The organism is Streptomyces sp. NPDC102451, from assembly GCF_044765485.1.
Taxonomy (GTDB): Bacteria; Actinomycetota; Actinomycetes; order Streptomycetales; family Streptomycetaceae; genus Streptomyces.
The window spans coordinates 1-55,140 of the sequence record NZ_JBIWKD010000023.1; the positions used below are offsets into that span (position 1 = coordinate 1).

The following is a 55,140-nucleotide window of genomic DNA, read 5'->3' on the forward strand; positions in this document are numbered from 1 at the left end:
TACTGCAGGGGGGACCCTGTGGGAGAGTAGGACGCCGCCGAACAATTATTCCGGGAAAGCCCCGTGCCCTTGTGGCACGGGGCTTTTCTGCGTTCTGAGCGTCTAGGGTCGAACCATGCGCTACGAACTGGTCATCTTCGACAACGACGGCGTGCTCGTCGACAGTGAGCCGATCTCCAACACCGTCCTGGCCGGCTACCTCACCGAGCTCGGTCACCCCACCTCGTACGAGGAGTCCCTCCGCGACTACATGGGGGCCGCCGTCCACCGGATCCACGACCTGGTGGACGAGCGGACCAGCCAGAAGCTCCCCGCGGACTTCGACGAGGAGCTGCACCGCCGCACCCTCGCCGCGTTCCAGGAGGAACAGCTGGCCGCGGTCGACGGGGTGGAGGAGCTGCTGGGCGAGCTCGTCGCCGACGGGGTGGCGTACTGCGTCGCCTCGTCCGGAAGCCACCCGAAGATCGCGGCCGGGCACCGGAAGACCGGGCTCGACCAGTGGTTCGAGGAGGAGTGGGTCTTCAGCTCGGAGGACGTGGGGAGAGGGAAGCCGGACCCGGACCTGTTCCTCCACGCCGCCGAACGGATGGGTATCGCCCCCGAGCGGTGTGTCGTGATCGAGGACAGCCCGCTCGGCGTCGAGGCGGCCCGTGCGGCCGGGATGGATGTGTACGGATTCACCTCGATGATGCCGGCGGACCGGCTCGCCGGGGTCACCGGGCACTTCTCCGACATGTCGCAGCTTCCCAAACTGCTCGCCTGATCGATCTACCCAGCGGTAGACCGGGGCTCTACGCTCGCGGCCATGACGGATGCGCGGTTGCGGTACGGCAGAGCCTCCCTGGCGCTCAGCTTCCTGGTGCAAGGGGTGACGTTCGCCCTGCTCGTGACGCGCATCCCCGCCATCCAGGACCGGTACGGGATATCCGACGGGCTGCTGCCCGCCTTCCTGGCCGCGGTGCCTGTCCTGGCGGGGGTCGCCAGCGTGGCCACGGAGAAGGTGGTCGCACGGGTGCGGCCCGGGGTCGTACTCAGGTGGGCGCAGCCCGTCGTGATGCTGGCGCTGCTCGGTGTGGGTGCGGGCAGCGAGGTCTGGCAGGCTGCGCTCGCGCTCGGGGTCTTCGGTCTGGCGGTCGGGGCCCTGGACGCGTCGATGAACATGATGGGCGTCAGCCTTCAGCGGGCGTACGGGCGCAGCATCATGCTCGGGTTCCACGCCGCGTACAGCCTGGGTGGCATCGCCGGGGCGTCGATGGCCTGGGCCGGGGCGCACTGGGACCTGTCGCTGCTGGTGTCCTACCTGCCGGCGGTGGTCGTCCTGCTGCCCGCGGCGCTGATCGGGAGCCGGTGGTACGCGGAGGGGAAGGCGGCCGGTGGTGAGCCGGTGGGGGCGGAGCCCGCGCGAGGTGCGTCCGTGCCGTTCAGGCTGCTGCTGCCGCTCTGCCTGGTGATGGCGTTCGCGTACATCGGGGACTCGACGGTCTCCAACTGGAGCGCGAAGTACCTGCAGGACGTGCTGGGCAGTTCGGAGCAGCTGGCGACGGTTCCGTACAACGTCTACATGGTGACGACGCTGCTGGGGCGGGCCGTCGGTGACCTCGGGGTGCGGCGGTTCGGGGCGGTGGCCGTGGTGCGGGGCGGCAGTGTGCTGGCGGCCGTCGGGTTCGCGGTGGTGGCGGTGGCGCCCGGTGCCTGGTGGGGGATGCTCGGCTTCACGCTGCTGGGCCTTGGGCTCTGTGTGATCGTGCCGCAGACGTTCGCCGCCGCGGGGCGGATGTTCCCCGGGGCGAGCGATGTGGCCGTGGCCCGGCTGAACGTCTTCAACTACGTGGGCTTCCTCGTCGGCTCGCCGCTCGTGGGGGCGCTGGGGGACGCGTGGAGCTACCGGGGGGCGATGCTCGTACCCATGGTGCTGGTCCTCGCGACGCTCGTGTACGCCCGGTCGTTCGGTGCCGAGCCCGCCCGATACGGTGGCGGGCATGAGCGGGCGCGCGCGGCTGATGTGGGATGAGGCAGTAACGGGATACGACTTCGGGTCCAGTCACCCCATGGACCCGGTGAGACTCGCCCTGACGATGGGGCTGGTGCGGGCGTTCGGTCTTGACGGTTCGGTGGATGTCCGGTCGGCCAAGTCCGCCGGGGACTCCACGCTGCGGCTGGTGCACCGTGAGGACTACGTGGCGGCGGTGCGTGCCGCGTCCGCGGCTCCGGGGGCCGCCGACCAGGCGTACGGGCTGGGGACCGTCGACGATCCGGCCTTCGAGGGGATGCACGAGGCGTCCGCGCTCATCGCCGGGCTCTCGGTGGGGGCCGCTGAGGCGGTGTGGCGCGGGGAGACCTCGCACGCCGTGAATTTCACCGGGGGGCTGCACCATGCGATGCCCGGGGCGGCCTCGGGCTTCTGTGTGTACAACGATCCGGCGCTCGCCATCGCCCGGCTGCTGGAGCTGGGTGCGGAGCGGGTGGCGTACGTCGATGTGGACGTCCACCACGGGGACGGGGTGCAGGCGGCGTTCTGGGAGGACCCCCGGGTGCTGACCGTGTCGCTGCACGAGCACCCGCGCACGCTGTTCCCGCAGACCGGCTGGCCGGAGGAGACCGGTGCGGCCGGGGCGGGTGAGGGCGGTGCGGTGAACGTGGCGCTGCCGGCGGGGACGGGCGACGCCGGGTGGCTGCGGGCGTTCCACGCGGTGGTGCCCGAGCTGCTGGAGGAGTTCCGGCCGCAGGTGCTGGTGACCCAGCACGGTGCGGATACGCACTTCGAGGACCCGCTGGCCCATCTCGCGGTGTCGCTGGACGCCCAGCGGGCCGTGATGGAGGCCTGCCACGACCTCGCCCACAGCTACGCGGAGGGCGGGCGCTGGGTGGCGTTGGGCGGGGGCGGTTACGCGGTGGTGGACGTGGTGCCGCGGTCCTGGACCCATCTCGTGGGGATCGCCGCTCATGCGCCGGTGGACCCGGAGTCGGTCGTCCCGTCGTCGTGGCGGGACGAGGTCTACGCCCGTACGCGGCAGTTGGGGCCGGCTCGGATGACGGACGGCCGTACGCCTTCATGGAAGCCGTGGGAGGACGGCTACGACCCGGCGGACCGGCTGGACCAGGCGGTGCTGGCGACGCGGCGGTCGGCGTTCCCGCTGCGGGGGCTGCTGGCCTGAGGGAGGGTTACGCCAACGGTGGGGCGGTATCCGGGTTCCGGCCCGGGGGCGGGTCCGGTGCGGCAGCATCGGGAGGGTGTTGAGCACCGGAGCGCTGCGCGCTCATCTGCTGGCGGCCCGGCTCGCCGGGCCCGTGGCCACGCCGCGGGAGACCAGTCTGCGGAGTTACCGGCTTTTCGCCGCGAGAGATCCCCGTGTGCTGCTCGGGCTGGATCCGGACCGGGCCTGGGGGGAGCGTGACCTGCTGCGGCTGATGGCGGACAAGTGCGGCGTGTCGAACGATCCTGATCATGTGTCAGGTCCGGATGTGATCGATCCGGAGCGGACCCTGGCCGCGCTGGACGCGTTCGCGGAGCGGCTGGCCGGGGCCGCGGAGAGGCGGGCTCCGGTGCTGTTCGGTACGGGGCATCCGCACCGGCTGCTGGGGTTCTACGCCGGGCTGGCAGACGCGATGTCGGCGGCGGGGTGCGCGGTGCTCACCCCCGCGCAGGGCCGCTGTGTCGACATAACGACCCGGTTCGGCGTACGCACGTACAACCTCGACTACGTACGAGGTGTCGCGCTGGTGCGCGAACCGGGCGTGCGGGCCCCCGGGAGTGCCACCGGCGCACACACCCACTCGCCGCTGCCGGTTCGGGCCGTGCTGGAGGAGGCGGTGAACGCCCGTGGGGTGCTGCCCGAGCTGGTGGTCGGGGACCACGGGTGGGTCTGCGGGGCAGGTCAGCTGGGCATCGAGGCCATCGGGCTGGCGGATACGGATGACCCCGCGCTGTTCGTGGGTGAGGCGGAGGGGCGGGTGTCCGTCGCCGTTCCGCTTGATGACGGGGTGAGGGCGGACTACTACCGGCCTCTTACTCGGTATGTACTCAATCGGGCGTGTCTGTCACAGTAGGCCGCCGATCGTCTCACCTCTTCCCCACTCGCATCACCCGCCCCTAATCTGGGGAGTGAGCGCACAACGACGAAGAGTCACCGGAGGGGAAGCCGGTGCGCGTCTCGTGCGGAAGGTACAGGTGGGTCATGGCTGCTGGCAGCGAGAGGCCTCTCAACGAGGTCAAGTTTCTGACCGTGGCGGAAGTCGCCTCGGTCATGAGGGTGTCGAAGATGACCGTGTACCGCTTGGTGCACAGCGGTCATCTGCCGGCGATCAGGGTGGGAAGGTCCTTCCGGGTCCCGGAGCAAGCGGTTCACGAGTATCTCCGAGAGTCCTTCGTGGGGGTGGAGTCGGCCTGACGTCGCCCTCGGATTACGCCCCTCACGCGGTGGCGGGTAGGCTAGGCCGACGTAGGTCGTGTGGGCCCAGACGCCCCGCACCAGTGAAGAAGAAGTGAGCGAGGGTAGTCGTGGGCTCTGTTATCAAGAAGCGGCGCAAGCGGATGGCCAAGAAGAAGCACCGCAAGCTGCTCAAGCGCACGCGCGTTCAGCGTCGCAACAAGAAGTAAGCGAACGCAGTTCGTGAGTCCGAGGCCCTTCCGCCGTCATGGCGGGAGGGCCTCGGTGCGTTCCGGGACTTCGTGCGTGCGGCGGATCCGGTGGTATTCCCGCCATCCCTTCGGCAAAGCCCGCCCGGGGTCATCACAGGGCAACATCCACCGACTACGGTGACGGCCAGGGGAAGACCCCGCTCGGTGAAGGATCGACGGAAGGCGCTGATCTTGGGGAAGATCGTGCTCGTCACAGGCGCGGCCCGGCAGCTGGGAGGCCGTTTCGTGCGGCGTATCCAGCGGGACCCCGGCGTGGACCGGGTGATCGCGGTGGACGCGGTCACGCCCGGCCATCAGCTGGGGGACGCCGAATTCGTCCTGGCGGACATCCGGCAGTCCGCAATCGCCAGGGTCCTCGCCGAGCATTCCGTCGACACGGTCGTCCATCTGGACGTGTCCGCGAAGGTGCTCGGCGCGGGCGGCCGGACGACGGTCAAGGAGACCAACGTCATCGGCACGATGCAGCTGCTCGGTGCCTGTCAGAAGTCCCCGACCGTCCAGCGGCTCGTGGTCAAGTCCAGTACGAACGTGTACGGCTCCGCCCCCCGGGACCCCGCGGTCTTCACCGAGACGACGCCCCCCAAGTCCCTGCCCAGCGGCGGCTTCGCCAAGGACGCGGTGGAGGTCGAGGGCTACGTCCGCGGCTTCGCGCGGCGCCGGCCGGACGTGGCCGTGTGCGTGCTGAGGTTCGCGAACATCCTGGGCCCGGAGCCGGACTCGCCGCTCGCCGACTATCTGGCGCTGCCGGTCCTGCCGACGGTCCTCGGGTACGACCCCCGGCTGCAGTTCGTCCACGAGGACGACGTCGTCGACGTACTGGAGATCGCCGCCCGTGAACCCCGGCGCGGCACGCTGAACAGCGGCACGTTCAACATCGCGGGCGACGGTGTGCTGCTGCTCTCGCAGTGTTCGCGCCGACTGGGGCGGCCGACCGTGCCGGTGCTGCTGCCGGCCGTCACCTGGGTGGGGTCGGCGCTCCGTACGATCGGCATGACGGACTTCTCGCCCGAGCAGATCCGGCTGCTCACCCACGGCCGGGTGGTCTCGACCGTGCAGATGCGCGAGACGCTGGGATTCCGGCCGAAGTTCACCACGGCCGAGACGTTCGCTGAGTTCGCGCGGAGCCGGGGACCGGGACTGCTGCCTCCCGAGCGGGTGGGCAGGGCGGTCGGGAGGCTGGCGGAGCTGCCGATCGGCGGCGGGGGACAGGCCGGCACGACACATTCGACGCACGGCGCCAGGTAGAGGAGCGCGACCGACGATGGCGGACGCCAAGGTCATTCCGTTCGACGACGACCGTTCGCGCTCCGGCGCGGGGCGGCGCAGAGGTGCGCTGCCGGGCGGCGGCCGGGAGCGGACGCCCGTGCAGGGCGGTCCCGCGCCCGTGAGCGCCCTGCCGGGCGGCCAGGTGCCGGAAGGGGCCACCGAGGCCGCCGGTGGGCCCTCCCAGGGCGGCGGGGAGGGTCCGGTGAGCGGCTGGGACCGGCGGATCGCGGGCGGGCTCGCGTTTCTGCGGCGCCGGCTCACGGGTGATTACGAGGTCGACGAGTTCGGCTACGACAAGGAGCTGACCGACCAGGTCCTCATGTCGATGCTGAGGCCGCTCGCGGACAAGTACTTCCGCGTCGAGGTGAAGGGCATCGAGAACATCCCGTCGGACGGCGGGGCGCTCATCGTGGCCAACCACTCCGGGACGCTGCCGCTGGACGGGCTGATGCTCCAGGTCGCCGTGCACGACAACCACCCGGCGGAGCGTCACCTGCGGCTGCTCGCGGCCGATCTCGTCTTCATGCTCCCGGTGGTCAACGAGCTCGCGCGGAAGGCCGGGCACACCCTCGCGTGCGCCGAGGACGCGGAGCGGCTGCTGCAGGGCGGCGAGGTCGTCGGGGTGATGCCGGAGGGCTTCAAGGGCATCGGGAAGCCGTTCGGCGAGCGGTACAAGCTGCAGCGCTTCGGGCGCGGCGGTTTCGTGTCGACGGCGCTGCGGGCCGGGGTGCCGATCGTGCCGTGCTCGATCGTGGGCGCGGAGGAGATCTACCCCATGATCGGCAACTCGAAGACACTGGCGCGGGTCCTCGGGGTCCCGTACTTCCCGATCACGCCGACCTTCCCGTGGCTGGGACCGCTGGGTGCGGTGCCGCTGCCGACGAAGTGGACGATCCAGTTCGGGGAGCCGATCCCCACGGACGGGTATCCGCCGGAGGCGGCCGAGGACCCGATGCTGATGTTCAACCTGACGGACCAGGTGCGGGAGCAGATCCAGCACACGCTGTACAAGCTGCTGGTGCAGCGCCGGTCGGTCTTCTTCTGACTCCTCTCCTGATCGACTCTCCTGACCGACGATCACGAAGAGCACCGGGAGCACGGGGAGAGGGGGCCGTCCGAACCGGACGGCCCCCTCTCCCCGTGCGGTTGCCCCTAGGGTTCGACGTCCTCGCCGTGGATGCCGAGGCCGGGCAGCAGGCCCGGGAGCAGCGGCGGCAGGGTGACGTCCGGCGCGGGGGACGCGCCGGATGTACCGCCCGGGGACGACGGGGTGGTGCCGTCCGTCGGGAGGTCGTCCAGCAGGCCGTCCGTGGAGCCGCCGAGGAGGCCGTCGGGGGGACTGCTGTCGGAGCCGGAGGGCTTCGGTGTGGTGCTGCTGGTGGACGCGCTGTCGTCCGGCGCCCCGGAGGAGGAAGGTGCCTCGTGGTCCGGGGCCGCGGAGCCCCGGTCCTCCTGTGCGGAACCGGCCGGGTGTGCGTCCCCCTCGGTGCCCGGTGTGCGGGGCAGCAGGGACTTCAGCGGTGCGACTTCCTGGTCCATGGCCTCGAAGACGGAGCTGACCTTGTCGCTGATGTCGGTCAGCTGGACGGGCAGCCGGTCGCGGAGACTGCTCCAGCTCGCGCGGTGCGAGGAGGAGAAGGAGTCCAGCGTCTGGATGGGGCCGATGGCACCGTCGCGCTGGTAGGCGCTGCGGAGCAGGCGGTGGCCCTCGGTGGCGTCGTGCGTCATGCCGTCGAGTGCGCGCCTGACCTCGCTGATCGATTCGTGGTCCATCTCGCCCGAGCGGCCCCGCTCCATCAGCCGGCGGGCTTCGCTGAGGCGGGTCGACGCCTGGTCGAGGTAGACCTCGCCGCGGTCGGCGTCGCCGTTGGCCATGCCCAGGCTGATGTCCTCCATGCCGCGCTTGAGCGGGTAGAGGGAATCACCCGGCAGGGCGTCGGAACTGGCAGCGGCCACTCCGCCGAATGCTCCCGCGGCCACACCCACCGTGAGCCCGCCGGCGGTGAGGCCCTTCGCCCAGCGGGAGCGGGGACGCAGCCTCCGGATCGGGGAGGCCCGGTGGGCTCCCTTGCTCCGCTGTTCGGGCACGGTAGGGCCCGTTGACGCACCGCCTTCGGCGAACATGGTCTCCATGGCCGCGACGAGCTGGGCTCGCTGCACCACTTTGACCTCGGGATCGAATTGCGGCTCCGGTAGCTCACCGAGGCCGTTCGCCAGGGCCAACAGCGTTCCGTGGTCGGCCGGTTGGGCCGGGTCCTCGGGCTGTACGGCCGCCGCACCCTGGGGGGACTGTTCCTCCAGGGCCTGGGCGAAGGCGTTCGCCCGCCGGTGTGCCGAAACGTTTGCGATCACTGGCGGCACCTCCTCTCGTCATGACGGTCGACTCCCCTGAGGGTCCGAAAGGTTGCCCACCGGAGACGTTTCCACACGATCGAGCGAGTGGAAACGGTCAGGCGTGGCGACAGGGGGCCTTCATCCGGCACAACGAGTGGCGCGGCAGTTGGGTTACGGACGGGAGATGATCCGATCGGTGTGTCACGAACACGTCACGGATGGTGACGTCAGCGGGCGTCGTCCGGCAGGAGTCGCGCGAGCGTGCGCACGGCCCGGTACTGCAAGGTTTTGATCGCGCCCTCGTTCTTTCCCATGACCCGGGCGGTCTCGGCGACCGAGAGTCCCTGCAGGAATCTCAGGGTCACGCACTCCTGCTGCTGCGGGTTGAGCCGGCGTACGGCTTGCAGCAGTGCGGCGTTGGAGAGGGATTCAAGGACGGAGTCCTCCGGGCTCCGCGCGACCTCGTTGGCGTCGAGCATTTCGCCGGTGGTCACTTCCAGCCGGAAACGACTGGATTTGAAGTGGTCGGCGACCAGGTTCCGGGCGATCGTGACCAGCCAGGCGCCGAAGTCACGGCCCTGCCAGGTGAAGGTGGAGATACGGCGCAGTGCGCGCAGGAACGTCTCACTGGTGAGGTCCTCCGCTGTCGCCTTGCCTCCCACGCGGTAGTAGATGTACCGGTACACGGTGTCGCTGTACTGGTCGTACAGGCGGCCGAAGGCCTCGGCCTCACCGGCCTGCGCGCGCTCGACGAGATCCATCATGCGCGCGCTGTCGCTGTCGGCCGTCGGCCGTCGTACGGGAGCCGCGGAGGGCTCGGCGGTCGCGGCGCCGCGGGTGCTGCGTCTTCCGACGGCCGCGCTGCGTTCGGCCAGCGCATAGCAAGGGCCGGCAGGTACAGGGGTGGCGAATTGGGGGACGGCGTACGCGGTGGGGACGAAGCCGCGCAAGTGGTCGAGGACCGTTGCGCGCAGCGTAGCCAGGCCCGAGGTGTCAACCCCGACGTGTGGGTACACGGGACTCCCAGAGGCAGAGCTTCCATCACGTGCAGTTGGATAACCATCACTCGTGGTAGTGGGTGACGGGCTCCTTGTGCGTCTGAGGAGAATAACGCTTCGTACAGGCCGTGCTACACCCAGTTGCTCAAATCACCGATTACGTCGCTTCCGTAACCTCTAAGTGACGGTTCAAGTGGCACATCGTGACCGGTTATTGATCGAATAGCTTCAGGAAGTGCCTACGGCGGCGACGGGTTGTGGTCGGCCGGGCGCAACGCGACTGGCCGGAGCGATGGGTATCCGTGCCCGCTTTCCGCTCCCGAATGGGCGTACGTCCCCGGGCGTGCCGCTTCGTCCCCGTACGGGGGATGCCGCGCGGGGCGTCGTGAGGGGTGCCGTACGGGTCAGCGGCGGCGACGGTGGAGTGCCACCGCGGCGGCCGTGCCTCCGGCCAGGGCGCCGACGCCCGCTGCCGCCGGGATGCCGACCTTGGCCGCCTTGCGGCCGGTGCGGTAGTCGCGCAGCCGCCAGTCCAGCGAGCGGGCGTGCTTGCGGAGCTTGGAGTCCGGGTTGATCGCGTACGGGTGGCCGACCAGGGACAGCATGGGGATGTCGTTGTGCGAGTCGCTGTACGCGGCGCAGCGCTCCAGGTCCAGGCCCTCGGCCGCGGCCAGCGCGCGTACCGCTTCGGCCTTCGCCGGGCCGTGCAGGGGTTCGCCGACCAGCCGGCCGGTGTAGACGCCGTCGACCGACTCGGCGACGGTGCCCAGGGCGCCGGTGAGGCCCAGGCGGCGGGCGATGATCGTGGCGGTCTCCACCGGGGCGGCGGTGACCAGCCAGACCTTCTGGCCCGCGTCGAGGTGGGCCTGGGCGAGGGCGCGGGTGCCGGGCCAGATCCGGTCGGCCATGTACTCGTCGTAGATCTCCTCGCCGATGGACATCAGCTCGGAGACGCGGTGGCCCTTGACGATGGACAGGGCGCTGTCGCGGGCGTCCTGCATGTGTTCCGGGTCCTCGACGCCGGCCAGCCTGAACCAGGCCTGCTGCCAGGCGAACCGGGTGAGTTCGCGCCGCTGGAAGAACTTCCGCTTGTACAGGCCGCGGCCGAAGTGGAAGATCGCGGCGCCCTGCATCACGGTGTTGTCGAGGTCGAAGAAGGCCGCGGCCCGGGTGTCGCCGGCCACCGGGAAGACGGGCTCCAGGGCCTCTTCGGGGGTGGCCGGCAGCTCTTCGGCGCCGGCCGGGAGCGCGGACTTCTGCGCGGCCTCGGCTGCGGCCTCGCCTGCGAGCACGCTGCGTGCCGTGGCGGGGCGCCTGCGGGGGGTGAGCCATCCAAGAGCGGCCATGTCGTGAGCATAGCCATTCCGTTCGGCTGTTCCCGACCCGGCGGGATGCGGCGGCGTGAACTCTCCGGGACGGCCGCGTTAAACGGGTGATTCCGCGCACCCGGCGGGCCCGGAGGAGCCCTCCGGGGGGTCCGCCGGAGGGCCGCCGGGGGTCCGCCGGGGGGAGCAGAATGAAGGTATGAGTGCTCTGCTGCGCCGTACGAAGAAGAAGTCCGAGGACCGGGTGGTGACCCTCGTGGGGAAGCCCGGATGCCATCTCTGCGACGACGCGCGGCTGGTGGTGAGCGCGGTCTGCGAGGAGACCGGCGCGTCCTGGGTGGAGAAGGACATCACGCGGGACGAGGCGCTGTACAAGGAGTACTGGGAGCAGATCCCGGTGGTCCTGATCGATGACGAACAGCACACCTTCTGGCGGGTCGACCCGGCGCGGCTGCGCACGGCACTGCGTACGTGAGGGGGCTTCTTCGGTGAAACCCGGTTAACATCATGGGCGTTTTGAGTGGTCTCGGGGGCGTGGACTTGAGGAGTGTGTACCGTCTTGCCCCCTTCGGGCCTGCAACGGGCCGGTGGTGTCCCCGGTTCCGGGATCGCGCAGGGAATATGCGTGACCCCGGTCACTTTGACCAGACAAAACGGACACTATCTTTGTGCACGCGTTCACAAAGACATAGCCTGCTGTCGACGGGGCGGTCATAGGACATACGGCCGCCTGCAGCCCCGCTCATCCCGCAGGAGCACCGTGGCAACTGGCCGAACTCACCGACCGGCGACCCGTAGCCGAGGAATTCCCGAGGCCACCGTCGCGCGGCTTCCGCTGTATCTCCGCGCACTGACAGCGCTCTCCGAGCGCTCGGTTCCCACGGTTTCCTCCGAGGAACTCGCCGCGGCGGCGGGAGTCAATTCCGCCAAGCTGCGCAAGGACTTCAGCTATCTGGGCTCCTACGGCACGCGCGGTGTCGGGTACGACGTCGAGTATCTCGTCTACCAGATCTCGCGCGAACTCGGGCTCACCCAGGACTGGCCGGTCGCGATCGTCGGTATCGGTAACCTCGGCGCCGCGCTCGCCAACTACGGCGGTTTCGCCTCCCGTGGTTTCCGGGTCGCCGCGCTGATCGACGCCGACCCCGCGATGGCGGGCACGCCCGTGGCCGGGATCGCCGTGCAGCACACCGATGACCTGGACCGGATCATCAGCGACAACGGTGTGTCCATCGGTGTCATCACCACCCCGCCGGGCGCGGCCCAGCAGGTCTGCGACCGGCTCGTCGCCGCGGGTGTGACCTCCATCCTGAACTTCGCGCCGACGGTGCTCTCCGTGCCCGACGGCGTCGACGTGCGCAAGGTCGATCTCTCGATCGAGCTGCAGATCCTCGCCTTCCACGAGCAGCGCAAGGCCGGCGAGGAGGCCGCTGCTGACGGCAGGGCGGCCGTGGACACCGACGAGGAGGAGGCGCCGCCGATGCGCGCCACCCCCACCGGCCGGAAGGGACCTGACGGGGACATGCCCGCCGTGATGCCGGCATGAGTCTCCTGGTCGTAGGACTGAGCCACCGCAGCGCCCCCGTCTCCGTACTGGAGCGGGCGTCCCTGGCGGTCGAGGCCCAGACGAAGCTGCTTCAGGACACCCTCGCCGCGGAGCCCGCGACCGAGGCCGCGGTCCTGGCCACCTGCAACCGCATCGAGCTGTACGCGGACGTGGACAAGTTCCACGCGGGTGTCGCCGAGCTGTCGACCCTCCTCGCGCAGCACAGCGGGGTCGGGCTGGACGAGCTCACTCCCTATCTTTATGTGCACTACGAGGACCGTGCCGTCCACCACCTCTTCTCGGTGGCGTGCGGGCTGGACTCGATGGTCGTCGGCGAGGGCCAGATCCTCGGCCAGATCAAGGACGCGCTGGCGCTGGGGCAGGAGCTCCACACCGCCGGCCGTCTGCTGAACGACCTCTTCCAGCAGGCCCTGCGGGTCGGCAAGCGCGCCCACAGCGAGACCGGGATCGACCGGGCCGGGCAGTCGCTCGTCACCTTCGGCCTGGAGCAGCTGGCCGACGGCGCCGAGGTCACCGCGTGGGCGGCCGGCAAGCGGGCCCTGGTGATCGGCGCGGGCTCGATGTCCTCGCTCGCCGCGGCCACCCTGGCCCGGGCCGGCGTCGACGAGATCGTCGTCGCCAACCGGACCCGGGCGCGTGCCGACCGGCTCGTCGAGATCCTCGGCCAGGCCGGTGTCCCGACGGCGCGCGCCGTGGCCATGGCCGGTGTCACGGACGAACTGACACGTGCCGATGTCGTCGTGTCCTGTACGGGCGCGACCGGGCTGGTCCTGACCGCGGAGGCCGTCGCCGGTGCGCTCGGGGTCGATTTCGACACCGCGGAGCAGCTGCCCGAGGCCCCCGCCGCCCTGTCCGACGAGCTGGACCAGCACGCGGCGTGGGTGGAGAACGGTTCCGCCACCGCTGCCGCGCAGGACCGGGCCGTGCGCCGGGTGCCCGTGCGTCCGGCCGTCACCGGGCCCGCCCGGCTGCACCTGCTGGACCTCGCGATGCCGCGTGACATCGACGGAGCGGCCCACCGCGTCGCCGGTGTGCGCCTCGTCGACATCGAGTCGCTCGCCGAGGCGTCCGCGGACGCCCCGATGGCCGCCGATGTGGACCAGGTGCGCACCATCGTCGCCGACGAGGTCGCCGCCTTCGGGGCCGCCCAGCGCGCCGCCCACATCACCCCGACCGTCGTCGCCCTGCGCACCATGGCCGCCGATGTGGTGGCCGGCGAGATCGCGCGGCTCGACGGACGCCTCCCCGACCTGGACGAGAAGCAGCGCGCCGAGATCACGCAGACCGTGCGCCGCGTCGTCGACAAGCTCCTGCACGCGCCCACCGTGCGGGTCAAGCAGCTCGCCAGCGAGCCCGGCGGCGCCGGGTACGCCGATGCGCTGCGGGAACTCTTCGACCTCGACCCGCAGACGGTGGCCGCCGTCTCCCGGGCAGACCTGAACGACCCGAATAGAGGGCGGTCATGACCGACAACTCACCCCTGGGCGGGGAGACCACGACACCGCTCCGGCTAGGCACCCGGCGCAGCAAGCTCGCCATGGCGCAGTCCGGCATGGTCGCTGATGCGGTCCGCGAGGTGACCGGGCGCGCCGTCGAGCTCGTCGAGATCACCACGTACGGGGACGTCTCCAGGGAGCACCTGGCGCAGATCGGCGGGACCGGTGTGTTCGTCGCCGCTCTCCGCGAGGCGCTCCTGAGCGGCGAGGTGGACTTCGCCGTCCACTCGCTGAAGGACCTGCCGACCACGCAGCCCGAGGGTCTCGTCCTGGCCGCGGTGCCGACGCGCGAGGACCCGCGCGACGCACTGGTGGCGCGGGACGGGCTGACCTTCGAGCAGCTGCCGCCCGGTGCCCGCATCGGCACCGGCTCGCCGCGCCGCATGGCGCAGCTCAACGCGTACGCCCGCTCGCACGGCCTCGAGATAGAGACCGTCGCGATCCGCGGCAATGTCGATACGCGCATCGGTTTTGTACGGAGCGGGGAGCTGGACGCGGTGGTACTCGCCGCCGCCGGGCTCAGCCGCCTCGGACGCACGGACGAGGTCACCGGCTTCCTGCCGGTCGACACCGTCCTGCCCGCTCCCGGCCAGGGAGCACTGGCGGTCGAATGCGCTGAAAGCAGCGCGGACCTCGCCGCAGCACTCGCCGAGCTCGACGACCCGTACACCCGGGTCGCCGTGACCGCCGAGCGCGCCCTGCTCAACGCCCTGGAGGCCGGCTGTTCCGCACCTGTGGGTGCGCTGGCCGACCTCCTGGCCGACGGGCAGGTTGTCAACGAACTGCGCCTGCGCGGTGTCGTCGGTTCGACCGACGGCACTTCCCTGGTGCAGCTGTCCATCACCGGTCCCGTCCCCACGTCGCACGACGACGCGGCGGCCCTCGGTCGCGAGCTCGCGGCCGAGATGCTTGCCAAGGGTGCGGCCGGTCTTATGGGGGAGCGAGCACTTTGAGCCCCACCGGCCCTGTCGTATCCGACTTCCCTGTCCTGGCTTCAGGGCATGTCACCTTCCTCGGCGCCGGTCCCGGCGACCCGGGACTGCTGACTCTGCGCGCTGTCGAGGCGCTCGCGAGCGCGGACGTCCTTGTAGCCGAACCGGACGTTCTCGACGTCGTTCGCTGCCATGCGCGGGCAGGGGTGAGCACGCCTGAGCTGACGGTTGTTGACACGGCGTCAACACCCGCCGGAGTACCCGTTCTCAGGGATGCCGCCAATCTTGTCATGGAGGCAGCGAAGGGCGGCAGGCGGGTGGTGCGCGCCGTCACGGGCGACCCCGGCCTGGACGGCAACACGGGTGCCGAGATGCTCGCCTGCGCTGCCGCGGGTGTGCCTTTCGAGGTCGTGCCCGGCATCGCGAACGCGGTCGGTGTGCCCGCGTACGCCGGTGTGCCGCTGCGTGACGCGCAGGGCGCCGATGTGCGCTTCGTCGACGCGCGTACGGCGTCGGACCGCTGCTGGTCCGAGGTCGGTGCGAGCGATGCGACGGCCGTCGTGTCCGCGTCGCTCGACTCGGTGGCCGCGGCCGCCGGTGAGCTGGTCTCGGCGGGCCGCAAGCCCGACACCCCGCTCACGGTGACGATCGCCGGGACGACGACGCGCCAGCGGACCTGGACGGCGACCCTCGGGACGATCGCCCAGGTCCTGAAGCAGGCGAAGGTCCTCCCGTCGCCGGACGGGCACCTGCCCGTCATAGCCGTGGTCGGGGAGCGGAGCTCCGCCGCCCAGCGCGACCAGCTCGCGTGGTTCGAGTCCAAGCCGCTGTTCGGCTGGAAGGTGCTCGTGCCGCGTACGAAGGAGCAGGCGGCGTCGCTCTCCGACCAGCTGCGTTCGTACGGTGCGGTGCCGCACGAGGTCCCCACGATCGCCGTCGAGCCGCCGCGTACGCCCCAGCAGATGGAGCGCGCGGTCAAGGGCCTGGTCACGGGCCGCTACGAGTGGATCGCGTTCACCTCGGTCAACGCGGTGAAGGCGGTGCGGGAGAAGTTCGAGGAGTACGGGCTCGACGCCCGCGCCTTCGCCGGGATCAAGGTCGCGGCGGTCGGTGAGCAGACCGGTGCGGCTCTGGTGGACTTCGGTGTGAAGCCTGACCTGATGCCGTCCGGCGAGCAGTCGGCGGCGGGTCTACTGGAGGACTGGCCGCCGTACGACCCGGTCTTCGACCCGATCGACCGGGTGTTCCTGCCGCGTGCCGACATCGCCACGGAGACCCTGGTGGCCGGGCTGATCGAGCTGGGCTGGGAGGTCGACGACGTCACCGCGTACCGCACGGTCCGCGCCTCGCCGCCGCCGGCCGACACCCGGGAGGCGATCAAGGGCGGCGGTTTCGACGCGGTGCTCTTCACCTCGTCCTCGACCGTCCGCAACCTGGTCGGTATCGCGGGCAAGCCGCACAACGTGACGGTGATCGCGTGCATCGGTCCCGCCACGGCGAAGACCGCCGAGGAGCACGGCCTGCGGGTCGACGTGCTGTCCCCGGAGCCGTCGGTCCACAAGCTGGCCCAGGCGCTGGCGGACTTCGGCGCGCAGCGCCGGGACGCGGCCAAGGAGGCCGGTGACCCGGTGACCCGGCCGAGCGAACGGCGCCCTGGTGCGCGGCGTCGCCGGTCGACGACCTGAGGGTCGTGACGGATGTACGGGCCCGGTCGCTCCCTCGCGGGGCGGCCGGGCCCGAGCCGTTTCACGGGCTGCTTTTTCCGGCTCGGGTGTCGGTAAACCGGTGATGTGTGCGGGTCTAGTCTCGAAGGATGACCGATTACGGAAACTTCCCCGGTTCGCGCCCCCGCCGACTGCGGACGACCCCCGTCATGCGGCGCATGGTCGCCGAGACCCGGCTCGACCCGGCGAACCTGATCCTGCCCGCGTTCGTGCGCGAGGGCATCGACGCCCCGGTCGCCATCTCGGCCATGCCGGGCGTGCAGCAGCACACCCTGGACACGCTGCGGAAGGCCGCCGTCGACGCGGTCGCGGCCGGGGTCTCCGGGATCATGCTCTTCGGTGTGCCGCTGGACGAGAAGAAGGACGCGCGGGGCACGGCGGGGACGGACCCGGACGGCATCCTCCAGGTCGCGCTGCGCGCGGTCCGGGAAGAGGTGGGCGACGACCTGATCGTCATGTCCGACCTGTGCCTGGACGAGTTCACCGACCACGGCCACTGCGGCGTGCTGACCGGGGACGGCCGCGTCGACAACGACGCCACCCTGGAGCGGTACGCGGAGATGGCCCAGGTCCAGGCCGACGCGGGCGCCCATGTGGTGGGGCCCAGCGGGATGATGGACGGCCAGGTCGGGGTGATCCGCGACGCGCTGGACCAGACCGGTCACGAGGACGTGTCGATCCTCGCCTACACCGTGAAGTACTCCTCCGCCTTCTACGGCCCGTTCCGTGAGGCGGTGGGCTCCTCGCTGAAGGGCGACCGCAAGACGTATCAGCAGGACCCGGCGAACATCCGGGAGTCGCTGCGCGAGCTGGCGCTGGACCTGGAGGAGGGCGCCGACATGGTCATGGTCAAGCCGGCCGGCCCCTACCTGGACATCCTCGCCAAGGTCGCGGACGCGGTGGACGTGCCGGTCGCGGCGTACCAGATCAGCGGTGAGTACGCGATGATCGAGGCGGCCGCGGAGAAGGGCTGGATCGACCGGGACGCGGCGATCCTGGAGAGCCTGACGGGCATCCGGCGCGCGGGGGCGCGGATGATCCTGACGTACTGGGCGACGGAGGTCGCGCAGAAGCTGGGGCGCTGACCTGGGCTCTCAGGACACCAGGCCCTGGCGGTAGGCGTAGACGACCGCCTGGACGCGGTCGCGGAGGCCGAGCTTGGTGAGGATCCGGGAGACGAAGGTCTTCACCGTCTCCCGGCTGATCACGAGGGACGCGGCGATCTCGTTGTTGGAGAGGCCGTCCGCGATGAGGCGCAGGACTTCCAGTTCGCGGGGGGTCAGCGGGATGTCCGGTCCGTTGTCGTCGGTGGGGCGGATCCGGGCGGCGTACTTGCCGACGAGCTGGCGTGTCACGTCGGGGTCCAGCAGGGCCGCTCCGGCCGCCACCGTCCGGATCCCCTGCAGCAGCCGGTCCGGCGGTGCGTCCTTGAGGAGGAATCCGCTGGCGCCGGCGCGCAGCGCCTCGTAGACGTACTCGTCCAGGTTGAACGTCGTCACCACGAGCACCTTGACGGGGTGTTCGACTCCGGCGCCGGCCAGCAGGCGGGTGGCCGCTATGCCGTCGAGCACCGGCATGCGGATGTCCATCACCACGACGTCCGGGCGCAGCTTCCGGGCGAGGTCGACCGCGGACCGTCCGTCCCCGCACTCGCCCGCCACCTCCAGGTCGGGCTGGGCGTCGACGATCGTCGAGAGTCCGGTGCGGATCAGCACCTGGTCGTCGCAGATCACGACGCGGATCGGCTGGGTCACGAAGGACTCCCGGCAGGTATACGGACGCGGACGGCGAAGCCGCCGTCCGGTTGCCGGCCCGCGCTGAAGTCGCCGCCCAGCACGTCGACGCGCTCGCGGAGACCGGCGAGGCCCCGTCCGCTTCCGCCGGTGAGGGGGGCCTTGGAGCCGGCGCCGTCCGTGCTCACCTCCACGGTGATCTCCCTGTCGCAGTGGCGCACGTGGACTGAAGTGGCGCTGCCATGAGCGTACTTGAGGGCGTTCGTCAGGGATTCCTGTACCACCCGGTAGGCGACGAGGTCGGCGCTGCCGGTCGATTCGGCGGGGGTGCCCTCCTCCGTGAACTCCACCGGCTGCCCGGCCCTGCGTGTCTGTTCGACGAGCGTGAGGAGCCTGCCGACGGGCGCCGGTGTGGCCTCGGTGCCGTGGTCGGGGTTGAGCAGGTTGAGGAGGTGCCGCAGGTCGGTGATGGCCCGCCGGCCGGTGTCCGTGACGGCGGTGAGGCTCTGGTCGAGGCGGTCGGGCGCGGCGGTCAGATAGCGTGCCGCCTCGGCCTGGACGACCATTGCCGTCACATGGTGGGTCACGACGTCGTGGAGTTCGCGGGCGATGCGGGCCCGCTCGGCGGTGCGGGTGTCCTCGGCCACGCGGCGGCGGCGCTCGGCCTCCGCGGCCCGGGTGGAGCGGAGCCACATGCCGACGCCCCAGGCGAGGGCCACCGCCAGGTAGAACATCACGTACTCGCTGGGCGGTTCGCCCGGGCCGATCGCGTCGAGCGCGAGGGCCAGGGGGACGTACGCGGAGGTGAGGACGATCGCGGTGGTGCGCCGGTGGTGTTCCAGCTGGGCGGCCACGCTGATCAGCCCGATGGGCAGTGCGATGCCCGCGAGCGTGTGGTAGCCGCGGAGCTGGTCGAGCGCGAAGCCGGCCGAGACCAGGGCGAAGCAGAGGACCGGCCACCGGCGGCGTCCGGCGAGCGGGAGGCTCTGGAGGGCGATCGCCACGACGGCCAGGGCGTCGAAGGGGCGGTTGGGCAGGCCGCCGACGTCCGTCCCGTTGCTGTGGTAGACCAGCGAGGCGCCGAACAGTCCCAGGGCGAGCGGTACGTACCAGACCGTGGCGCCCGAGCGGCGCCACAGGTCCTGGATCCGCCGAAGTCCGGTCACCGGGGAAGTGTAGTGGGGGCCGCGGCCCGGTCGGCGCGGCTGCGGCGGGGTACGAGGTTGCCGCGCCGGTGGGCCAGCCACAGGAAGCCGAGGGTGATCAGTACGCCGAACAGCACGGTGTAGACGCTCCCTTCGGGGCCGAAGGCGCCGCCGGTGACCCAGGTCGGGCCCGATGTGGCGGTGTCCAGGAGCCCCTGCGGGGTGTCGTTGCCGGAGACCTCGGTGCTGAAGATGCCGCCCGCCGCGAAGTTCCAGCCGAAGTGCAGGCCGATGGGGACCCAGAGGTTGCGGGTCGCGGCGTAGGCGGCGGCGAGCATGCCGCCGGCCTCGATCGCGATGGCGAGGGCGCCCCACAGGGTGGCGTCGGGGTTCAGCAGGTGGGAGGCGCCGAACACCACTGAGGTCAGGACCAGCGCGATCCAGGTGCCGGTGCGTTCCTCGATGATGCGGAACAGGACGCCTCGGTACAGGACTTCCTCGGTCGCGGCGGCGGCCGCCATGAAGCCGAGCAGTCCTACGGCCCCGGCGGGTGAGCCCAGCCCGTCGATCTCGAAGTGGGCGTTGAAGAAGATGTTGGTCACGACGGCGCCGAACATCGCGAAGCCGATGAGCAGTCCCCGGCCGAACGCGGGCGCCGCACCCTCGCGGGCCACCTCGGTGGACGGGCGGTGCTCGGTCCGCCGCACCACCCATCCGTAGACGAGTACGGCGAGTACGGCGGTCAGCAGCCCCAGGACGAGCTGGAGCCAGGGGTTGTCCTCCACGGCCGCGACGGCCTGACCGCCGATCGCGGAGACCGCCGCGACGGCCAACAGCTGCCAGATGAACCTCATGAGTGCTCCTTCGCCGGTTCCGCGACCGGGGTGCCGCGGCGCCTCGAACGCTACGGATCCGGCGTTGGCGAATCGTCACCTCACGGTGGACACCTGCGTGTAGCTCGCGTGGGGGACGGACCCAAGGGGAGCGCGGTCCTCCGCGGCCCGTCCGAGGTCACCGGACCCGGGCAGGGCGGGCTCAGTCCCACCAGAACGTCCAGACCTCCTGTCCCAGCAGGCGCGATCCGGCGTACGCGCGCAGCCCTTGCGGCAGCCGGGCGCCGACGGTGTCCGGGCAGAAGGCGAAGTGCTCGGCGGCCAGGGCGTGCGCCTCCGCCTCGGTGGTGGGCGGCCGGCCCACGGACACCTTCATGGTGGCGAAGCCGAGTGCGACGACCCTGATGTCGAACCGGTCCTCCCAGGAGCGCAGCACCGCGCACAGCCGGGCCACGTCGCTCTCGTGGTTCAGCGGGCCCGCCCAGCCGATCGCCGCCGGTATGTCGGCGCTGCGCCGGGCGGGTACGAGCGCCGGTCGTGCCGTGTCCGCGAGTATGTCGGCCGTATCGGCGGCCAGTTCGTCCGGTGCGCCGGAGGTGCTCGCCGCGGGGGCGGGCGCCAGTCCGGGCCACCGGGCGGATTCCTCCGGGTCGTCCTCGGCGTACGCCTCCCAGGCCTCCCTGAGGACGTCCTCGGCGTCGTGGTCACCCGGGTAGGTCGTATCGGCCGGCAGGAGACCCCAGTCCTGGGGGCCCTCGTCGTGTCCGTCGCCTTCTATCAGGACCGGGAGCAGGCCGAGCGGGCGGCCGGTGGTCCGCAGCCGGGCCCACTCACCCGGCTGCGCGGGTTCGTCGGCGTACCAGAGCAGCGGCTCGTGCCACGGTCCGTCGCCCGTGGTGTCCACGAGTGTGCCTGCCGGGATCGTGAGCCGGGACAGCTGGTTCGGGAGGGTCGCCATGCGGAAACCCTAGGGCGCGCCACTGACAGGACCGGGGTGTCAGGTCCGTTCCGTGAGGCGCTTGAGCGTGGTGAGGTCGGCCGACACGGCGTCCGCGTCGCGCCGGAACTCCTCGGCGCTCATGCCCGGCCTGCGGCGCAGGGTGAACACGACCTCGCAGCCGGTGCCGTCGGCGATCACCCGTACCGGGTTGTGGACGGTCTCGCCCGTCGGCAGCGTGACGTGGTGGTCGAGCACGCCGAAGTCGTTTCTGGGCGCGAAGTCGACCACGACCCGCCCCATGGGGGAGTCGGCGGTCCACCGCCCGTCGCTGCCCTCCTCGACCGATGAGCTCAGCCCCGCCGCCCACTCGGGCAGGTGGGACGGGTCCGACGCGTAGGCGTAGACCTCGTCGGCGGAGCGGTCGATGTGGATGCCGATGTGTCGTGTTCCGGTCTCGGAAGTGGTCATGGGAACGACGCTACCCAGCGGCCGCGCCGACGGGCCGACGGGCCGCCGGGTCGCCGGGTCCGAGGGCATAATCCCGGGCCATGAGTCTCACTGCCCGCCGGCTCGTTCTGGCCACCCTGGACCGTCAGCTCCTGCTCGAACGCCGGCGCCTCGACGTGGCGGAGGCGGTGCGGCGGGTCTGCGCGCTCCAGGCGCAGTCACCGGCGTCGCCGTACCTGGCGCTGTGGAACCGGGTGCGGGACTTCGCGCCCGAGGACCTCGACGCGGCGTTCGCGGAGCGCCGGGTCGTGAAGGCGTCCCTCATGCGGATCACGCTGCACGCCGTCCACGCCGAGGACTATGCGCCGTACCACGCGGCCATGGTGGGCCGGTTGCGGTCGTCGCGGCTGTACGACCGCCGCTTCACCGCGACCGGGCTGACGGACACCGAAGCGGACGCGCTGCTCCCGGAGATCGCGGGGTTCCTGGAGCGGCCGCGTACGGGCGCCGAGGTCGAGAGCGAGTTCGCGGGGCGGTTCGGCGAGCACGCGCACCGCGTGTGGTGGGCGCTGCGCACGTACGCGCCCGTGCACCATGCGCCGGCCGGCGGCCCGTGGTCCTTCGCGCAGCGCAACAGCTATCTCGCCGCGCCCACGGCTGTTCCGCGGGAGGAAGCGGCTGCCGGGGTGCGGCGGCTGCTGCTCGCCCATCTGCGGGCGTTCGGGCCGGCGTCGGCCCAGGACTTCGCCCGGTTCACCATGCTGGACCGCCCGCCGATCACCCAGGCACTGAACGAGCTCGACGGCCGGGTGGTGCGGGTGGCGGGCCCCGGCCGCGCCGTCCTGTACGACCTGGCGGACGCCACCGTGCCCCCTGAGGACACCCCGGCTCCGCCGCGGCTTCTGCCGATGTGGGACAGCACGCTGCTGTCCCATGCCGGTGCCGGCCGGGTCGTGCCCGAGGAGTACCGGCCGCTGGTCGTCCGCCGCAACGGCGATGTGCTGCCCTGCCTGCTCGTGGACGGGCAGGTCGCCGGGGTGTGGCGCGTGGCCGGGGGCGGGCTCGAACTGACCGCCTTCCACGCGCTCGGCAAGGCGGCGTGGCAGGGGCTGACCGAGGAGGCGGAGAAGCTGTCCACGCTGCTCGCCGGTCGTGATCCGGCGGTCTACGGGCGCTATGGACACTGGTGGGACAAGGGGATACCCGGCGCGGAGCGCGTGATCGTCAAGAGCCCCTGAGCGGACGGTTCCTGAGCGGGGATAGCCTGCGTCACCATGATGCGCGCGTGGATGTTGCCGATACTGCTGGTGCTGTGCGGCTCGCTCGTCGCGGCCGGGCAGATCTCCCAGGGGAGCCCTGGCCGAGCCGTCGTGTTCCTGCTGGTGTTCGTGCTGCTCGCGGGCGTGAACTCGCCCCTGATCTTTCCGCGGTCCATCGGTGCGCTGGAGGCACAGCGCCGCAGCGCGGCCGATGGCCGGCCGGTCGTCTACTGGCGGCCGGGGTGTAAGTACTGCATGCGACTGCGGATCCGGCTGGGCCGCGGCGCCCGCCGGCTGTACTGGGTCGACATCTGGCGTGACCCGGCCGGTGCGGCGGCGGTCCGAGAGGTCAACGACGGGAACGAGACGGTGCCGACCGTCTTCGTGGACGGCCGGCCTCACGTCAATCCTGGTCATGCGTGGGTGCGTGAACAGCTGAGCTCCTCCAGGAGTTGAAGAGCGGGCCGGGTCACCTCGGGTCGCGGTCGAACTGGGCCTTCGACCAGCGGTAGCCGAGGACGGTGAGGCCCAGGCACCAGGCGATGGTGATCCACCCGCTGTTGCCGATCTCCGCACCGAGGAGGAGTCCTCGCAGGGTCTCGATGGCCGGGGTGAAGGGCTGGTACTCGGCGATCGGCTGGAACCAGCCGGGCATCGACTCGACCGGGGTGAAGGCGCTCGAGATGAGCGGCAGGAGGATCAGCGGCATGGCGTTGTTGCTGGCCGCCTCGGCGTTGGGGCTGCCCATGCCCATCCCGACCGCGATCCAGGTGAAGGCCAGGGAGACCAGCGCCAGCAGTCCGAACGCCGCCAGCCATTCCAGGACGGTGGCGTCCGTGGAGCGGAAGCCCATGGCGACGCCGACGGCACCGACGAGCACGACACTGGTGATCGCCTGCAGGACGCTGCCGGCGACGTGTCCGAAGAGCACGGAGCCGCGATGGATGGCCATGGTGCGGAAGCGGGCGATGATGCCCTCGGTCATGTCCCCCGAGACGGACACGGCGGTGCCGACCACGGTGGAGCCGATCGTCATCAGCAGGATGCCGGGGACGATGTAGGCGATGTAGTCGGAGCGGTCTCCGCCGCCGATGCCCGCGCTCATCGTGTCGCCGAAGATGTACACGAAGAGCAGGAGCAGCATGACCGGGGTGAGCAGCAGGTTCAGGGTGAGGGACGGGTAGCGCCGGGCGTGCAGCAGGTTCCGCCGCAGCATGGTGGCCGAGTCGCGTACGGCGAGGGAGAGGGAGCTCATCGGACGGTCTCCTTGGGCTGGTCGGGGATGCTGGTGCTGCTGGTCAGGGCGAAGAAGACGTCGTCGAGGTCGGGGGTGTGCACGGTGAGTTCGTCCGCCTCGATGCCGGCCGAGTCCAGCCGGTCGAGGACGGAGCGCAGTTCCCGCTGGCTGCCGTCGCTGGGGATCTGCAGCGCGAGTGCCTCGTCGTCCCGGGTGACCTCGCCCAGGGAGGAGGCGGCGGACCGGTAGGCGCCGGGGTCGGAGAAGCGGAGCCGGATGTGTCCGCCGGGGACGATCCGCTTGAGTTCGTCGGCGCTGCCCTCGGCGGCGAGCTTGCCGTCGTGGAGCACCGCGATCCGGTCGGCGAGTTCGTCCGCCTCCTCCAGGTACTGGGTGGTGAGGAAGACGGTGACGCCGTCGGAGACGAGTTCGCGGATGATGCCCCACATGGTGTGGCGGCTGCGGGGGTCGAGGCCGGTGGTCGGCTCGTCGAGGAAGATGATCCTCGGGCCGCCTACCAGCGTCATGGCGATGTCCAGACGGCGCTTCATGCCGCCGGAGTAGGTGGAGGCGGGCTTCCTCGCGGCCTCGACCAGGTCGAAGCGCTCCAGCAGTTCAGCGGTGGTGCGCCGCCCCTCGCTGCGGGAGAGGTGGTGCAGGTCCGCCATGAGGAGCATGTTCTCCTCGCCGGTGATCAGGCCGTCGACGGCGGAGAACTGCCCCGTGACACCGATCGCGGCCCGCACCGCCTGCGGGTCGGTCGCCAAGTCGTGGCCGCCGATGCGGATGTCGCCGGAGCCCGGGTCGGCGCTGATCAGGGTGGAGAGGATCTTCACGGCGGTGGTCTTGCCGGCGCCGTTCGGGCCGAGCAGGGAGAAGATCGTTCCTTCGGGGACGGACAGGTCGACGCCGTCGAGCACGACCTTGTCACCGTAGGACTTGCGCAGCCCGTTCGCTGCGATGGCCAAGCTGGTCATGGGAGTTGCCCTTTCAGAGGCTGCGAGCGGTGATGTCGCCGTGGGCGGTGGTCGCGTGGATGTCGAGGCCGGCGGCGCCGCCCTCGGTGTTCCGGAGCGTGTTGCGGATACGGCCGTAGGTGGTGCCGGCGTCCAGGGAGGCGGAGACTCCGCGGGCGGCGCCGATCGACACCGCGCCTTGCTGGGTGCGCAGTTCGACCGTGCCGCGCACGGCCTCGCCGATGTTGATGTCGCCCGTCAGGGTGCTGATCCGCGCGGGTCCGCCCAGGCGGCCGACGGAGATGTCGCCGGCGAGGAGGGTGAGGCGGGCGCTGTCGGTCTCGTCGAGCTTGACCGTGCCCTGGGCGCCCTCGAAGGCGACGTCGCCGAGTCGTCCGACGCCCCGGATCTCGGCGGCGGCCGTCTTCGCCTCGATGCGGGAGCCGGCGGGCAGCTGGATGGTCACCTCGAGGGATCCGGAGCTGCCGAGGACAGAGTTCTTCGCCGGCGGGGCCTCGATCCGCAGGACGCCGTCGACGTATTCGACCGTGGTGCGTTCGGCCGCCTTCGCGTCGCGGCTCTTGGTGGCGTCCGCGGGAAGGACCTCGACCGTGGTGTCGGCCCGGTCCGCTGCGATGAACCGGATGCGGCCGGCGGGGATGTCCAGGACCGCGGAGACCGTGGAGGGGGTGTCGAACTTCTGCATCGTGAGCTCCTTCATCTCTGTCGCGTGGCCGTTCGGCCCGCTGTTTCCGATGAGGGAAACGCTACGTTGCGTTCATGAAGTTAGCAATGAACTTGTTGCGCCAAACTCCCGTAATTGCAGGTGAGATGAGGGATTTCGTTGCAATGGTTTTGAGCCTAATGCAACAGGCTTGACGTCGGTGCGTTGCAATGAATTGGTGATGAACGCTAGGCTGGCGGCATTACGGACCACGAAGGAGAGATCGCGATGCCCGGAGGCAGGCTCACCCAGCAGGAACGCCAGCAGATCGCGCTGGGACTGGCCGACGGCCTCCCCTACGCGGAGATCGCGAGAAGCCTCGACCGTCCGACCTCGACGGTCACGCGGGAGGTGATGCGCAACGGCGGCCCCACCGCCTACCGCGCCGACCTCGCCCACCGCGCCACCGAACACCGTGCCCACCGCCGCAAGCAGGCCGGGCCCCGGGATTCGAGGACGACTCCGCAGGCCCATGGGCGCGATGCCGAGGCCGTGCACGAGTTCGAGGAGGTGTTCACCACCGTCCTCATACAGTCGGGCATGCCCAAGATGATGTCCCGGGTCCTGACCTGTCTCACCATCACCGACTCGGGCAGCCTCACGGCGTCCGAGCTCGTCGAGCGTCTCCAGGTCAGCCCGGCGTCCGTCTCCAAGGCGATCGCGTACCTCGAGGACCAGTCGTTCATCCGCCGGGAACGGGACGAACGCCGTCGCGACCGCTATGTCGTGGACGACGACATCTGGTACCAGTCGATGATCGCCAGCGCACGCGCCACCGACCGGATCATCGAGACAGCCCAGCGGGGCGTCGGTGTCCTCGGCGTCGGCACCCCGGCCGCCACACGCCTGGAGAGCGTCGCCCGTTTCCTCGACTTCGTCTCCGAGAGCACCACCCGCGCCGCGAACCAGGCCCGCGACGTTCTCCACACGAAATCCGGGACGGCCCCCGAGGCTTCGCGGGACTGAGCGGGCTGCGCCGCCGCCCGGTCAGCACACGGAGGTGGAGGGCCCGTCGATCACGATGGCCTGGCCGTCGCTGAGCGTCCGATGGGCGGTGCCCCGGGCGCGGTAGCGGTCGGCCACGGTGCCGAGGACCTCCGTCTCGGGGTGCCCGGGCGAGCCGATGTGGGGCACCACGGCGTAGTCGAGAAGGGCCAGCCCGTCCCAGCGGGCCTCGTCGCCGTACGCGGTGCCTACCGCCTCCGGGGCGTCGCACTCCTCCAGGCCCCGCAGATCGGGGGCAGGACGCAGGCGGCGGCGCTGTAGCCCGCGTAGACGAACGCGTCCTGCCGCAGCAGGTCCACCAACGCCCGGTCGGCCCCGCTGCGGGCCATGGCCTGGCGCAGGACGAACACGTTGCCGCCGCGGACCCAGACCAGGGGGAACCGGGCGAGAGCGGCCGCGATCTGCGCCGCGGGGCGCTCGAAGAACGTACGCAGGTCGAGCTCGACCGGTCGCAGCCCGAGCCCGGACAGCGCTCCGAGCTCCCGCTCGACCGCCGCTTCGCGCTCGCCGTCCGGCAGGGCGTCGACCGCGTTGGCTATCACCGCGACCGGGACGTCGGAGGCGTGCGGCTGGGGCAGCAGTGCCAGCATCTGCTCCGGGTGGTTCCCCGTCCGGAAGGACGAAAGATACATACGCATCCGTGGACCGTAGCGGTCGGGAGGCCCCTGACAGGCCGGACGGGCGTGACACCGGTCCTGCGGTGCCACGCCCGTCGCGAAGGTCAGTGCATGAACGGTCAGTGCATGAACGTTCAGTGCGTGAACGGTCAGTACATGAGGGCGTTGTCCATCTCGGTCTGCCAGTACGTGACGGTCAGCGTGCTGTCGACGTACACGTCCTTGCCCAGCGAGACGTCCACCATCCCGCCCGCGGACCCGGAGTTCTTGTCCTGGAAGCCGACGGACAGGTCCTCGGTGGAGTAGCCGCCCGTGCCGCTGCCGTCGGCCGACGAGGTCATCACACCGGCGTAGGCGGACTCGCCGGGGGCGATGGTCACGACGGCCTGCGGCTTGCTGTCCTCGACGACCGGGGGGACGGACTGCGCCTCACCGAACTTCAGGAACGGGTAGTAGAAGGCGTTGCAGGCCTTTGAGCCGGTGTTGGTCACGGTGAGCAGCATGTGGTTGACGGGGCGCTGGACGCTGGTGATCGTCAACTTGGTGTTCGCGTCGGTGCACGTGGGCAGGGACCCGCTGCCGGTGTCACCGTCCTGCGGCTGCTTCGCTGCGGGGGCCGGGGCGGCGGAACCGGAGTCCTTGGCGGCATCCGAACCGGAACCTGAACCGGAAGCGGAACCGGAAGTGCCCGAGGCTTCGGCCTTCGTGCTGTCCGAGGCGGGGGCCGCAGAGGTGCCGCCGGCCGGCTTCTGCGCCGCGGAGCCGGTGGAGTCGTCCACTGCGGCCGTGTCGCCTCCCTGGCAGGCCGTCAGGGACAGGGCGGCGAGCAGTGCGGCGGTGCCGAGGACGGAGGTGCGGGCGGCGCGGCGGAAGTGGAGGTTACGCATGAGAAGTTCTCCCCGTTCGATGTGACTGGTGCCCGGGGCGCCGTTTGGCACCCTGACGTGCGGGCGGGTGTACTGGTCGGTGACGCGTAATCAGATGCTCTGCAGGAGCGCGATGACGACTGCTACGCAGCCGATCAGCACTGCTGCGGCGACTGCGTCGATCAGGCTGAGCGCGGGTCGGGTACGCATGGAGGCTCCCGGGACGGACGAGGTGGGATGTGCGGGTCGTGGGGAACGCCGCGGTGTGTCCACATCTTGTCCAGGCCCGGATTTCCGTCGCAACGGCTGGCGGGGCATGCGGGACGCTGGAACGTTCGCACGTACTCTGACCTGCGCGAACATCACGTCCCTGGAACGCGTTCCGGGAACGGACAGAAGGGGAAACGGTCCAGGTGGGCACAGAGATCCAGGAGTTCGCGGCTCAGCTCAGGGAGCTGAAGGGGCGGTCCGGGCTCAGCTACGGAGCGCTCGCCCAGAAGCTGCACATGAGCACCTCGACTGTGCACCGGTACTGCAACGGTGACGCGGTCCCGCACGAGTACGCGCCCGTCGAACGCTTCGCACGGGTCTGCCGCGCCTCCGCCGACGAGTTGGTGGCGCTGCACCGGAAGTGGATCCTCGCCGACGAGGCGAAGCGCCGGGGTGTGCGGAAGCCGGAGGTGGGCGGGGCCGCCGACGGGCCCGCGGAGCCTGACACGCCCCCGGAGAGACCGGAGGCGGAAGCGGAAGCGGAAGAGAGCCCACGGCCCGAAGCGGAACCGGTACCGACATCGGTGCAAGCACCGGCGCCAATGTCGGAGGACGTGACACCGCCGGCACCGGGCCCCGGCGCCGTTCCCGCTCCGCGTCGGCGCACCTCCAGGAGGCTGCGCGTCCTGCTCACCGCGGTGGCGGTCGTGGCCCTCACCGTCCCCCTGGCCCTCACCGTCCACGGCCTCGGGAGCGACGAGGCCACCGACGACGGCCGGGCGGACACGGAGTTCAGCCACGCGCCGGTCGTCCCCAGCGGCAACGCGAGCGGGAGCCTCCTGCCGAGCAGCAGTGTCAGCCCGTCACCGACGCCCAGCCGGACCGCGTCGTCGCCGGCCGCCCGGAGCAGCGCCACACCTTCGCCGTCCTCGCGCGGGCCACAGAGCGGTGGCGTACCCGTGCACGCCACCATCAGCTCGTACAACTGGGAGGATCCCTGCGGGCAGTACTACCTGCTCGACGAGAAGCCCGATGACGTCCCGCCGAACCCTCCGCCCCAGGACCGCCGTAGCTGGGCGCGGGCCCTCGGGGGTGTGGACGGCGGTGACATGAAGCTCGAACTCACGCTTCAGGGGACGTCCGGCGAGGCGGTCGTGCTGAACGCGCTGCACGTGCGGGTGCTGGGGCGCAACGCGGCGCTCCCCTGGAACGCGTACTCGATGGGGAACGGCTGCGGGGGAGGCATCACCCCGCAGACCTTCGACATCGACCTGGACGACAGCCGGCCGCGTTCCAAGCCCGTCGCCGGGGAGGACGCCGGCGTGGTCGTGCCCGCGAAGGACTTCCCGTACCGGGTGAGCTCCACCGACGTCGAGGTGTTCCACATCGACGCGCATGTGGAGGGGCACGACGTGACCTGGTACCTGGAGCTCGAGTGGACCAGCGGCGGCCGGAGCGGGACCCTGCGCATCGACGACGGGGGCGAGCCGTTCCGTACGAGCAGTCTCAGGGCCCGGCCGAGCTTCATCTACCGCCCCGACACCGCCCAGTGGGTGCCGGAGGAGGAGCAGGAGTGACGGCGATCCCGGCTCAGCGGCGCAGCGCGGTCTCGCGTTCCATGTGGGACAGCTTCTCGGGGTTGCGTACGGCGTAGAGCCCGGTGATCAGGCCGTCGTCGACGCGCACCGCCATGACGCTGTCGAGCGCCCCGTCGAGCCGGAGGGCCAGCGCCGGGGCGGCATTGACGTGAACCGGGCCCATCGACAGCTCGGTGACCCTGGCCAGCCCGCCGACCAGCAGCCGGGCCACCTTGTCCGCGCCCACGACCGGCCTGAGAATGGCCTGCTTCACTCCTCCACCGTCCCCCAGGAGGACGACATCCGGCGCGAGGATGTCGACCAGGCCCTGTACATCGCCCGTCTCGACGGCCCGCCGGAACGCGTCGAGCGCCTCCCGGGTCTCGGACGGGGGCACCGTCCCGCGCGGCCGGCGCGCCGCGACGTGGTCCCGCGCGCGGTGCGCGATCTGGCGGACCGCGGCCGGGCTCTTGCCCACGGCGTCCGCGATCTCGTCGTACCCGAAGGCGAACACCTCGCGCAGCACGAACACCGCGCGCTCGCTCGGTGTCAGGGTCTCCATCACCAGCAGCATGGCCATCGAGACGCTGTCGGCCAGCTCCACGTCCTCGGCCACATCGGGTGAGGTGAGCAGCGGCTCGGGCAGCCAGGTGCCGACGTACGACTCCTTACGGCGGCCGAGCGTCCGCAGCCGGGTCAGCGCCTGCCGTGTGGTGATCCGGACCAGGTACGCGCGCCGGTCCCGCACCGTTCCGAGATCGACGCCCGCCCAGCGCAGCCAGGTCTCCTGGAGGACGTCCTCCGCGTCGGCGGCCGAGCCGAGCATCTCGTAGGCGACGGTGAACAGCAGATTGCGGTGGGCGACGAACGCCTCGGTGGCGGGGTCCGCACCGGCCCGCCCCGCCGTGTCCCACGCGTCCTCCGTGTGTTCGTGTCCGCTGTTCACCCGGCTGCTCCTGCCTGTTCGCGCTCGACGGTTCACGGGCACAGGACGCCGGCCGCCCCTGTTCTGTGACATCCCTGGACGGTGGCGCAGGTCACAGTCCCTCCTGTCACACGCGGCGGCCCGCCGGGGTCTTGTGTCCGTCCGGTGCACCACCACGAGTCCGGTGCACCACCACGAGACCAGTGCACCACCACGAGACCAGTGCACCACCACGAGAGGGGACGACGTCATGGACGCACGGTTCAACTTGTTCGAGAACGGGATCGGCTCCAGGTTCGCCAAGCGGTTCGCGGGCGCCGGCCTGGTCATTCAGCAGTCGCCGCTGCCGAAGTCCACACAGGAGCTGGTGTCGCTGCGCGCCAGCCAGATCAACGGCTGCGGTCACTGCATCGACGTGCACGTCAAGGAGGCCGCGGCCGCCGGGGAGACCGCGGTCCGGCTCCACCTGGTCGCCGCCTGGCGGGAGTCCACCGTGTTCACCGAGGAGGAGCGGGCCGCGCTGGCCTTCGCCGAGGAGGGGACGCGGCTCGCCGACGCCCACCAGGGCGTCTCCGACGAGACCTGGGAGCAGGTGCGCAAGCACTACGACGACGACCGGCTCGCCGCGCTGATCTCCCTGGTCGCCCTGATCAACGCCGCCAACCGGCTCGCCGTGATCACCCACCAGAAGGGGGGTTCCTACGAGGCCGGCATGTTCGCCGCGGCGTTCGACTGACCGGCTCGGACTGACCGGATCCGGCCGACCGACCGGCGGAACGCGCACGGGCCCGGCGGGGATCGGATGATCCCCGCCGGGCCCGTGCGGCAGCCGGAGGGTCAGAGGCGCTCGGGCGTCCTGATGCCGAGCAGCTTCATGCCCTGGTGCAGGGTGCGGGCGGTGAGCTCGACCAGGAAGAGCCGGTTCTCGACGACCTCCGGGGCGTTCTCGTCGCTCAGCACCTGGCACTGGTCGTAGAACGTGGTGAGGTGCGAGGCCAGCTGGTAGAGGTACGCGGCCAGCTTGTGCGGCTCGTACCCCTCGGCGACCTCGGCCAGGACCTCGCCGAACTGGTCCAGGTGCAGACCCAGCGCGCGCTCGGCCGGGGCCAGCTCCAGCTCCGGGTGCGCGGCGGGCTTCGCGTCGCCCGCCTTGCGCAGGATGGAGCGGATCCGGGCGTAGGCGTACTGGAGGTACACCGACGTGTCGCCGTTCAGCGACACCATCTGGTCCAGGTCGAACTTGTAGTCCCGTACGGCGGAGGTCGACAGGTCCGCGTACTTCACGGCGCCGATGCCGACGTACCGGCCGTTCTCGACGATTTCCTCCTCGGACAGGCCCACCTTCTCGGCCTTCTCCCGGACCACCGCCGTGGCCCGCTCGACGGCCTCGTCCAGCAGGTCCTCAAGACGGACCGTGACGCCCTCACGGGTCTTGAACGGCTTGCCGTCCTTGCCGAGGACCGTGCCGAAGGCGAGCTGTTGGGCCTTGACGTCCTCGTTCAGCCAGCCTGCGCGGCGGGCCGTCTCGAAGACCATCTTGAAGTGCAGGGACTGCCGGGCGTCCACCACGTACAGCAGGGAGTCGGCCTTGAGGCCCTGGACCCGGTCCCGGATCGCGGAGAGGTCGGTCGCCGCGTAGCCGTAGCCGCCGTTGGTCTTCTTGACGATCAGCGGGACCGGGTTGCCGTCCGGGCCCTTCACATCGTCGAAGAACACGCACAGCGCACCCTCGGAGCGGACGGCGACGCCCGTCTCCTCCAGGATCCGGCAGGTCTCCTCCAGCATGTCGTTGTAGCCGGACTCACCGACGATGTCGGGGTCGGAGATCTCCATGTCGAGCTTGTCGAAGACGGAGTAGAAGTAGATCTTCGACTCGTCGACGAACCGCTGCCAGTGCGCCAGCGTCTCCGGGTCACCGGCCTGGAGCGCCACCACCCGGTCACGGGACCGGGCCTTGAACTCCTCGTCGGAGTCGAACAGGACCCGCGACGCCTTGTAGACCCGGTTCAGCGACGACATCGCCGCCTCGCCGTCCGCCTGGTCGCCCTCGTGCTTCAGCTCGTCCGGGTGCTCGAACAGATACTGGATGAGCATGCCGAACTGGGTGCCCCAGTCGCCGATGTGGTGACGCCGGACGACCTTCTCGCCGGTGAACTCCAGGATCTGGACCATCGCGTCGCCGATGACCGCCGACCGCAGGTGGCCGACGTGCATCTCCTTGGCCACGTTGGGCTGGGCGTAGTCGATCACGGTGGTGCCCGGGTCGGTCTTCGCCGGGACACCGAGCCGGTCGCCGTCGGCGGCGCGCGCGGCGAGCGTCCGGACGATCGCCCCGTCGGTCAGCGTGATGTTGAGGAAGCCGGGGCCCGAGACCTCGATGTCCTTGATCAGCTCACCCGCCGGAAGGGCGTCCGTGACCTTCGTCGCCAGCTCGCGCGGGTTGCCCTTGAGCTTCTTGGCGAGCGCGAGGATCCCGTTGGCCTGGAAGTCGGCCCGGTCGCTTCGGCGCAGCAGCGGGTCCGCGGTGCCGGCCTCCGGCAGAGCTGCCGTCAGGGCGTCCGCCAGCTGCTGCTGGAGCGTGGAAGCGAGGGAAGGGACCGAGGCCATGAGCCGGCTGCCGTTTCGGTAGAGGACAAAGGATCACTCCAGTATCCCACGGGCTGTAAAGCCGTTTTCGCGCTGCGGGTGGTACCTGGGAGAATGGGAGCGCCCCTCATGGGGGTCGCCCCTACGAGTCCTACACGAGAGAAGGACGTGCCGACCGTGGCTTCGAGTCAGAGCAGCACCGAGACCGACTGGGTCTCCCGCTTCGCGGACGATGTCATCGCCGAATCGGAGCGACGTGCGCCTGGCAAACCGGTCGTCGTCGCCTCCGGCCTCTCCCCGTCGGGCCCGATCCACCTGGGCAACCTCCGCGAGGTCATGACCCCGCACCTGGTCGCCGACGAGATCCGCCGCCGCGGGTACACCGTGCGCCACCTGATCTCGTGGGACGACTACGACCGCTACCGCAAGGTGCCGAACGGCGTCGAGGGCGTCGACGACTCCTGGCAGGCGCACATCGGCAAGCCGCTGACCTCGGTGCCCGCCCCGGCCGGTTCGGCGTACCCGAACTGGGCCGAGCACTTCAAGGCCGCCATGACCCAGGCCCTGGACGAGCTCGGTGTCGAGTACGACGGCATCAGCCAGACCGAGCAGTACCTCGCGGGCACCTATCGCGAGCAGGTCCTGCACGCGATGAAGCACCGCGCGGACATCGACGCCGTCCTGGACCGCTACCGCACCAAGAAGGACGGCGCGGCGGGCGCGAAGGGCAAGAAGCCGCAGCAGAAGAAGGTCGACGAGGCCGAGCTGGAGGCCGCCGAGGGCTCCGGCGCGGCGGACGAGGACGACGGCAGCTCGAACACCGCCGGCTACTTCCCGTACAAGCCCTACTGCGGCAACTGCGAGAAGGACCTCACCGTCGTCACGGCGTACGACGACGACACGACCGAGCTGAACTACACCTGCTCGGAGTGCGGCTTCGCCGAGACGGTCCGGCTCAACGAGTTCAACCGCGGCAAGCTGGTCTGGAAGGTCGACTGGCCGATGCGCTGGGCCTACGAGGGCGTGATCTTCGAGCCCAGCGGCGTGGACCACTCCTCGCCGGGTTCCTCCTTCGTCGTCGGCGGCCAGATCGTGCGCGAGGTCTTCGACGGCGTCCAGCCGATCGGCCCGATGTACGCGTTCGTCGGGATCTCCGGCATGGCGAAGATGTCCTCCAGCAAGGGCGGCGTGCCGACCCCGGCCGACGCGCTGAAGATCATGGAGGCGCCGCTGCTGCGCTGGCTGTACGCGCGCCGCAAGCCGAACCAGTCCTTCAAGATCGCCTTCGACCAGGAGATCCAGCGGCTGTACGACGAGTGGGACTCGCTGGCCCGCAAGGTGGCCGACGGCACGGCGCTGCCCGCCGACGCCGCCGCGTACGCCCGGGCCGTCGGCACGGCCGCCGGGGAGCTCCCCAGCACCCCGCGCCCGCTGCCGTACCGCACGCTCGCCTCGGTCGCCGACATCACCGCCGGTGCACAGGACCAGACGCTGCGCATCCTCACCGAGCTCGACCCTTCGAGCCCGCTGACCTCGCTCGACGAGGCGCGGCCCCGGCTCGACCGCGCGGAGAACTGGATCACCACCCAGGTGCCGGCCGAGGCCCGCACCGTCGTCCGCGACGAGCCGGACAAGGAGCTGCTCGGCTCCCTGGACGAGCAGGGCCGTGAGTCACTGCGGCTGCTGCTGGAAGGGCTCGACTCGCACTGGTCGCTGGACGGGCTGACCACGCTCGTCTACGGCGTGCCGAAGGTACTGGAGGGCCTGGCGCCGGACGCCAAGCCGACGCCCGAGCTGAAGGTCGCCCAGCGCTCCTTCTTCGCGCTGCTGTACCGGCTGCTCGTCGGCCGGGACACCGGGCCGCGCCTGCCCACGCTCCTCCTCGCGGTCGGGGCGGACCGGGTGCGGACGCTGCTCGGCGCGTAGCACCGCGACACATGAGGACGGGCGGGCCGCTCAGCGGCCCGCCCGTTCCTCATGTCCGCCGTCGCCCCTACGCGATGTGGTCGGCGGCCATCTCGTTGTCGAAGCGCTGCTTGAAGCCGGGCAGCAGCTTGCGGAGCAGCGCGGCGCTATGCGGGTGGCGGACGTTGTGGCCGTCCGAGAGGTGGATGTCGAGCACCTCGGCGCTCGGGTAGTCCTGGTGCTGATGCGTGTACGCCGTGAACACGTCGTACGCGATCTCGCCGAACTCGATCTCGGTCTGGGCCCATTCGGCCGGGTCCGCGTCCTGGGCATCCTGGGCGGCGTTCCGGTCCGGCTGCTGCTGCTCCCCGGATTCCGGTTCGGCCGGGCGCGGGTGCGGGAAGGCGCCGATCGTGCCCACGTTGCCGAGCGGGCGGGTCCGGCCGGGGCCCGAGGGGATCATCACGGGACTGGAGTCCGCGCCCTCGTCGTACGCGGGGTCGTACCCGCCTTCGTACACCTCGTCCTTGGGCGCCGCGAACCACGGGCTGTTGTGCGAGCCGGGGCCCTCGGGCGGGTACTGCTGCTCGAACTCGTCCTGCTGGACGAACCGGTCCTGCTGGTCGTACTCGTCCTGCTCGTACCGGTGGTCCTGCCGGTGGTCGTGCTCCGGCCCGCCCTGCGTCTCGGGGGCGTACGGCAGTTGCGGGTGCTGCTGCGCGGTCTCCACGGCGGCCGGGGCCGGCGGCAGCAGCGCCGGCTCGATGCCCGCGGCGGCGAGACCGGCCGGGGCGGTCTCGGCGAGCGGGACACCGTACTTCGCGAGGCGCAGCGGCATCATCGACTCGACGGGGGCCTTGCGGCGCCAGTTGCGGCCGAAGCGGGCCTGGAGACGGGCCTGGTAGATCAACCGGTCCTGTTCGAGCTTGATGACCTGCTCGTAACTGCGCAGCTCCCACAGCTTCATCCGGCGCCACAGCTTGAACGTGGGGACGGGGGAGAGCAGCCAGCGGGTGAGGCGGACGCCCTCCATGTGCTTGTCGGCGGTGATGTCCGCGATCCGGCCCACCGCGTGCCGTGCCGCCTCGACGGCGACGACGAACAGGATGGGGATCACCGCGTGCATGCCGGTGCCCAGCGGGTCGGGCCAGGCGGCGGCGCCGTTGAAGGCGATCGTCGCGGCGGTCAGCAGCCAGGCGGTCTGACGCAGCAGCGGGAAGGGTATGCGCATCCACGTCAGCAGGAGGTCCAGCGCGAGCAGGACGCAGATGCCCGCGTCGATGCCGATCGGGAAGACGACCGAGAAGCCGCCGAAGCCCTTCTCCTCAGCGAGTTCACGGACGGCGGCGTACGAGCCCGCGAAACCGATCGCGGCGATGAGCACGGCGCCGGCGACGACGACCCCGATGAGTACGCGGTGTGTGCGTGTCAGCTGCATTGCGGCCACCCGCGATCCCCTCCCGACATTCGACGAACCGGCTCCACTTCGGCATCCGGCGCGCGCACAGCCTGGCACATGCCGGCCGGGCGTGTTGCGTGGGGAGGGGCCGAAGCCCGGTACTCGTGGGAGCACCGGGCTTCGTCAAGGCGCCTCCGGGCAGGGGAGTTGACGCTCCTGCCGGGCTCAGGTCACGACTTGGAGGAGGCCTTCGCGGTGGACTTGGAGGACGAGGAGGACGACTTGGCGGTCGTCTTCGCGGTCGTCTTCGCGGTCGTCTTGGAGGACGACGACTTGGCGGAGGCCTTGGAGGACGAGGAGGACGAGGCCTTGGCGGACGGCGAGGCTGGGGACTTCTCCCCGTCGGCGTCGGCGTCGGCGTCGGCGCCGACCGCGGCGACCGCCTCCTTAGCGGCCTTCTGGGCGTCCTTGAGGATGTCGGCGGCGGAGGGCGTCTTGGCGCCGGCGAACCCGGCCCCGTTGTAGGTGACGTTGACGACGACGTTCCCCGTACGCGCCACGACCGTCGCGTACTCGAAGTCCTCCTTCGACTTGGTGAGGCCGTACGTGACTGCCGTGGCCTGCTCACCGAGGCCGTCGACGGGCTTGGCCGCGGGCTTCTCGGCGCCCTCGGTCGCCTGCGCCTTGGAGACCTGCTTCGTGTACTCGTCCGTCGCGCGCTTGGCACCGCTGCCCAGGGACTGGTCCGAGTCGAAGCGGGTGAAGCCGACGTCGAGCCAGCGGTACTGCGAGCCCTTGACGCCGTTGTCGTCCAGGCCGTTCCAGGAGCAGCCGTCGCGGCTCGCGGTGTCGCTGGACTTGCCCGGGGTGCCGCCCTTGGTCTTGGCCTTCGGAACCAGGTCCTCGATCGTCTTCCTGGTGATCGACGTGCAGGCGTCGGGCAGGTCGGTGAACTTCGCGGGCTCGACGGTCGGCTCGGACTTCTTCGCGCTCGGAGAGGCCGAGGAGCCCGAGCCCTTCGCGTCGCCCGAGTCCGACGAGCAGCCGGCGGCGACGAGCATCACCGGAACGGCGGCGCAGGCGAGTATGCGGGACAGTCGCGGGGCTGATCGGTGCATGGTTCCTTCACTCGGACGGCACGGCGGTCTCGGTCGTGCGGGTGGTCGGTCGGTACGTCGGGCGAATCGTCGGGCGGTACGGCGGTCGGGGGCCACGGTACGACGGACGGCGCCCTGATGCCGCCCCCGGCCGGAGGCCCCGGGGTACGCCGGGTGCCCCGGCCCGGGGCACCCGCGGCCGGGTCAGCCGTTGAGGGTCTCGTCCAGTTTCCGCGCCAGGGCCTGGGCCTTCTCCTGCAGTTCCCTGCTGTCGGGGACCTCGGTGACGCCGGCCGGCTGCTCGGTGTACTGGACGGTCACGATGACGTTCGATGTGCGGAATACCACGCTCACGGTGCGGTGCTGCGCGGTGGAACCCGCCCGGGTGAGGGCGTCGTCCAGGAACGCGGCGTCCCCGGGCTCGTCGAGCAGACGCGGCCTGAGGTCCTGGTCCGGGTCGGCGACCGTGGTGCTGCCGGACGGGTCGGCGGAGGGCGTGCCGGAGGGTATGCCGCTCGGGGACCCGGACGGTGTGCCGCCGGCCGACGGTGAGGCCGATCCGCTGGGGGTCTCGCTGGGGGTGACACCGGCCGAGGTGGGGAGGTCGGCGGCCTCCTCCTTCTTCGCGTACACCTCCCGGGCACGGTCGTCGTCGCTCACCGAGGGGTCGTACGACACGACGCGCTCGAAGTCGATGGAGAGGTTCCGGGAGGCGTCCGGAGCGTCCGACTTCCAGCGGCAGCCGACCTTGCGGTCCGTGTCGTAGGTGACGGCGGCCGTGCCCTCGTACACCTTCTCCTGCTGCTCCTCGGGCAGGTCGGCGGCGCCCGGCAGCAGGTCCTTGAGCGTGGCACGCGGTACGGCGCTGCACGATTCGGGCAGCGTCCGGTACTTCCCGGGAGGCGCGGCCGAGACCGTCGGGCTGCCGGGCTTGCTGTCGGCGGCGGGGTCGTCGGCGTCGGAGCCGGCGCTGCAGCCGGCGACGAGCGCCACGAGAAGCGCGACGCCGGGTACGTACGCCATGTGTCGCACGGTCCCAGGCTCCCTTCGGTACGAAAACGGGTTGCCGCTCGATGACGGCCGATGGACACAATGTGTATCGCACGCGCCGCTGTGAATGCCGGTCGGCCGACCTGTATGCCGACCTCGGCACCGGTTTTGCGCTTTCAGTCTTTTTCGGGGGAATCGAGGAGTTATGTCGTATGTAGAGGTGCCTGGTGCGCAGGTCCCCATCCGTATGTGGGCGGACCCGGCGTCGGTCGAGGACGTCGCGATGCAGCAGCTGCGGAACGTGTCCACGCTGCCCTGGATCAAGGGGCTCGCGGTCATGCCGGACGTCCACTTCGGCAAGGGGGCGACGGTCGGCTCGGTGATCGCGATGCACGGCGCGGTCTGTCCGGCCGCGGTGGGCGTGGACATCGGCTGCGGGATGTCGGCGGTGAAGACGTCGCTGACGGCCAACGACCTGCCGGGGGACCTCTCGCGGCTGCGGTCGAAGATCGAGCAGGCGATCCCGGTGGGCCGGGGCATGCACGACGAAACGGTCGACCCGGGCAGGCTCCACGGCTTCCCGACCAGCGGCTGGGACGACTTCTGGTCGCGGTTCGACGGGATCGCCGAGGCGGTCAAATTCCGTCAGGAGCGCGCCACAAAGCAGATGGGAACGCTCGGAAGCGGAAACCACTTCATCGAGTTCTGTCTCGACGAGGCTGGCGCGGTGTGGCTGATGCTGCACTCCGGCTCCCGGAACATCGGCAAGGAGCTCGCCGACTTCCATATCGGGCAGGCCCAGAAGCTTCCGCACAATCAGGGTCTCGTCGACCGTGACCTGGCGGTCTTCATCGCCGACACCCCGCAGATGGCGGCGTACCGCAACGATCTGTTCTGGGCGCAGGAGTACGCAAAGTACAACCGCTCGATCATGATGGGCCTCTTCCAGGACGTGGTCCGGAAGGAATTCAAGAAGGCCAGGGTCACGTTCGAGCCGGTCATCTCCTGTCACCACAACTACGTGGCGGAGGAGCGGTACGAAGGCATGGACCTGCTGGTCACCCGGAAGGGCGCGATCCGTGCGGGTTCCGGGGAGTTCGGGATCATCCCCGGCTCCATGGGGACGGGCTCGTACATCGTGAAGGGCCTCGGGAACACGAAGTCGTTCAACTCCGCCTCGCACGGCGCGGGCCGGCGGATGAGCAGGAACGCGGCCAAGCGGAAGTTCTCCACGCAGGATCTGGAGGACCAGACGCGGGGTGTGGAGTGCCGCAAGGACTCCGGGGTGGTGGACGAGATCCCGGCGGCGTACAAGCCGATCGAGCAGGTCATCGACCAGCAGCGGGACCTCGTCGAGGTCGTCGCGAAGCTCAAGCAGGTCGTCTGCGTGAAGGGCTGAGAAAGGGGCCGGGCGACTCGCCGGCCCCTTTCCGCACCCGGCCGCAGGAGCTCACTGGGTGCGGTGCACCTTGGAGTTGGAGGCCTGGGCGCGGGGGCGGACCACCAGCAGGTCGATGTTGACGTGGCTCGGGCGGGTCACGGCCCAGGTGATCGTGTCGGCCACGTCGTCGGCGGTGAGCGGGGCGTCGACGCCCGCGTAGACCTTGGCGGCCTTCTCGGTGTCGCCGCGGAAGCGGGTGGTGGCGAACTCCTCGGTCTTGACCATGCCGGGTGCCACCTCGATGACCCGGACCGGGGTGCCGACGATCTCCAGCCGGAGGGTCTCCGCCAGCACGTGCTCGCCGTGCTTGGCCGCGACGTAGCCGCCACCGCCCTCGTACGTGGAGAGGCCGGCCGTCGAGGAGAGGATCACGACGGTGCCGTCGCCGCTCGCGGTGAGGGCGGGGAGCAGGGCCTGGGTGACGTTGAGCGTGCCGATGACGTTGGTCTCGTACATCTGGCGCCAGTCGTCGGGGTCACCCGTGGCCACGGGGTCGGCTCCCAGCGCCCCGCCGGCGTTGTTGACCAGGACGGCCAGGGAGCGGAACGCGGTGGCGAACTCGTCGACCGCCGCGCGGTCGGTGACGTCCAGGGCGTAGGCCGTCGCCTGGTGGCCCGCCTCGGTGAGCTCGGCGGCCAGCGCCTCGATGCGGTCCTTGCGGCGCGCGGTGAGCACCACGCGGTGTCCGGCGGCGGCCAGCTGCCTGGCGGTCGCGGCGCCGATGCCGCTGCTCGCGCCGGTGATGACGGCGATGGGGGTGGCGGCCATGCGAACTCCTCGGGCAGCTGATCGGTACGGGGCCAGGATAGGACGGGGCTCAGGGCGCCGGTTCGGGGGCCGGGGGCGTACGCGTACCGGCGGCTGCGGGGGAGCGCGGGACGAGGGGTGGGCCGTGCGGGTGGGGGAGACACGGCGGACCGGTCCGTATACAGGGGTGTCCGGCGGGACATCGGTAGGTTCGCGGCATGCGAGTGACGCGTGGAGCAGTGCTGAGGGTGCCCGCCGTGGCGGCGATGGCGGCGGCCGTGGTCCTGGGGCCGGGGCTGTCCGCGGTGGCCGAGCCGGCGCCGCCGGGGTTCGCGCCGGAGGCGGACGTGTCCCACCACGGACGTGTCTCCCTCCACGAGGAGCGGCTGGAGATCCAGCTGCGGACCGGGAACCGGGGCCCGTCGCCGCTCGCCGACGTGACCGTGCGGCTGCGCTTCTCCGTCCCGCTCGCGGCCGGGCAGCGGTTGCCCCGGGGCTGTCTGCGCGGCGACAGCCGGGCGGTGCTGTGCGGGACCGGTCCGCTCGGCGTGGCCGGGGAGGCGAGGCGCACGGCCCTCGGCCTGCGGCTCATGGGCCGGCCGGCCGAGGTCGTGGTGCGGGTGGACACCGTGTGGAACGGCGGCGCGAGCGACCGGAACCGGCGGAACGACACGCATGAGGTGCTGGCTCTCTCCACGGGGGACGCATACGCCTTCTGAGGCTCTGAGACTCCGAGCCCTCAGGCCGTCGGCGCCTGGCTCCCCGCCCCGCCGAACTCGCGTACGGCGTCCGCGACGATGGCTTCCAGATGCGCGTGGTGCGCGCCCCGCCAGTACACCCGGCCGCAGGCGGTGCACTGGGCGAACACGTCGTAGGACGCCTGCGTGCCCTGTTCCAGCCGGGCGCTCACCGCGTCCTTGTCCGCCTCCGTGAGCTCCCCGTTGCAGGCGGTGCAGCGGGTCCACGGCGCGAGTACGGGGGCGAAGCGGCCCAGCACGTCGCGGAGCTGCTCCTCGGGCCGGTCGCTGTAGACGTACGCCCCCGCCCAGATCTCCCTGCGCCGGAGCAGCCCCCGGTCGCGGGAGAGCATGACGCGCCGCTGCTCGGCCGAGAGGGTGGCGAGCGCCGGGTCGCCGATGTCCTCGCTCTCGTACGCGGCGTCCACGCCCAGGAGCCGCAACCGGCGGGCGAGTGTGCCCAGATGGACGTCGAGCAGGAAGCGCAGCGGTGCGCCCGGGACCTGCTGGGGGCGCCGCACCGCGCGCACCTCGACCAGTTCGCCCGCGCCGGGGATGTGGGACACGGGCACGGGGCTGCCGTCGACGAGGAGTTGTCCGGCCTCGGTGAGCGGGACGCCGAGCGATTCCACGACATGTCCGAGGGTCGACGAGCCGTCCGTGGTGACGGCCGTGCGCCCGCGGCGGCGGTCGTGGGCGACGAAGAGCCGCAGTTCCGGGGCTACTTCGACTGTGATCTCAGGTCCGTTCACCTGGCCAGGATGCCACTGCGCGGGTCGCGGCGGCGAGAGGTTTCCGGGCGGCGCGGCCGGAGCGCCGTCAGCGCTGCGCGAAGGCCGCCGGAGGGACGCCGACCGTGGCCGCGAAGTCCCTGACCAGGTGCGCCTGGTCGCTGTACCCGAGGTCGGCGGCCAGCTCCGCCCAGTCGGGTTCCGGGTCCGTCCCGGCGCGCTGCAGCGCCTCGTGGATGCGGTGGCGGAGGATGACCCACTTCGGTCCGACCCCGACACAGGTGGAGAACAGCCGCTGCAGCGAGCGGACGGAGAGACCTCCGGCGCGGGCGAGGGCGTCGACGCGCAGCAGCGAGCGGTCCGTGCGTACGAGCTCGGCGAGCTCCGTCGCGAGTTCCGCCTGCGGGTCCGGCGGGGGGACGAGGGGCAGCAGGAAGGCGTCCAGTGCGGCGACCCGGGCGTCCTCGTCAGCCGGGTCCAGCACCGCCCGCGCCGCGGTGGAGGCGTGCGGCAGGTGCTCGGGGACGGCCAGTGCCTCGTCGGCGGGTACCCGGTGTCCGGTCCACTCCGACACGGGCCGGTCCGGGGCGAACGGCCGGAAGGCGCCGGGCCGGAACTTCACGCCGCAGACCCGCCCCCTGCCCTCCAGCCGTCGGCTGAACAGGCCCCGCACGATGCCGTACACCTCGGCGGACCGCTCCGGCTCCGCCCCGCCGCCCGGCTCCGTCCGCTGGAAGACCAGGTGGACGCTCGGGTGCGGCACCACGTGCGAGGTGTAGGGCTCGGGGAGGTCCCAGTCGATCAGCCAGTAGTGCTCCAGATGGGGGCGGAGCGCGGGGGCGGGATCGCGCAGGCGCAGATGTACGTGGGTGAACAGCTCGGGGGCGTCGACGATGCCCCGCGTCTCCCGTCGGGGTCCGGCCATGGGGGGATCCTAGGCCGCGTGCGTGCCGCGCTGTCGCGTTTCTTCAAGACGCCGTGCCGGGCCCGGGTGCATGGTCGGAGACATGAAGACGATCAGTGAACTCCTCGAAGGGGCGGCCGCGCAGGCGGTTCCCGTCGTGCGGGGCATCGACGACGGCCGGCTGGGCGGCACCACCCCGTGCAGCGAGTACGACGTACGGGCCCTGCTGAACCATCTCTTCCTCGTGATCGACAATTTCCGCATCCTGGCGGCCAAGGGAACCCCCGACTTCAGCGGGACCGACGACGTCGTTACGGGGGACTGGCGCGGCCGGTTCGAGGACGCGACGGCGCTGCTGGTGAAGGCCTGGGCCGAGCCGGGCGCGGAGGAAGGAGAGGCCGGCGGCATGTCGATGCCGGCCAGGACGGTGGGACTCATGGTGCTGGGCGACCTGACCGTGCACGCCTGGGACCTGGCCCGGGCGACGGATCAGGACTTCGAGCCGGACGCGGCCGTCGTGGCGGAGCTGGAGCCGGGGCTGGCGGCGATGGCCCCGCAGGCGCGCGAGATGAAGGTGTTCGGCGAGCCGTTCCCGGTGCCCGCCGGGGCTACGGCCTTCGAGCGGGTGCTGGCCGTGACGGGCCGGGATCCCGGCTGGGGTCGGCCCCGCAGCTGACGGTGGGGGTGTGTGCGGCCGGGTGCGGGGTGGCCGGGTCGGTGTAGAGCCTCCCGAGGGCGGCGTACGCGCTGTCGACGACGGACTCGGCCAGGATCAGCGCGTCGCGCGACGCGAGACGGCCCGCCCTGCGTGTGTACGGCGAGGGCGGGCGCCGGCGCTGCCGCCGGCAGTCGCAGACGGCGTACACCCCGCTCGCGACGACCACGGCCGGGACGGACAGGGCCAGCAGCAGGTCGTCCATGCGGGGCCTCCTCGGGAGTCGTGCTCCTTGCATCGGCAGACCCCGCGGTGCGGCTGGAGAGCGATCTTCGGCCGATGAATGGCCGAAGGGCGCCCTGCCGGGCCGCTGAAAGGCCTCGCGTAGGCGTGCCCCCGAGGGGCATGTGCTTCTTGTGAAGCTCCTCGGCCGGAGGAGAGGCGTGGGACGCGGACCGGGCGGTCTTGCCGGGCCGCCGCTTCTCAGGGCCACACCAGGCAGTACGCCTGGTGTCCCGCGTCGTGCAGCCGGTGGGAGAAGTCCTGCCACTCGTGGAGCAGCTGGTAGACGTTGAACGCGTCGCGCGGGCCACCGCGGTCGGGGACCGTGGACCAGATGAAGGCCGCCGCGCCGACCGATTCCTCGCCGACGTCCCGCAGCGGGTCGACCACCGTCATCGGCAGCTTGACCACCGCGTAGTCGGGGTGGAGCACGACCAGCTCCAGCGGAGGGACCTTGTTCAGGGGTATGCCCTGTATGCCGGTGAGGACCATGGCCGCCACCGTCTCGGGCTTGATCTTGCTGAACATGCCGCCCATGCCCAGCTCGTCGCCGCCGAGCTCCTCGGGACGCATGGAGATGGGCACGCGTGCGGCGGTGGCCCCGTCAGGGGCACCGAAGTACTTGTAGGTCACCCCCACCCGTCCACTGCTCCTGCTCCCCGAACCGTCGACGCCGCCCGCCTGGGCCTCCCGCACGCGCTCGGCCTCGCGCTCGGCCTTGCGCCGGTGCCGCCCTCGCCGGGCAGGCTCGGGCCCCAGGTCGTCGGTCCCTTCGCCCACTCCGCCACCGCGATGCATATCTCATCCACCCGACTACTTCTTAGGAGACACAGCCCCGCCGCGCAACCCGATCATCGTCAGTGACCTCCCCCACGGGCGTGCGGTGAAACACCTGTCCGCAAGACCGTCGACGCCTCTGACACCATGGCATGTGTGAGCTTTCCCTATGACGCCCCAGTTTCGCAGACGCGAGGAGACTGACGCCCTTTCGTTGTACGAGCCTCATACGGGGAGAGCGCGCTCCCTGCTCACCGGCGGCCGGGAATTCCGGCCGGCCCCCCCGAACTCCGAATCGCAGATCAGGACCAAAGTGGCGTATTCATACGAAGCCCCAGTTTCGCAGACGCTTTTCGACCGTGCGTCCCTCGTGACGCCCGGCGGCGTGAACTCCCCCGTGCGTGCCTTCCGGGCCGTGGGCGGTACGCCCCGGTTCATGGTGTCCGGTACGGGTCCGTACCTCACCGACGCCGACGGCCGTGAGTACGTCGACCTCGTGTGTTCGTGGGGGCCGATGATCCTCGGCCACGCGCACCCCGAGGTCATCGCGGCCGTCCAGGACGCGGTGGCCCGGGGTACCTCGTTCGGTACGCCGGGTGAGGGTGAGGTCGCGCTCGCCGAGGAGATCGTGGCCCGGATCGAGCCCGTGGAGCAGGTGCGGCTCGTGTCGTCCGGCACCGAGGCGACCATGTCCGCGATCCGGCTCGCCCGTGGATTCACGGGGCGCGCCAAGGTCGTGAAGTTCGCCGGGTGCTACCACGGGCACGTCGACGCGCTGCTGGCCGCGGCCGGCTCCGGGGTCGCCACCTTCGGTCTGCCCGACACGCCCGGCGTGACCGGCGCCCAGGCCGGCGACACGATCGTGCTGCCGTACAACGACCTGGAGGCCGTGCGCGCCGTGTTCGCCGCGCAGCCGGGTGAGATCGCCTGCGTGATCACCGAGGCGTCGCCGGGCAACATGGGCGTCGTGCCGCCGCTGGACGGTTTCAACGCCGGCCTGAAGGAGATCTGCGCGGCCGACGGCGCGCTGTACATCTCCGACGAGGTGATGACCGGCTTCCGTACGTCCAAGGCCGGCTGGTACGGCATCGACGGGGTGCGGCCCGACCTGATGACCTTCGGCAAGGTCATGGGCGGCGGCTTCCCGGCCGCGGCCTTCGGTGGCCGCGCCGACGTCATGGCGCACCTGGCCCCCGCCGGCCCGGTCTACCAGGCGGGCACCCTCTCCGGGAACCCGGTCGCCACCGCCGCCGGCCTCGCCCAGCTGCGGCTGCTGGACGACGCGGCGTACGCCAAGGTCGACGCGGTCTCCGCGGAGCTGCGCTCCCTGGTCGGCGAGGCGTTCACCAAGGAGGGCGTCGCGCACACGGTGTCGGCGGCGAGCAACATGTTCTCCGTCTTCTTCACCGACGAGCCCGTCCGTGACTACGAGGACGCGAAGAAGCAGGAAGCTTTCCGCTTCACCGCGTTCTTCCACTCGATGCTGGAGCAGGGCGTGTACCTGCCGCCGTCCGCCTTCGAGTCCTGGTTCGTCTCCACCTCCCACGACGAGCGGGCGATCGAGCGGATCGCCGCCGCGCTGCCCGCCGCCGCCCGTGCCGCATCGGAGGCCACCGCATGAGCGGGAACAGTGCGAAGGACATCACCGTCGTCCACCTGATGCGCCACGGTGAGGTGCACAACCCGGACGGCGTGCTCTACGGGCGCCGCGCCGGCTACAGCCTGTCCGACCTCGGCCGCCGGATGGCCGACCGGGTCGCCGAGCACCTGGAGAAGCGCGACATCACGTACGTCGTGGCCTCCCCGCTGGAGCGCGCCCAGGAGACCGCCACGCCGATCGCCAAGTCGCACAGCGTGGACCTGGCCACCGACGGGCGTCTCATCGAGGCCGCCAACGTCTTCGAGGGCAAGACCTTCGGGGTCGGCGACGGAGCGCTGCGCAAGCCGGAGAACTGGAAGCACCTCACCAACCCGTTCAAGCCGTCCTGGGGTGAGCCGTACATCGAGCAGGTCGTACGGATGATGGGCGCCCTGGACGCGGCGCGCGACGCCGCCCGGGGGCACGAGGCGGTCTGCGTCAGCCACCAGCTGCCGATCTGGATCGTGCGGAGCTTCGTGGAGCGGCGCCGGCTGTGGCACGACCCGCGCAAGCGGCAGTGCACCCTGGCCTCGCTGACGACCTTCACCTACCAGGGCGACGAGATCGTGTCCGTCGGGTACACCGAGCCCGCCCGGGACCTGGTGCCGGCGCACCTCCTCGCGGGGGCGAAGCCGGTCAAGGGGAAGTCCAAGGCGTTCGGGGCGTAGCGGCCTCCGCGCCCCGGGCCGCCCGTCGTTCTGTGGGCCGTGTGCAGCCCCTGTAAGGGCGTGTTCACGTAACAACTTTTGTGATTATCGGTGGAACCGTCGTGTTGGTTTCCTCATCTAAGCCATCGCCAGTTTGTATGGCCTTGAGGTAATACGACCGCAGATGGGGACGCTATGCGTGAAATCAACCGAAGGGGCCTGCTCGGGGCCGGTCTCGGAGCCGCAGCCGCACTGTCGATGACCGGCTGCGGCTCCCTCGGCTCTTCGGACAGTGGCAGGCCGGATCCCGAGAAGGGTTCCAAGGGCGGTAATGGGGCGCACGGGAATGGCGGAGGGCCTCCCAAGAAACAGACCAGGCTGATCGGTGACGGCTCCACGGCGGACACCGGAAAGCAGCCGAATCAGCCCGCCGCCCCCGTTCCGCTCGAACCCGGCCAGACGCCGCCGCAGTTCGTGATCTTCTCCTGGGACGGGGCGGGCGAGGTCGGCAACGGACTCTTCCCACGCTTTCTCGAACTCGCCGGGGAACACGACGCGGCGATGACCTTCTTCCTCTCCGGGCTCTATGTGCTGCCCGAGTCGAAGAAGTCCCTCTATCGCCCGCCCAACAACCCCCGCGGCGCCTCCGACATCGGCTATCTCAGCGACGACCACGTCAAGCAGACCCTGAAGTACGTCCGCCAGGCCTGGCTCGACGGGCACGAGATCGGCACGCATTTCAACGGCCATTTCTGCGGCGGTTCCGGATCGGTCGGCAACTGGTCGCCGGAGCAATGGCAGAGCGAGATCGACCAGGCGGTGTCGTTCGTCACCGAATGGAAGACCAACACCGGATGGGACGACGTCGAACCGCTGCCGTTCGACTACCGGAAGGAACTGGTCGGGGGCCGTACGCCCTGTCTGCTCGGCCAGGACAATCTCCTCCCCACCGCGAAGCAGCTGGGCTGGCGTTACGACGCGAGCTCGCCGGGCGGCACCCAGATGTGGCCCGAGAAGCGCCAGGACGTCTGGGACCTTCCGCTCCAGGGCATTCCGTTCCCCGGCCACACCTTCGAAGTCCTCTCCATGGACTACAACATCCTCGCCAACCAGTCGAAGAATTCGACCAACGGCATGCCGTCGCGCTATCCGGGGTGGCGCACCCAGGCCACCGACGCGTATATCGCCGGATTCGACCGCGCCTACGGGACGAACCGCGCGCCGTTCTACATCGGCAACCACTTCGAGGAGTGGAACGGCGGCATCTATATGGACGCCGTGGAGGAAGCGCTCAAACACATCGCGGGGAAGCCGGACGTGCGCCTCGTCTCCTTCCGGCAGTTCGTCGACTGGCTCGACGTACAGGACCCGGCGGTGCTCGCGAAGCTCCGTACGCTCCAGGTGGGACAGGCTCCCGAGGGTGGCTGGAACACCTTCTTTAAACAGGCTTGACAAGGGGCTTTACGGGCACCGAGGGGGGTGCCCAAGATCCCCGGAACTGCCATGCGAAACTTTTCACATGAGCTCTGGCCGCGCACCCCGACGCCGCTCCGCCCTGCTGGCCGCCACGGCCATGGCCGGTGTCCTGCTCCTGTCCGCATGCAGTGGCGGCACCAAGGCCGGCGGCGGCGGCAACACGAACTTCGTCACCGGCAGCGGGGGGATCTCCACCGTCGCCAAGGGTGACCGCACGGACGCGCCGGAGCTCGACGGCACCACCCTGGACGGCAAGGACCTGTCCCTCGCCGACTACAGGGGCAAGGTCGTCGTCCTGAACTTCTGGGGCTCCTGGTGCGGCCCCTGCCGTGCCGAGGCCAAGCACTTCGAGAAGGTGGCGAAGGCGACCGAGGACCAGGGTGTCCAGTTCGTCGGCGTCAACACCCGGGACCCCCAGAAGTCCCTCGCGCTCAGCTTCGAGCAGGACTTCGGAGTCACCTACCCGAGCATCTACGACCCGACCGGGAAGCTGCTCCTGCGCTTCCCCAAGGGCACGCTGAACCCGCAGGCCATCCCGTCGACCGTGGTCATCGACCGGGACGGGAAGCTCGCCGCCCGTTCGCTCGCCGCGCTCGACGCGGAGAAGCTGCGGAAGATGATCGACCCGCTGGTCGCGGAGAAGTGACTCCGGTGCTCGAACTGGCCGCGGTCACCGGCGGAAACGAGACGGTCTTCAGCGGAGCCCTGATAGTGGCGCTGCCCATCGCCCTGCTCGGCGGTCTCGTCTCCTTCTTCTCGCCGTGCGTCCTGCCGCTGGTGCCCGGCTACCTCAGCTACGTCACCGGCGTCAGCGGCGCCGATCTGGCCGAGCGCCGGCGCGGCAGGACCGTCGCCGGGGCCTCGCTCTTCGTGCTCGGCTTCACCGCCGTGTTCGTCTCCGGGGGCGCGCTCTTCGGCTTCTTCGGCTCGACGCTCCAGGAGTACAGCGGGACGCTCTCCAAGGTCCTCGGCGTGCTGATGATCCTCATGGGCATTTTCTTCATGGGCCTCATGCCCTGGATGACGCAGCGTGAGTTCCGCATCCACAAGCGGCCGGTGACCGGTCTTGCGGGAGCACCCCTGCTCGGCGCCCTCTTCGGGATCGGCTGGACGCCGTGCCTCGGCCCGACGCTGGCCTCCGTCAACACACTCGCGTTCGAGCAGGCCACGGCCGGCCGGGGAGCGGTGCTGTCCGTCGCGTACTGTCTCGGACTCGGCGTCCCCTTCGTCCTGGCGGCGGTCGCCTTCCGCCGGGCACTCGGCGCGTTCGGCTGGGTCAAGCGCCACTACGCGTGGGTCATGCGGATCGGCGGCGGCATGATGATCGTGACCGGAGTACTCCTGCTGACGGGCGCGTGGGACGCGCTCATCCAGGAGATGCAGGTCTGGTCCAACGGCTTCACTGTGGGGATCTGAGTCCATGAGCAACACGAACACCACGGACGAGCGCGACCTCGGCCGGGCCGGGGAGCAGCTCTCCACCGCCCCGCGCGAGGAGTCCGCCTCCTCCGTACCGGCGATGGGCGTCATCGCCTGGGCCCGCTGGTTCTGGCGGCAGCTCACCTCGATGCGGGTCGCGCTGATCCTGCTCTTCCTGCTGTCGCTCGGCGCCGTACCCGGTTCGCTGATCCCGCAGAACAGTGTGGACGAACTGAAGGTGCAGACCTTCAAGGAAGCCCACACCACGGTCACGCCGGTCTACGAGAAGCTGCAGTTCTTCGACGTCTACAGCTCGGTGTGGTTCTCCGCGATCTACATCCTGCTGTTCGTCTCGCTGATCGGCTGCATCGTCCCGCGTACCGGACAGTTCGTCGGCCAGCTGCGCGGCCGCCCGCCCGGCGCCCCGAAGAGGCTGACCCGGCTGCCCGCGTACACCACCTGGCGCACCGACGCCGAGCCCGAGCAGGTCCGTGAGGCCGCGCTCGCCCTCCTGCGCAAGCGGCGCTTCCGCTCGCACACGGCCGGTGACGCGGTGGCCGCCGAGAAGGGCTACCTGCGCGAGACCGGAAACCTGCTGTTCCACATCGCGCTGATCGTCATGCTGGTCGCGTTCGCCGGCGGGCAGCTCTTCAAGTCCGAGGGCGGCAAGCTCATCGTCGAGGGCGACGGCTTCGCCAACACGATCACCCAGTACGACGACTTCAAGTCCGGCTCGCTCTTCGACAACGACGACCTCACCCCCTTCAGCTTCGACCTCCAGGACTTCGTCGGTACGTACGAGCGCAGCGGCCCCCAGCGCGGCACGCCCCGGACCTACGAGGCCCGGATCACGTACGCCGAGGGTGCGGACGGGGAGGTGAAGAAGAAGGTCATCGAGGTCAACAAGCCGCTCGTCGTCGACGGCACGAAGGTCTACCTCAACGCCCACGGCTACGCCCCGGTCCTCTCGGTCAAGGACGGCTCGGGCAAGGAGGTCTACAAGAGCGCCGTACCCCTGCTGCCCATCGACAACAACGTCACCTCGACCGGTGCCGTCAAGGTGATGGACGGCTACAAGGACAAGAACGGCGTGAAGACCCAGCTGGGTTTCCAGGCCTTCTTCGTCCCCACGTTCGCCGGTGACGGCCAGGGCACGATGTTCTCGCAGTACCCCGGCCTCGACTACCCGGTCCTCGCGCTCAACGGCTACTACGGCAGCCTCGGCGTCGACTCCGGACTGCCGCAGAACGTGTACCAGCTCGACACGTCCAAGATGAAGGAATTCAAGGACAGCAACGGGGACAAGCTGAAGAAGCGGCTGCGCCCCGGCGAGACCATGAAGCTCCCCGACGGCGCGGGTTCGATCACCTTCGAGGGCGTCGAGGAGTGGGCCAGCTTCCAGATCTCGCGCCAGCCCGCCAGCGGCTGGGCGCTCACCGGAGCCGTCGCCGCCATCTTCGGGCTCGCCGGATCGCTCTTCATCCAGCGCCGCCGGGTATGGGTGCGGGCCGTACGGGGAACGGACGGCGTCACCGTCGTCGAGATGGCGGGCCTGGGACGGAGCGAGTCCGCGAAGCTGCCCGAGGAGCTGGGCGATCTCGCGGTCGCGCTCCACACCGTGGCCCCCACCGCGTCCGATCCCCAAGCACCGGACCCCGAACCCGAGACCGAACAACCTTCCGAAGAACCTGCCGAAGGGGCTGAGAAGTGAATCTCGCCGCCGCAACCAACGAGAACCTGGCACATACCAGCAATGTGCTGATCTATTCGTCGATGGCCGTCTACACCCTGGCCTTCTTCGCGCACATCGCCGAGTGGACCTTCGGCAGCCGCAGCAAGGTCGGCCGCACGGCCGCCGCGCTGAAGCAGGACACGGCCCCGGCCGGTTCCTCGGTGAAGGTGCAGGTCGCGCAGCAGGGCTCCACCGCCGTGCTGGACCGCCCCAAGATCGTCACGCGCTCCGCCGCCGGGACCCGTGACGTCCCGGACGGTCCCGGGGCTGCGGGCGGCACCTTCAAGGGTGACCTGTGGGGCCGGATCGCGGTCTCCCTGACCGTCGTCGCCTTCGCCGTCCAGGCGGGCGGCGTCGTCGCGCGCGCCCTGTCGGTGCAGCGGGCCCCCTGGGGCAACATGTACGAGTTCTCGATCACCTTCTCCACGGTGGCCGTCGGCGCGTACCTGATCCTGCTGGCGCTGCGGAAGAACGTCCGCTGGATCGGTCTGCTGCTGGTCACCACGGTCCTGCTGGACCTCGGCATCGCCACGACCACGCTGTACACCGACAGCGACCAGCTGGTGCCCGCGCTCCACTCCTACTGGCTGTGGATCCACGTCTCCACCGCCATCATCTGCGGCGCGGTCTTCTACCTCGGCGCCGTCGGCACGCTGCTCTACCTGTTCCGCGACAGCTACGAGAACAAGATCGCGAACGGCGGCACGCCCGGGAAGTTCGCCTCGTCCGTCCTGGAGCGGCTGCCTGCCGCGAAGAGCCTGGACACCTTCTCGTACCGCATCAACGCCGCGGTCTTCCCGCTGTGGACGTTCACGATCATCGCGGGCGCGATCTGGGCGGGCGACGCCTGGGGCCGCTACTGGGGCTGGGACCCCAAGGAGGTCTGGTCCTTCATCACGTGGGTCGCGTACGCCGCCTACCTGCACGCCCGCGCGACGGCCGGCTGGAAGGGCCGCAAGGCCGCTTACCTGGCGCTCGTCGCCTTCGGCTGCTGGCTCTTCAACTACTACGGCGTGAACATCTTCGTCACCGGCAAGCACTCCTACGCCGGGGTCTGACCGGAACACCCGCGTACGACGGGAGGGCGCGACCAGCCGTGGTCGCGCCCTCCCGTCGTACGTGCGGTCAGCCCAGCGGGGTGTCCAGGACCGCCTTGCGGTGGCTGAACGTCTCCAGGGAGTACCGGCCGTGGTAGCTGCCCATGCCGCTCTCGCCGACCCCGCCGAACGGCAGGTCCGAGACGGTCAGATGGGCCAGCGGCAGGCCGATGCCGACCCCGCCCGACGAGGTCTCGGCCAGCAGCCGTTCCCGTACGCCGGGGGACTCCGTGAACGCGTACAGGGCCAGCGGCTTGTCCCGGTCGTTGATGAAGCCGATGGCCTCGTCGAGACCGTCCACCGTGAGGATCGGCAGCACCGGGCCGAAGATCTCCTCCCGCATCACGGGGGAGTCCGGGGCGACATCGGCCAGCACGGTCGGGGCGATGTACTTCGTGTCCCGGTCGTGGGCGCCGCCCGTCACCGTCCGGCCGGAGTCCAGGAGGCCGACCAGCCGGTCGAAGTGGCGCTCGTTGACGATCCGGCCGTACTCCGGACTGGTGGAGGCGTCCGGTCCGAACAGCCCCTCCACCGCTGCCGCGAGCGCGTCCGCCAGGGCCGGCGCGGTCTCGGGGTCGGTCAGGACGTAGTCGGGGGCGACGCACGTCTGGCCGGTGTTGAGGAACTTCCCGGAGGCCAGCCGGGCGGCCACCGTCTTCAGGTCCGTGCCGCGGTCGACGAACACGGGCGACTTGCCGCCCAGTTCGAGCGTCACCGGGGTGAGGTGCTCGGCCGCGGCGGCCATCACGATGCGGCCGACGGCGCCGTTGCCCGTGTAGAAGATGTGGTCGAAGCGCTCGGCGAGCAGCGCTGTGGTCTCGGGGATCCCGCCCTCCACCACGGTCAGCGTGTCGGTGTCCAGATACTCCGGCAGCAGCCGGGCCAGGGCGGCGGAGGTGGCGGGCGCCAGCTCGCTGGGCTTCGCGACGACGGTGTTGCCCGCGGCCAGCGCCCCGGCGACCGGCGCGAGCAGGAGCTGCACCGGGTAGTTCCAGGGCGCGATGACCAGGACGACGCCGAGCGGGTCCTGCACGGTGTGGGCGGTGGCCCCGGCGAGGACGGCCGGTACGGGGGCGGGCTCGGGCTCCAGCCAGCCCGCCAGGCGCTCCAGGGTGTGGTCGATCTCGCGGACCGTGAAGTCGATCTCGGTCCGGTAGGCCTCCTTGCGGCTCTTGCCGAGGTCGGCGTGGAGGGCCTCGGCCAGTTCGTCGCCGCGCTCGGTGAGCAGGGCGCGCAGGCGCGTCAGCCGGTCCGTGCGCCAGGCCAGGTCCCTGGTGCGGCCGGTGCGGAAGGCGGCGCGGAGCCGGGCGACGACCTCGGCCGGGGTCTCCCGCACGGACTCGGCGGCGCTCACAGGGCCGCCACGATCTCGCGGGCCAGCTGCTCGGAGGAGGCGGGGTTCTGGCCGGTGTGCAGGGTGCGGTCGTGCACGGTGTGCACCGCCCACGGGTCGGCGGCGGTGTAGTCGGCGCCGAGCTCGACGAGGCGGTTCTCCAGCAGCCAGGGCGCCTTGTCGGCCAGGCCGGCCTGGGTCTCCTCGGCGTTGCTGAAGCCCGTCATGCGGTACCCGGCGAACGGCCAGCTGCCGTCCTCGCGGCGGGCGGGCAGCAGGGCAGCGGGGGCGTGGCACAGCACGGCGACGTGGGTGCCGGAGTCCAGGGCCGTGGTGAGCAGCCGGCCGGACGCCTCGTCGACGGCCAGGTCCTCCATGGGGCCGTGGCCGCCGGGGTAGAAGACGACGTCGTACGAGGTGGGCACCACGTCCTCCAGCCGGGCGGGGATGCGGAGCGTCTCGTCGATGGCGGCGAGGTACGAGGCCACGGCGTCGGCCTGTTCCTGGCCCCCGTTGCTCTCGGCGGTGAGGCTGACGCTGTCCACGGTGGGGGCGACCCCGCCGGGGGTGGCGACGGCGATGTCGAAGCCGGCCTGGCTGAAGACGCGGTGCGGGGCCGCGAGTTCCTCGGCCCAGAAGCCGGTGGGGTGGGTGGTGCCGTCGTTGAGGGTCCAGTGGTCGGCACCGGTGAGGACGAAGAGTACGGAGGGCATGGGGGGTGCTCCCTACGAGACGCGAGGCGTGAGACGCGTGGAACTTGAAGCTTGATATGCTCAAGCATTACCCTTCAT

The 55,140-nt window shown here is 70.7% G+C and carries 56 protein-coding genes; 30 read left to right on the forward strand and 26 right to left on the reverse strand.

Features of this window, described 5'->3' with window-relative positions; genetic code table 11:
* Positions 1-115 precede the first annotated feature (115 nt).
* From ACIRD8_RS33390 to ACIRD8_RS33425, 8 genes are all read left to right on the forward strand, one after another.
* Positions 116-763, forward strand: a complete 648-nt coding sequence (locus ACIRD8_RS33390; protein ID WP_404000075.1) for an HAD family hydrolase — start codon at positions 116-118, stop codon at positions 761-763.
* A gap of 42 nt (positions 764-805) precedes the next feature.
* On the forward strand, positions 806-2,011 hold the full coding sequence (locus ACIRD8_RS33395) for an MFS transporter (RefSeq protein WP_404000078.1): 1,206 nt from the start codon (positions 806-808) through the stop codon (positions 2,009-2,011).
* On the forward strand, positions 1,980-3,155 hold the full coding sequence (locus ACIRD8_RS33400; RefSeq protein WP_404000081.1) for an acetoin utilization protein AcuC: 1,176 nt from the start codon (positions 1,980-1,982) through the stop codon (positions 3,153-3,155). The genes ACIRD8_RS33395 and ACIRD8_RS33400 overlap by 32 nt, the downstream gene beginning before the upstream one ends.
* A 76-nt stretch (positions 3,156-3,231) precedes the next feature.
* On the forward strand, positions 3,232-4,047 hold the full coding sequence (locus ACIRD8_RS33405) for a phosphatase (protein ID WP_404000084.1): 816 nt from the start codon (positions 3,232-3,234) through the stop codon (positions 4,045-4,047).
* Between the two features lie 128 nt (positions 4,048-4,175).
* On the forward strand, positions 4,176-4,388 hold the full coding sequence (locus ACIRD8_RS33410) for a helix-turn-helix domain-containing protein (RefSeq protein WP_014046653.1): 213 nt from the start codon (positions 4,176-4,178) through the stop codon (positions 4,386-4,388).
* A 110-nt stretch (positions 4,389-4,498) separates the two neighbouring features.
* Positions 4,499-4,597 (forward strand): 30S ribosomal protein bS22, encoded by a 99-nt coding sequence (locus ACIRD8_RS33415; RefSeq protein ID WP_003948845.1) that lies wholly within the window; start codon positions 4,499-4,501, stop codon positions 4,595-4,597.
* A 213-nt stretch (positions 4,598-4,810) separates the two neighbouring features.
* Positions 4,811-5,884 carry an NAD-dependent epimerase/dehydratase family protein gene (locus ACIRD8_RS33420; protein WP_404000087.1) on the forward strand — a complete coding sequence of 358 codons (1,074 nt, stop codon included), beginning with the start codon at positions 4,811-4,813 and terminating at the stop codon, positions 5,882-5,884.
* Positions 5,885-5,900: 16 nt separating this feature from the next.
* Positions 5,901-6,950 carry a lysophospholipid acyltransferase family protein gene (locus ACIRD8_RS33425; protein WP_404000090.1) on the forward strand — a complete coding sequence of 350 codons (1,050 nt, stop codon included), beginning with the start codon at positions 5,901-5,903 and terminating at the stop codon, positions 6,948-6,950.
* Positions 6,951-7,057: 107 nt separating this feature from the next.
* On the opposite strand, the gene ACIRD8_RS33430 is transcribed toward ACIRD8_RS33425, so the two are convergent.
* From ACIRD8_RS33430 to ACIRD8_RS33440, 3 genes are all read right to left on the reverse strand, one after another.
* Positions 7,058-8,257, reverse strand: a complete 1,200-nt coding sequence (locus ACIRD8_RS33430; protein WP_404000093.1) for a DUF5667 domain-containing protein — start codon at positions 8,255-8,257, stop codon at positions 7,058-7,060.
* Positions 8,258-8,466: 209 nt separating this feature from the next.
* Positions 8,467-9,255 (reverse strand): ECF subfamily RNA polymerase sigma factor, BldN family, encoded by a 789-nt coding sequence (locus tag ACIRD8_RS33435; RefSeq protein ID WP_404000096.1) that lies wholly within the window; start codon positions 9,253-9,255, stop codon positions 8,467-8,469.
* Between the two features lie 386 nt (positions 9,256-9,641).
* Positions 9,642-10,583, reverse strand: coding sequence for an HAD family hydrolase (locus tag ACIRD8_RS33440; RefSeq protein ID WP_404000099.1), 942 nt, complete (start codon positions 10,581-10,583; stop codon positions 9,642-9,644).
* 178 nt (positions 10,584-10,761) lie between these two features.
* Between ACIRD8_RS33440 and ACIRD8_RS33445 the strand changes: the two genes are divergently transcribed.
* From ACIRD8_RS33445 to hemB, 6 genes are all read left to right on the forward strand, one after another.
* Entirely contained in the window at positions 10,762-11,037 is a 276-nt protein-coding gene (locus tag ACIRD8_RS33445; protein ID WP_404000102.1) for a glutaredoxin family protein, read from the forward strand.
* A gap of 285 nt (positions 11,038-11,322) precedes the next feature.
* Positions 11,323-12,108: a redox-sensing transcriptional repressor Rex gene (locus tag ACIRD8_RS33450; RefSeq protein ID WP_404000105.1), complete on the forward strand. Its 786-nt coding sequence runs from the start codon at positions 11,323-11,325 to the stop codon at positions 12,106-12,108.
* A complete protein-coding gene (locus ACIRD8_RS33455; protein WP_404000108.1) occupies positions 12,105-13,595 on the forward strand; it encodes a glutamyl-tRNA reductase in 1,491 nt (496 codons plus the stop codon). The genes ACIRD8_RS33450 and ACIRD8_RS33455 overlap by 4 nt, the downstream gene beginning before the upstream one ends.
* On the forward strand, positions 13,592-14,578 hold the full coding sequence (gene hemC / locus ACIRD8_RS33460; RefSeq protein WP_099177653.1) for a hydroxymethylbilane synthase: 987 nt from the start codon (positions 13,592-13,594) through the stop codon (positions 14,576-14,578). The genes ACIRD8_RS33455 and hemC overlap by 4 nt, the downstream gene beginning before the upstream one ends.
* Positions 14,575-16,242 carry a uroporphyrinogen-III synthase gene (locus ACIRD8_RS33465; protein ID WP_404000110.1) on the forward strand — a complete coding sequence of 556 codons (1,668 nt, stop codon included), beginning with the start codon at positions 14,575-14,577 and terminating at the stop codon, positions 16,240-16,242. Before hemC ends, ACIRD8_RS33465 begins: the two co-directional genes overlap by 4 nt.
* Before the next feature lie 128 nt (positions 16,243-16,370).
* Positions 16,371-17,366, forward strand: a complete 996-nt coding sequence (gene hemB / locus ACIRD8_RS33470) for a porphobilinogen synthase (protein WP_404000113.1) — start codon at positions 16,371-16,373, stop codon at positions 17,364-17,366.
* A gap of 9 nt (positions 17,367-17,375) precedes the next feature.
* Here hemB and ACIRD8_RS33475 read toward each other — a convergent pair whose 3' ends face one another.
* The 5 genes from ACIRD8_RS33475 to ACIRD8_RS33495 form a co-directional block, all read right to left on the reverse strand.
* A complete protein-coding gene (locus ACIRD8_RS33475) occupies positions 17,376-18,035 on the reverse strand; it encodes a response regulator (protein WP_404000116.1) in 660 nt (219 codons plus the stop codon).
* The gene (locus ACIRD8_RS33480; RefSeq protein ID WP_404000119.1) at positions 18,032-19,180 is read right to left on the reverse strand and encodes a sensor histidine kinase; all 1,149 of its coding nucleotides are present in this window, start codon (positions 19,178-19,180) and stop codon (positions 18,032-18,034) included. The genes ACIRD8_RS33475 and ACIRD8_RS33480 overlap by 4 nt, the downstream gene beginning before the upstream one ends.
* Complete coding sequence (locus ACIRD8_RS33485; RefSeq protein ID WP_404000123.1) at positions 19,177-20,013, reverse strand: lysostaphin resistance A-like protein; 837 nt, start codon at positions 20,011-20,013, stop codon at positions 19,177-19,179. Before ACIRD8_RS33485 ends, ACIRD8_RS33480 begins: the two co-directional genes overlap by 4 nt.
* Positions 20,014-20,194: 181 nt before the next feature.
* Positions 20,195-20,950 (reverse strand): DUF4253 domain-containing protein, encoded by a 756-nt coding sequence (locus tag ACIRD8_RS33490; protein ID WP_404000126.1) that lies wholly within the window; start codon positions 20,948-20,950, stop codon positions 20,195-20,197.
* A gap of 39 nt (positions 20,951-20,989) precedes the next feature.
* Entirely contained in the window at positions 20,990-21,400 is a 411-nt protein-coding gene (locus ACIRD8_RS33495; RefSeq protein ID WP_404000129.1) for an SRPBCC family protein, read from the reverse strand.
* 80 nt (positions 21,401-21,480) lie between these two features.
* Here ACIRD8_RS33495 and ACIRD8_RS33500 point away from each other — a divergent pair, with 80 nt between their 5' ends.
* Together ACIRD8_RS33500 and ACIRD8_RS33505 are read left to right on the forward strand one after the other, a co-directional pair.
* Positions 21,481-22,617, forward strand: coding sequence for a winged helix DNA-binding domain-containing protein (locus ACIRD8_RS33500; protein WP_404000132.1), 1,137 nt, complete (start codon positions 21,481-21,483; stop codon positions 22,615-22,617).
* Between the two features lie 36 nt (positions 22,618-22,653).
* Entirely contained in the window at positions 22,654-23,094 is a 441-nt protein-coding gene (locus ACIRD8_RS33505) for a glutaredoxin domain-containing protein (protein ID WP_404000135.1), read from the forward strand.
* Between the two features lie 13 nt (positions 23,095-23,107).
* Here ACIRD8_RS33505 and ACIRD8_RS33510 read toward each other — a convergent pair whose 3' ends face one another.
* From ACIRD8_RS33510 to ACIRD8_RS33520, 3 genes are read right to left on the reverse strand one after another with little or no spacing between them, the layout of a single operon-like run.
* A complete protein-coding gene (locus ACIRD8_RS33510) occupies positions 23,108-23,893 on the reverse strand; it encodes an ABC transporter permease (protein WP_404000138.1) in 786 nt (261 codons plus the stop codon).
* Complete coding sequence (locus ACIRD8_RS33515; protein WP_404000140.1) at positions 23,890-24,852, reverse strand: ATP-binding cassette domain-containing protein; 963 nt, start codon at positions 24,850-24,852, stop codon at positions 23,890-23,892. The genes ACIRD8_RS33510 and ACIRD8_RS33515 overlap by 4 nt, the downstream gene beginning before the upstream one ends.
* Before the next feature lie 13 nt (positions 24,853-24,865).
* Positions 24,866-25,537, reverse strand: coding sequence for a hypothetical protein (locus tag ACIRD8_RS33520; RefSeq protein WP_404000143.1), 672 nt, complete (start codon positions 25,535-25,537; stop codon positions 24,866-24,868).
* Positions 25,538-25,783: 246 nt separating this feature from the next.
* On the opposite strand from ACIRD8_RS33520, the gene ACIRD8_RS33525 reads away from it, so the two are divergent.
* Positions 25,784-26,521 carry a helix-turn-helix domain-containing protein gene (locus ACIRD8_RS33525; protein ID WP_404000145.1) on the forward strand — a complete coding sequence of 246 codons (738 nt, stop codon included), beginning with the start codon at positions 25,784-25,786 and terminating at the stop codon, positions 26,519-26,521.
* A gap of 21 nt (positions 26,522-26,542) precedes the next feature.
* Here the strand turns inward: ACIRD8_RS33525 and ACIRD8_RS33530 are convergent, their stop codons facing one another.
* The 3 genes from ACIRD8_RS33530 to ACIRD8_RS33540 form a co-directional block, all read right to left on the reverse strand.
* Positions 26,543-26,692 carry a hypothetical protein gene (locus ACIRD8_RS33530; RefSeq protein ID WP_404000148.1) on the reverse strand — a complete coding sequence of 50 codons (150 nt, stop codon included), beginning with the start codon at positions 26,690-26,692 and terminating at the stop codon, positions 26,543-26,545.
* 56 nt (positions 26,693-26,748) lie between these two features.
* Entirely contained in the window at positions 26,749-27,198 is a 450-nt protein-coding gene (locus ACIRD8_RS33535; RefSeq protein WP_404000151.1) for a Type 1 glutamine amidotransferase-like domain-containing protein, read from the reverse strand.
* A 128-nt stretch (positions 27,199-27,326) separates the two neighbouring features.
* Positions 27,327-28,064: a DUF4232 domain-containing protein gene (locus tag ACIRD8_RS33540; protein ID WP_404000154.1), complete on the reverse strand. Its 738-nt coding sequence runs from the start codon at positions 28,062-28,064 to the stop codon at positions 27,327-27,329.
* A gap of 392 nt (positions 28,065-28,456) precedes the next feature.
* Here ACIRD8_RS33540 and ACIRD8_RS33545 point away from each other — a divergent pair, with 392 nt between their 5' ends.
* Positions 28,457-29,830, forward strand: coding sequence for a helix-turn-helix domain-containing protein (locus ACIRD8_RS33545; protein WP_404000158.1), 1,374 nt, complete (start codon positions 28,457-28,459; stop codon positions 29,828-29,830).
* Positions 29,831-29,843: 13 nt separating this feature from the next.
* Here ACIRD8_RS33545 and ACIRD8_RS33550 read toward each other — a convergent pair whose 3' ends face one another.
* Positions 29,844-30,776 carry an RNA polymerase sigma-70 factor gene (locus ACIRD8_RS33550; RefSeq protein WP_404000161.1) on the reverse strand — a complete coding sequence of 311 codons (933 nt, stop codon included), beginning with the start codon at positions 30,774-30,776 and terminating at the stop codon, positions 29,844-29,846.
* A gap of 229 nt (positions 30,777-31,005) precedes the next feature.
* Between ACIRD8_RS33550 and ACIRD8_RS33555 the strand changes: the two genes are divergently transcribed.
* Positions 31,006-31,491 carry a carboxymuconolactone decarboxylase family protein gene (locus ACIRD8_RS33555; RefSeq protein WP_404000164.1) on the forward strand — a complete coding sequence of 162 codons (486 nt, stop codon included), beginning with the start codon at positions 31,006-31,008 and terminating at the stop codon, positions 31,489-31,491.
* Positions 31,492-31,592: 101 nt separating this feature from the next.
* Here ACIRD8_RS33555 and argS read toward each other — a convergent pair whose 3' ends face one another.
* Positions 31,593-33,362, reverse strand: coding sequence for an arginine--tRNA ligase (gene argS / locus ACIRD8_RS33560; protein ID WP_404000167.1), 1,770 nt, complete (start codon positions 33,360-33,362; stop codon positions 31,593-31,595).
* A 147-nt stretch (positions 33,363-33,509) separates the two neighbouring features.
* On the opposite strand from argS, the gene lysS reads away from it, so the two are divergent.
* On the forward strand, positions 33,510-35,267 hold the full coding sequence (gene lysS, locus ACIRD8_RS33565) for a lysine--tRNA ligase (protein WP_404000170.1): 1,758 nt from the start codon (positions 33,510-33,512) through the stop codon (positions 35,265-35,267).
* 67 nt (positions 35,268-35,334) lie between these two features.
* Here the strand turns inward: lysS and ACIRD8_RS33570 are convergent, their stop codons facing one another.
* The 3 genes from ACIRD8_RS33570 to ACIRD8_RS33580 form a co-directional block, all read right to left on the reverse strand.
* Entirely contained in the window at positions 35,335-36,684 is a 1,350-nt protein-coding gene (locus ACIRD8_RS33570; protein WP_404000173.1) for a DUF2637 domain-containing protein, read from the reverse strand.
* A gap of 191 nt (positions 36,685-36,875) precedes the next feature.
* A complete protein-coding gene (locus tag ACIRD8_RS33575) occupies positions 36,876-37,763 on the reverse strand; it encodes a DUF3558 domain-containing protein (RefSeq protein WP_404000176.1) in 888 nt (295 codons plus the stop codon).
* Between the two features lie 183 nt (positions 37,764-37,946).
* Positions 37,947-38,765, reverse strand: a complete 819-nt coding sequence (locus tag ACIRD8_RS33580) for a DUF3558 domain-containing protein (protein WP_404000179.1) — start codon at positions 38,763-38,765, stop codon at positions 37,947-37,949.
* Positions 38,766-38,937: 172 nt separating this feature from the next.
* Here ACIRD8_RS33580 and ACIRD8_RS33585 point away from each other — a divergent pair, with 172 nt between their 5' ends.
* Positions 38,938-40,131 (forward strand): RtcB family protein, encoded by a 1,194-nt coding sequence (locus ACIRD8_RS33585; RefSeq protein WP_404000182.1) that lies wholly within the window; start codon positions 38,938-38,940, stop codon positions 40,129-40,131.
* A gap of 51 nt (positions 40,132-40,182) precedes the next feature.
* On the opposite strand, the gene ACIRD8_RS33590 is transcribed toward ACIRD8_RS33585, so the two are convergent.
* Positions 40,183-40,941 (reverse strand): SDR family NAD(P)-dependent oxidoreductase, encoded by a 759-nt coding sequence (locus tag ACIRD8_RS33590; RefSeq protein WP_404000185.1) that lies wholly within the window; start codon positions 40,939-40,941, stop codon positions 40,183-40,185.
* Positions 40,942-41,138: 197 nt separating this feature from the next.
* Between ACIRD8_RS33590 and ACIRD8_RS33595 the strand changes: the two genes are divergently transcribed.
* Positions 41,139-41,639: a hypothetical protein gene (locus ACIRD8_RS33595; protein WP_404000188.1), complete on the forward strand. Its 501-nt coding sequence runs from the start codon at positions 41,139-41,141 to the stop codon at positions 41,637-41,639.
* A gap of 20 nt (positions 41,640-41,659) precedes the next feature.
* Here ACIRD8_RS33595 and ACIRD8_RS33600 read toward each other — a convergent pair whose 3' ends face one another.
* Complete coding sequence (locus ACIRD8_RS33600; RefSeq protein WP_404000191.1) at positions 41,660-42,409, reverse strand: Mut7-C RNAse domain-containing protein; 750 nt, start codon at positions 42,407-42,409, stop codon at positions 41,660-41,662.
* 67 nt (positions 42,410-42,476) lie between these two features.
* Complete coding sequence (locus ACIRD8_RS33605) at positions 42,477-43,313, reverse strand: DUF6597 domain-containing transcriptional factor (RefSeq protein WP_404000194.1); 837 nt, start codon at positions 43,311-43,313, stop codon at positions 42,477-42,479.
* A gap of 82 nt (positions 43,314-43,395) precedes the next feature.
* Here ACIRD8_RS33605 and ACIRD8_RS33610 point away from each other — a divergent pair, with 82 nt between their 5' ends.
* Entirely contained in the window at positions 43,396-43,968 is a 573-nt protein-coding gene (locus tag ACIRD8_RS33610; RefSeq protein WP_404000196.1) for a TIGR03086 family metal-binding protein, read from the forward strand.
* Here ACIRD8_RS33610 and ACIRD8_RS33615 read toward each other — a convergent pair.
* Together ACIRD8_RS33615 and ACIRD8_RS33620 are read right to left on the reverse strand one after the other, a co-directional pair.
* Positions 43,901-44,212 (reverse strand): hypothetical protein, encoded by a 312-nt coding sequence (locus ACIRD8_RS33615; RefSeq protein ID WP_404000198.1) that lies wholly within the window; start codon positions 44,210-44,212, stop codon positions 43,901-43,903. The genes ACIRD8_RS33610 and ACIRD8_RS33615 overlap by 68 nt on opposite strands.
* Before the next feature lie 218 nt (positions 44,213-44,430).
* Positions 44,431-45,027, reverse strand: a complete 597-nt coding sequence (locus ACIRD8_RS33620) for a hypothetical protein (protein WP_099177687.1) — start codon at positions 45,025-45,027, stop codon at positions 44,431-44,433.
* A gap of 292 nt (positions 45,028-45,319) precedes the next feature.
* On the opposite strand from ACIRD8_RS33620, the gene hemL reads away from it, so the two are divergent.
* The 7 genes from hemL to ccsB all read left to right on the forward strand — a co-directional run bounded on the left by hemL (position 45,320) and on the right by ccsB (position 52,977).
* Positions 45,320-46,627 (forward strand): glutamate-1-semialdehyde 2,1-aminomutase, encoded by a 1,308-nt coding sequence (hemL, locus tag ACIRD8_RS33625; RefSeq protein WP_404000200.1) that lies wholly within the window; start codon positions 45,320-45,322, stop codon positions 46,625-46,627.
* Positions 46,624-47,313, forward strand: a complete 690-nt coding sequence (locus ACIRD8_RS33630) for a histidine phosphatase family protein (protein ID WP_124277526.1) — start codon at positions 46,624-46,626, stop codon at positions 47,311-47,313. The genes hemL and ACIRD8_RS33630 overlap by 4 nt, the downstream gene beginning before the upstream one ends.
* A 174-nt stretch (positions 47,314-47,487) precedes the next feature.
* Positions 47,488-48,744 carry a hypothetical protein gene (locus tag ACIRD8_RS33635; protein ID WP_404000202.1) on the forward strand — a complete coding sequence of 419 codons (1,257 nt, stop codon included), beginning with the start codon at positions 47,488-47,490 and terminating at the stop codon, positions 48,742-48,744.
* A 67-nt stretch (positions 48,745-48,811) separates the two neighbouring features.
* Positions 48,812-49,414: a TlpA family protein disulfide reductase gene (locus ACIRD8_RS33640; RefSeq protein WP_404000205.1), complete on the forward strand. Its 603-nt coding sequence runs from the start codon at positions 48,812-48,814 to the stop codon at positions 49,412-49,414.
* Entirely contained in the window at positions 49,411-50,184 is a 774-nt protein-coding gene (locus ACIRD8_RS33645) for a cytochrome c biogenesis CcdA family protein (RefSeq protein ID WP_404000208.1), read from the forward strand. The genes ACIRD8_RS33640 and ACIRD8_RS33645 overlap by 4 nt, the downstream gene beginning before the upstream one ends.
* A gap of 4 nt (positions 50,185-50,188) precedes the next feature.
* Positions 50,189-51,898: a cytochrome c biogenesis protein ResB gene (locus ACIRD8_RS33650; protein ID WP_404000211.1), complete on the forward strand. Its 1,710-nt coding sequence runs from the start codon at positions 50,189-50,191 to the stop codon at positions 51,896-51,898.
* On the forward strand, positions 51,895-52,977 hold the full coding sequence (gene ccsB / locus ACIRD8_RS33655; protein ID WP_404000214.1) for a c-type cytochrome biogenesis protein CcsB: 1,083 nt from the start codon (positions 51,895-51,897) through the stop codon (positions 52,975-52,977). Before ACIRD8_RS33650 ends, ccsB begins: the two co-directional genes overlap by 4 nt.
* A gap of 67 nt (positions 52,978-53,044) precedes the next feature.
* On the opposite strand, the gene ACIRD8_RS33660 is transcribed toward ccsB, so the two are convergent.
* Together ACIRD8_RS33660 and ACIRD8_RS33665 are read right to left on the reverse strand one after the other, a co-directional pair.
* Positions 53,045-54,370, reverse strand: coding sequence for an aldehyde dehydrogenase family protein (locus ACIRD8_RS33660; protein ID WP_404000216.1), 1,326 nt, complete (start codon positions 54,368-54,370; stop codon positions 53,045-53,047).
* Positions 54,367-55,062, reverse strand: coding sequence for a type 1 glutamine amidotransferase domain-containing protein (locus ACIRD8_RS33665; RefSeq protein WP_404000219.1), 696 nt, complete (start codon positions 55,060-55,062; stop codon positions 54,367-54,369). Before ACIRD8_RS33665 ends, ACIRD8_RS33660 begins: the two co-directional genes overlap by 4 nt.
* Positions 55,063-55,140: the final 78 nt, after the last annotated feature.

Coding starts and splice junctions, on each gene's coding strand:
- ACIRD8_RS33555 (WP_404000164.1), top strand. CDS start 31,006: ATGGACGCACGGTTCAACTTGTTCGAGAACGGGATCGGCTCCAGGTTC.
- ACIRD8_RS33490 (WP_404000126.1), bottom strand. CDS start 20,950: ATGGCGACCCTCCCGAACCAGCTGTCCCGGCTCACGATCCCGGCAGGC.
- argS (WP_404000167.1), bottom strand. CDS start 33,362: ATGGCCTCGGTCCCTTCCCTCGCTTCCACGCTCCAGCAGCAGCTGGCG.
- ACIRD8_RS33650 (WP_404000211.1), top strand. CDS start 50,189: ATGAGCAACACGAACACCACGGACGAGCGCGACCTCGGCCGGGCCGGG.
- ACIRD8_RS33665 (WP_404000219.1), bottom strand. CDS start 55,062: ATGCCCTCCGTACTCTTCGTCCTCACCGGTGCCGACCACTGGACCCTC.
- hemB (WP_404000113.1), top strand. CDS start 16,371: ATGACCGATTACGGAAACTTCCCCGGTTCGCGCCCCCGCCGACTGCGG.
- ACIRD8_RS33440 (WP_404000099.1), bottom strand. CDS start 10,583: ATGGCCGCTCTTGGATGGCTCACCCCCCGCAGGCGCCCCGCCACGGCA.
- ACIRD8_RS33510 (WP_404000138.1), bottom strand. CDS start 23,893: ATGAGCTCCCTCTCCCTCGCCGTACGCGACTCGGCCACCATGCTGCGG.
- ACIRD8_RS33425 (WP_404000090.1), top strand. CDS start 5,901: ATGGCGGACGCCAAGGTCATTCCGTTCGACGACGACCGTTCGCGCTCC.
- ACIRD8_RS33620 (WP_099177687.1), bottom strand. CDS start 45,027: ATGCATCGCGGTGGCGGAGTGGGCGAAGGGACCGACGACCTGGGGCCC.
- ACIRD8_RS33485 (WP_404000123.1), bottom strand. CDS start 20,013: ATGAGGTTCATCTGGCAGCTGTTGGCCGTCGCGGCGGTCTCCGCGATC.
- ACIRD8_RS33495 (WP_404000129.1), bottom strand. CDS start 21,400: ATGACCACTTCCGAGACCGGAACACGACACATCGGCATCCACATCGAC.
- ACIRD8_RS33500 (WP_404000132.1), top strand. CDS start 21,481: ATGAGTCTCACTGCCCGCCGGCTCGTTCTGGCCACCCTGGACCGTCAG.
- ACIRD8_RS33410 (WP_014046653.1), top strand. CDS start 4,176: ATGGCTGCTGGCAGCGAGAGGCCTCTCAACGAGGTCAAGTTTCTGACC.
- ACIRD8_RS33595 (WP_404000188.1), top strand. CDS start 41,139: ATGCGAGTGACGCGTGGAGCAGTGCTGAGGGTGCCCGCCGTGGCGGCG.
- ACIRD8_RS33540 (WP_404000154.1), bottom strand. CDS start 28,064: ATGCGTAACCTCCACTTCCGCCGCGCCGCCCGCACCTCCGTCCTCGGC.
- ACIRD8_RS33630 (WP_124277526.1), top strand. CDS start 46,624: ATGAGCGGGAACAGTGCGAAGGACATCACCGTCGTCCACCTGATGCGC.
- ACIRD8_RS33585 (WP_404000182.1), top strand. CDS start 38,938: ATGTCGTATGTAGAGGTGCCTGGTGCGCAGGTCCCCATCCGTATGTGG.
- ACIRD8_RS33590 (WP_404000185.1), bottom strand. CDS start 40,941: ATGGCCGCCACCCCCATCGCCGTCATCACCGGCGCGAGCAGCGGCATC.
- ACIRD8_RS33515 (WP_404000140.1), bottom strand. CDS start 24,852: ATGACCAGCTTGGCCATCGCAGCGAACGGGCTGCGCAAGTCCTACGGT.
- ACIRD8_RS33525 (WP_404000145.1), top strand. CDS start 25,784: ATGCCCGGAGGCAGGCTCACCCAGCAGGAACGCCAGCAGATCGCGCTG.
- ACIRD8_RS33455 (WP_404000108.1), top strand. CDS start 12,105: ATGAGTCTCCTGGTCGTAGGACTGAGCCACCGCAGCGCCCCCGTCTCC.
- ACIRD8_RS33445 (WP_404000102.1), top strand. CDS start 10,762: ATGAGTGCTCTGCTGCGCCGTACGAAGAAGAAGTCCGAGGACCGGGTG.
- ACIRD8_RS33390 (WP_404000075.1), top strand. CDS start 116: ATGCGCTACGAACTGGTCATCTTCGACAACGACGGCGTGCTCGTCGAC.
- ACIRD8_RS33395 (WP_404000078.1), top strand. CDS start 806: ATGACGGATGCGCGGTTGCGGTACGGCAGAGCCTCCCTGGCGCTCAGC.
- ACIRD8_RS33505 (WP_404000135.1), top strand. CDS start 22,654: ATGATGCGCGCGTGGATGTTGCCGATACTGCTGGTGCTGTGCGGCTCG.
- hemC (WP_099177653.1), top strand. CDS start 13,592: ATGACCGACAACTCACCCCTGGGCGGGGAGACCACGACACCGCTCCGG.
- ACIRD8_RS33615 (WP_404000198.1), bottom strand. CDS start 44,212: ATGGACGACCTGCTGCTGGCCCTGTCCGTCCCGGCCGTGGTCGTCGCG.
- ACIRD8_RS33535 (WP_404000151.1), bottom strand. CDS start 27,198: ATGCGTATGTATCTTTCGTCCTTCCGGACGGGGAACCACCCGGAGCAG.
- ACIRD8_RS33575 (WP_404000176.1), bottom strand. CDS start 37,763: ATGCACCGATCAGCCCCGCGACTGTCCCGCATACTCGCCTGCGCCGCC.
- ACIRD8_RS33400 (WP_404000081.1), top strand. CDS start 1,980: ATGAGCGGGCGCGCGCGGCTGATGTGGGATGAGGCAGTAACGGGATAC.
- ACIRD8_RS33640 (WP_404000205.1), top strand. CDS start 48,812: ATGAGCTCTGGCCGCGCACCCCGACGCCGCTCCGCCCTGCTGGCCGCC.
- ACIRD8_RS33605 (WP_404000194.1), bottom strand. CDS start 43,313: ATGGCCGGACCCCGACGGGAGACGCGGGGCATCGTCGACGCCCCCGAG.
- ACIRD8_RS33580 (WP_404000179.1), bottom strand. CDS start 38,765: ATGGCGTACGTACCCGGCGTCGCGCTTCTCGTGGCGCTCGTCGCCGGC.
- ACIRD8_RS33520 (WP_404000143.1), bottom strand. CDS start 25,537: ATGCAGAAGTTCGACACCCCCTCCACGGTCTCCGCGGTCCTGGACATC.
- ACIRD8_RS33610 (WP_404000196.1), top strand. CDS start 43,396: ATGAAGACGATCAGTGAACTCCTCGAAGGGGCGGCCGCGCAGGCGGTT.
- ACIRD8_RS33635 (WP_404000202.1), top strand. CDS start 47,488: ATGCGTGAAATCAACCGAAGGGGCCTGCTCGGGGCCGGTCTCGGAGCC.
- ACIRD8_RS33570 (WP_404000173.1), bottom strand. CDS start 36,684: ATGCAGCTGACACGCACACACCGCGTACTCATCGGGGTCGTCGTCGCC.